The sequence below is a fragment of the Actinomadura sp. RB99 genome (assembly GCF_014706005.1).
Classification (GTDB): domain Bacteria; phylum Actinomycetota; class Actinomycetes; order Streptosporangiales; family Streptosporangiaceae; genus Spirillospora.
The window spans coordinates 1-56,488 of record NZ_JABMCA010000034.1 but is presented as its reverse complement, the minus strand read 5'-3'; the positions used below and the strand labels follow the sequence as shown (position 1 = coordinate 56,488).

General features: G+C 71.2%; 54 protein-coding genes and 2 pseudogenes (1 of these 56 cut by a window edge). 22 read left to right on the top strand and 34 right to left on the bottom strand.

Annotation, left to right across the window (positions count from 1 at the left end; all coding sequences use genetic code 11):
• Together amrb99_RS27400 and amrb99_RS53325 are read left to right on the top strand one after the other, a co-directional pair.
• On the top strand, positions 1–207 hold the 3' portion of the coding sequence (locus amrb99_RS27400) for a hypothetical protein (RefSeq protein WP_190861257.1). It extends 378 nt beyond the left edge of the window; 207 of the gene's 585 nt are visible here — the last part of the coding sequence; its start codon lies off the left edge, out of view; the stop codon is at positions 205–207.
• Positions 208–2,727 (top strand): tetratricopeptide repeat protein, encoded by a 2,520-nt coding sequence (locus amrb99_RS53325; protein ID WP_190861255.1) that lies wholly within the window; start codon positions 208–210, stop codon positions 2,725–2,727.
• On the opposite strand, the gene amrb99_RS27390 is transcribed toward amrb99_RS53325, so the two are convergent.
• Both amrb99_RS27390 and amrb99_RS27385 read right to left on the bottom strand, forming a co-directional pair.
• Positions 2,722–3,600, bottom strand: coding sequence for a GNAT family N-acetyltransferase (locus tag amrb99_RS27390; RefSeq protein WP_206700128.1), 879 nt, complete (start codon positions 3,598–3,600; stop codon positions 2,722–2,724). The genes amrb99_RS53325 and amrb99_RS27390 overlap by 6 nt on opposite strands.
• 251 nt (positions 3,601–3,851) lie before the next feature.
• The gene (locus amrb99_RS27385) at positions 3,852–4,442 is read right to left on the bottom strand and encodes a TetR family transcriptional regulator (protein WP_190861252.1); all 591 of its coding nucleotides are present in this window, start codon (positions 4,440–4,442) and stop codon (positions 3,852–3,854) included.
• Positions 4,443–4,724: 282 nt separating this feature from the next.
• On the opposite strand from amrb99_RS27385, the gene amrb99_RS27380 reads away from it, so the two are divergent.
• The 3 genes from amrb99_RS27380 (at position 4,725) to amrb99_RS27370 (ending at position 8,307) form a co-directional block, all read left to right on the top strand.
• A complete protein-coding gene (locus tag amrb99_RS27380; protein ID WP_190861250.1) occupies positions 4,725–5,663 on the top strand; it encodes an alpha/beta fold hydrolase in 939 nt (312 codons plus the stop codon).
• Between the two features lie 469 nt (positions 5,664–6,132).
• A complete protein-coding gene (locus tag amrb99_RS27375) occupies positions 6,133–6,465 on the top strand; it encodes a hypothetical protein (RefSeq protein ID WP_190861249.1) in 333 nt (110 codons plus the stop codon).
• 393 nt (positions 6,466–6,858) lie between these two features.
• Entirely contained in the window at positions 6,859–8,307 is a 1,449-nt protein-coding gene (locus tag amrb99_RS27370) for a sialidase family protein (RefSeq protein WP_190861247.1), read from the top strand.
• Between the two features lie 1,451 nt (positions 8,308–9,758).
• On the opposite strand, the gene amrb99_RS27365 is transcribed toward amrb99_RS27370, so the two are convergent.
• Positions 9,759–10,334, bottom strand: coding sequence for a GNAT family N-acetyltransferase (locus amrb99_RS27365; RefSeq protein WP_190861244.1), 576 nt, complete (start codon positions 10,332–10,334; stop codon positions 9,759–9,761).
• Between the two features lie 683 nt (positions 10,335–11,017).
• Between amrb99_RS27365 and amrb99_RS27360 the strand changes: the two genes are divergently transcribed.
• Positions 11,018–12,037, top strand: a complete 1,020-nt coding sequence (locus amrb99_RS27360; RefSeq protein WP_206700127.1) for a C45 family peptidase — start codon at positions 11,018–11,020, stop codon at positions 12,035–12,037.
• A gap of 459 nt (positions 12,038–12,496) precedes the next feature.
• On the opposite strand, the gene amrb99_RS27355 is transcribed toward amrb99_RS27360, so the two are convergent.
• Together amrb99_RS27355 and amrb99_RS27350 are read right to left on the bottom strand one after the other, a co-directional pair.
• Positions 12,497–13,246 (bottom strand): SDR family oxidoreductase, encoded by a 750-nt coding sequence (locus amrb99_RS27355; RefSeq protein ID WP_190861242.1) that lies wholly within the window; start codon positions 13,244–13,246, stop codon positions 12,497–12,499.
• A gap of 124 nt (positions 13,247–13,370) precedes the next feature.
• Positions 13,371–14,126 carry an SDR family oxidoreductase gene (locus amrb99_RS27350; RefSeq protein ID WP_190861240.1) on the bottom strand — a complete coding sequence of 252 codons (756 nt, stop codon included), beginning with the start codon at positions 14,124–14,126 and terminating at the stop codon, positions 13,371–13,373.
• 128 nt (positions 14,127–14,254) lie between these two features.
• Between amrb99_RS27350 and amrb99_RS27345 the strand changes: the two genes are divergently transcribed.
• Complete coding sequence (locus amrb99_RS27345) at positions 14,255–14,854, top strand: TetR/AcrR family transcriptional regulator (RefSeq protein WP_190861238.1); 600 nt, start codon at positions 14,255–14,257, stop codon at positions 14,852–14,854.
• 735 nt (positions 14,855–15,589) lie between these two features.
• On the opposite strand, the gene amrb99_RS27340 is transcribed toward amrb99_RS27345, so the two are convergent.
• The 3 genes and pseudogenes from amrb99_RS27340 to amrb99_RS27335 all read right to left on the bottom strand — a co-directional run bounded on the left by amrb99_RS27340 (position 15,590) and on the right by amrb99_RS27335 (position 18,425).
• The gene (locus tag amrb99_RS27340; protein ID WP_190861236.1) at positions 15,590–16,507 is read right to left on the bottom strand and encodes an NADP-dependent oxidoreductase; all 918 of its coding nucleotides are present in this window, start codon (positions 16,505–16,507) and stop codon (positions 15,590–15,592) included.
• Between the two features lie 418 nt (positions 16,508–16,925).
• Positions 16,926–17,072 (bottom strand): annotated as a pseudogene (locus tag amrb99_RS51475) (IS256 family transposase); the annotation flags it as partial.
• 141 nt (positions 17,073–17,213) lie between these two features.
• Positions 17,214–18,425 carry an N-acyl homoserine lactonase family protein gene (locus amrb99_RS27335; RefSeq protein ID WP_241755976.1) on the bottom strand — a complete coding sequence of 404 codons (1,212 nt, stop codon included), beginning with the start codon at positions 18,423–18,425 and terminating at the stop codon, positions 17,214–17,216.
• Here amrb99_RS27335 and amrb99_RS27330 point away from each other — a divergent pair.
• The gene (locus amrb99_RS27330) at positions 18,319–18,843 is read left to right on the top strand and encodes a TetR/AcrR family transcriptional regulator (RefSeq protein ID WP_347256883.1); all 525 of its coding nucleotides are present in this window, start codon (positions 18,319–18,321) and stop codon (positions 18,841–18,843) included. The two genes, amrb99_RS27335 and amrb99_RS27330, sit on opposite strands and share 107 nt — an antisense overlap.
• Before the next feature lie 231 nt (positions 18,844–19,074).
• Here amrb99_RS27330 and urtE read toward each other — a convergent pair whose 3' ends face one another.
• The 13 genes from urtE to amrb99_RS27265 all read right to left on the bottom strand — a co-directional run bounded on the left by urtE (position 19,075) and on the right by amrb99_RS27265 (position 30,954).
• Positions 19,075–19,782 (bottom strand): urea ABC transporter ATP-binding subunit UrtE, encoded by a 708-nt coding sequence (gene urtE, locus amrb99_RS27325; protein WP_241755974.1) that lies wholly within the window; start codon positions 19,780–19,782, stop codon positions 19,075–19,077.
• 73 nt (positions 19,783–19,855) lie between these two features.
• Positions 19,856–20,665, bottom strand: a complete 810-nt coding sequence (gene urtD, locus amrb99_RS27320) for an urea ABC transporter ATP-binding protein UrtD (protein ID WP_190861230.1) — start codon at positions 20,663–20,665, stop codon at positions 19,856–19,858.
• Entirely contained in the window at positions 20,662–21,762 is a 1,101-nt protein-coding gene (urtC, locus tag amrb99_RS27315; protein WP_347256882.1) for an urea ABC transporter permease subunit UrtC, read from the bottom strand. Before urtC ends, urtD begins: the two co-directional genes overlap by 4 nt.
• Before the next feature lie 8 nt (positions 21,763–21,770).
• Entirely contained in the window at positions 21,771–22,649 is an 879-nt protein-coding gene (gene urtB, locus amrb99_RS27310) for an urea ABC transporter permease subunit UrtB (RefSeq protein WP_190861226.1), read from the bottom strand.
• 90 nt (positions 22,650–22,739) lie between these two features.
• The gene (gene urtA / locus amrb99_RS27305; RefSeq protein WP_190861326.1) at positions 22,740–23,930 is read right to left on the bottom strand and encodes an urea ABC transporter substrate-binding protein; all 1,191 of its coding nucleotides are present in this window, start codon (positions 23,928–23,930) and stop codon (positions 22,740–22,742) included.
• Positions 23,931–24,127: 197 nt separating this feature from the next.
• Entirely contained in the window at positions 24,128–24,847 is a 720-nt protein-coding gene (locus tag amrb99_RS27300) for an urease accessory protein UreD (protein WP_190861224.1), read from the bottom strand.
• A complete protein-coding gene (ureG, locus tag amrb99_RS27295; protein ID WP_190861222.1) occupies positions 24,844–25,551 on the bottom strand; it encodes an urease accessory protein UreG in 708 nt (235 codons plus the stop codon). The genes amrb99_RS27300 and ureG overlap by 4 nt, the downstream gene beginning before the upstream one ends.
• A gap of 90 nt (positions 25,552–25,641) precedes the next feature.
• On the bottom strand, positions 25,642–26,382 hold the full coding sequence (locus tag amrb99_RS27290; protein WP_190861220.1) for an urease accessory UreF family protein: 741 nt from the start codon (positions 26,380–26,382) through the stop codon (positions 25,642–25,644).
• Positions 26,382–28,106, bottom strand: a complete 1,725-nt coding sequence (locus tag amrb99_RS27285) for an urease subunit alpha (protein WP_190861218.1) — start codon at positions 28,104–28,106, stop codon at positions 26,382–26,384. Before amrb99_RS27285 ends, amrb99_RS27290 begins: the two co-directional genes overlap by 1 nt.
• The gene (locus tag amrb99_RS27280; RefSeq protein ID WP_190861216.1) at positions 28,099–28,428 is read right to left on the bottom strand and encodes an urease subunit beta; all 330 of its coding nucleotides are present in this window, start codon (positions 28,426–28,428) and stop codon (positions 28,099–28,101) included. Before amrb99_RS27280 ends, amrb99_RS27285 begins: the two co-directional genes overlap by 8 nt.
• Positions 28,425–28,727: an urease subunit gamma gene (locus amrb99_RS27275; RefSeq protein WP_190861208.1), complete on the bottom strand. Its 303-nt coding sequence runs from the start codon at positions 28,725–28,727 to the stop codon at positions 28,425–28,427. Before amrb99_RS27275 ends, amrb99_RS27280 begins: the two co-directional genes overlap by 4 nt.
• A 173-nt stretch (positions 28,728–28,900) precedes the next feature.
• Positions 28,901–29,548: a nitroreductase family protein gene (locus amrb99_RS27270; protein WP_190861206.1), complete on the bottom strand. Its 648-nt coding sequence runs from the start codon at positions 29,546–29,548 to the stop codon at positions 28,901–28,903.
• An 11-nt stretch (positions 29,549–29,559) separates the two neighbouring features.
• Entirely contained in the window at positions 29,560–30,954 is a 1,395-nt protein-coding gene (locus tag amrb99_RS27265; RefSeq protein WP_190861204.1) for an MFS transporter, read from the bottom strand.
• Positions 30,955–31,088: 134 nt separating this feature from the next.
• On the opposite strand from amrb99_RS27265, the gene amrb99_RS27260 reads away from it, so the two are divergent.
• Entirely contained in the window at positions 31,089–31,538 is a 450-nt protein-coding gene (locus amrb99_RS27260) for a MarR family transcriptional regulator (RefSeq protein WP_190861202.1), read from the top strand.
• 129 nt (positions 31,539–31,667) lie between these two features.
• Here amrb99_RS27260 and amrb99_RS27255 read toward each other — a convergent pair whose 3' ends face one another.
• Positions 31,668–32,276, bottom strand: coding sequence for a TetR/AcrR family transcriptional regulator (locus amrb99_RS27255; RefSeq protein WP_190861200.1), 609 nt, complete (start codon positions 32,274–32,276; stop codon positions 31,668–31,670).
• Between the two features lie 225 nt (positions 32,277–32,501).
• On the opposite strand from amrb99_RS27255, the gene amrb99_RS27250 reads away from it, so the two are divergent.
• A complete protein-coding gene (locus amrb99_RS27250; protein ID WP_190861198.1) occupies positions 32,502–33,533 on the top strand; it encodes a hypothetical protein in 1,032 nt (343 codons plus the stop codon).
• Here amrb99_RS27250 and amrb99_RS27245 read toward each other — a convergent pair.
• Together amrb99_RS27245 and amrb99_RS27240 are read right to left on the bottom strand one after the other, a co-directional pair.
• Positions 33,461–33,955, bottom strand: a complete 495-nt coding sequence (locus amrb99_RS27245) for a hypothetical protein (RefSeq protein ID WP_190861196.1) — start codon at positions 33,953–33,955, stop codon at positions 33,461–33,463. The genes amrb99_RS27250 and amrb99_RS27245 overlap by 73 nt on opposite strands.
• A gap of 9 nt (positions 33,956–33,964) precedes the next feature.
• A complete protein-coding gene (locus tag amrb99_RS27240; RefSeq protein WP_190861194.1) occupies positions 33,965–35,605 on the bottom strand; it encodes a hypothetical protein in 1,641 nt (546 codons plus the stop codon).
• A 605-nt stretch (positions 35,606–36,210) separates the two neighbouring features.
• On the opposite strand from amrb99_RS27240, the gene amrb99_RS27235 reads away from it, so the two are divergent.
• Positions 36,211–36,588: a nuclear transport factor 2 family protein gene (locus tag amrb99_RS27235; RefSeq protein WP_190861324.1), complete on the top strand. Its 378-nt coding sequence runs from the start codon at positions 36,211–36,213 to the stop codon at positions 36,586–36,588.
• Positions 36,589–36,690: 102 nt separating this feature from the next.
• On the opposite strand, the gene amrb99_RS27230 is transcribed toward amrb99_RS27235, so the two are convergent.
• From amrb99_RS27230 to amrb99_RS27220, 3 genes and pseudogenes are all read right to left on the bottom strand, one after another.
• Positions 36,691–37,107 (bottom strand): hypothetical protein, encoded by a 417-nt coding sequence (locus tag amrb99_RS27230; protein WP_190861192.1) that lies wholly within the window; start codon positions 37,105–37,107, stop codon positions 36,691–36,693.
• A 335-nt stretch (positions 37,108–37,442) separates the two neighbouring features.
• On the bottom strand, positions 37,443–37,736 hold the full coding sequence (locus tag amrb99_RS27225) for a hypothetical protein (protein WP_190861190.1): 294 nt from the start codon (positions 37,734–37,736) through the stop codon (positions 37,443–37,445).
• Between the two features lie 62 nt (positions 37,737–37,798).
• Positions 37,799–37,945, bottom strand: a pseudogene (locus amrb99_RS27220) (LysR family transcriptional regulator); the annotation flags it as partial.
• 262 nt (positions 37,946–38,207) lie between these two features.
• Here amrb99_RS27220 and amrb99_RS27215 point away from each other — a divergent pair.
• The 4 genes from amrb99_RS27215 (at position 38,208) to amrb99_RS27200 (ending at position 41,319) form a co-directional block, all read left to right on the top strand.
• Entirely contained in the window at positions 38,208–39,074 is an 867-nt protein-coding gene (locus amrb99_RS27215; RefSeq protein WP_190861186.1) for a glycosyltransferase family 39 protein, read from the top strand.
• On the top strand, positions 39,023–39,589 hold the full coding sequence (locus amrb99_RS27210) for a hypothetical protein (protein WP_190861184.1): 567 nt from the start codon (positions 39,023–39,025) through the stop codon (positions 39,587–39,589). The genes amrb99_RS27215 and amrb99_RS27210 overlap by 52 nt, the downstream gene beginning before the upstream one ends.
• Before the next feature lie 129 nt (positions 39,590–39,718).
• On the top strand, positions 39,719–40,186 hold the full coding sequence (locus amrb99_RS27205) for a SigE family RNA polymerase sigma factor (protein WP_347256881.1): 468 nt from the start codon (positions 39,719–39,721) through the stop codon (positions 40,184–40,186).
• Positions 40,183–41,319, top strand: coding sequence for a hypothetical protein (locus amrb99_RS27200; RefSeq protein ID WP_190861179.1), 1,137 nt, complete (start codon positions 40,183–40,185; stop codon positions 41,317–41,319). Before amrb99_RS27205 ends, amrb99_RS27200 begins: the two co-directional genes overlap by 4 nt.
• Before the next feature lie 81 nt (positions 41,320–41,400).
• Here the strand turns inward: amrb99_RS27200 and amrb99_RS27195 are convergent, their stop codons facing one another.
• The 3 genes from amrb99_RS27195 to amrb99_RS27185 all read right to left on the bottom strand — a co-directional run bounded on the left by amrb99_RS27195 (position 41,401) and on the right by amrb99_RS27185 (position 44,102).
• Positions 41,401–42,399 (bottom strand): CU044_5270 family protein, encoded by a 999-nt coding sequence (locus amrb99_RS27195; RefSeq protein WP_190861177.1) that lies wholly within the window; start codon positions 42,397–42,399, stop codon positions 41,401–41,403.
• Positions 42,396–42,893, bottom strand: coding sequence for a SigE family RNA polymerase sigma factor (locus tag amrb99_RS27190; RefSeq protein ID WP_190861175.1), 498 nt, complete (start codon positions 42,891–42,893; stop codon positions 42,396–42,398). The genes amrb99_RS27195 and amrb99_RS27190 overlap by 4 nt, the downstream gene beginning before the upstream one ends.
• Positions 42,894–43,127: 234 nt before the next feature.
• The gene (locus amrb99_RS27185) at positions 43,128–44,102 is read right to left on the bottom strand and encodes a helix-turn-helix domain-containing protein (protein WP_190861172.1); all 975 of its coding nucleotides are present in this window, start codon (positions 44,100–44,102) and stop codon (positions 43,128–43,130) included.
• Positions 44,103–44,176: 74 nt separating this feature from the next.
• On the opposite strand from amrb99_RS27185, the gene amrb99_RS27180 reads away from it, so the two are divergent.
• The 3 genes from amrb99_RS27180 (at position 44,177) to amrb99_RS27170 (ending at position 47,024) form a co-directional block, all read left to right on the top strand.
• Entirely contained in the window at positions 44,177–45,553 is a 1,377-nt protein-coding gene (locus tag amrb99_RS27180; protein WP_190861170.1) for a prolyl oligopeptidase family serine peptidase, read from the top strand.
• Between the two features lie 557 nt (positions 45,554–46,110).
• Complete coding sequence (locus amrb99_RS27175; RefSeq protein WP_190861168.1) at positions 46,111–46,467, top strand: PAS domain-containing protein; 357 nt, start codon at positions 46,111–46,113, stop codon at positions 46,465–46,467.
• An 8-nt stretch (positions 46,468–46,475) separates the two neighbouring features.
• Positions 46,476–47,024 carry a HAMP domain-containing histidine kinase gene (locus tag amrb99_RS27170; protein ID WP_190861166.1) on the top strand — a complete coding sequence of 183 codons (549 nt, stop codon included), beginning with the start codon at positions 46,476–46,478 and terminating at the stop codon, positions 47,022–47,024.
• Positions 47,025–47,186: 162 nt separating this feature from the next.
• Here the strand turns inward: amrb99_RS27170 and amrb99_RS27165 are convergent, their stop codons facing one another.
• Positions 47,187–47,627 carry an SCP2 sterol-binding domain-containing protein gene (locus amrb99_RS27165; RefSeq protein ID WP_206700125.1) on the bottom strand — a complete coding sequence of 147 codons (441 nt, stop codon included), beginning with the start codon at positions 47,625–47,627 and terminating at the stop codon, positions 47,187–47,189.
• A 220-nt stretch (positions 47,628–47,847) separates the two neighbouring features.
• Between amrb99_RS27165 and amrb99_RS27160 the strand changes: the two genes are divergently transcribed.
• A complete protein-coding gene (locus tag amrb99_RS27160; protein ID WP_190861164.1) occupies positions 47,848–49,842 on the top strand; it encodes a serine/threonine-protein kinase in 1,995 nt (664 codons plus the stop codon).
• A 64-nt stretch (positions 49,843–49,906) separates the two neighbouring features.
• On the opposite strand, the gene amrb99_RS27155 is transcribed toward amrb99_RS27160, so the two are convergent.
• Positions 49,907–51,511, bottom strand: a complete 1,605-nt coding sequence (locus amrb99_RS27155) for a hypothetical protein (RefSeq protein WP_190861162.1) — start codon at positions 51,509–51,511, stop codon at positions 49,907–49,909.
• 31 nt (positions 51,512–51,542) lie between these two features.
• Here amrb99_RS27155 and amrb99_RS27150 point away from each other — a divergent pair, with 31 nt between their 5' ends.
• Positions 51,543–51,749 carry a hypothetical protein gene (locus tag amrb99_RS27150; protein WP_190861161.1) on the top strand — a complete coding sequence of 69 codons (207 nt, stop codon included), beginning with the start codon at positions 51,543–51,545 and terminating at the stop codon, positions 51,747–51,749.
• Positions 51,750–51,845: 96 nt separating this feature from the next.
• Here amrb99_RS27150 and amrb99_RS27145 read toward each other — a convergent pair whose 3' ends face one another.
• Positions 51,846–52,808 (bottom strand): hypothetical protein, encoded by a 963-nt coding sequence (locus amrb99_RS27145; protein ID WP_190861159.1) that lies wholly within the window; start codon positions 52,806–52,808, stop codon positions 51,846–51,848.
• A 180-nt stretch (positions 52,809–52,988) separates the two neighbouring features.
• Between amrb99_RS27145 and amrb99_RS27140 the strand changes: the two genes are divergently transcribed.
• Together amrb99_RS27140 and amrb99_RS27135 are read left to right on the top strand one after the other, a co-directional pair.
• Positions 52,989–53,696 (top strand): transcriptional regulator, encoded by a 708-nt coding sequence (locus amrb99_RS27140; protein WP_206700124.1) that lies wholly within the window; start codon positions 52,989–52,991, stop codon positions 53,694–53,696.
• The gene (locus amrb99_RS27135; RefSeq protein ID WP_206700123.1) at positions 53,693–55,024 is read left to right on the top strand and encodes an MFS transporter; all 1,332 of its coding nucleotides are present in this window, start codon (positions 53,693–53,695) and stop codon (positions 55,022–55,024) included. The genes amrb99_RS27140 and amrb99_RS27135 overlap by 4 nt, the downstream gene beginning before the upstream one ends.
• Before the next feature lie 606 nt (positions 55,025–55,630).
• Here the strand turns inward: amrb99_RS27135 and amrb99_RS27130 are convergent.
• The gene (locus amrb99_RS27130; protein WP_190861157.1) at positions 55,631–56,242 is read right to left on the bottom strand and encodes a hypothetical protein; all 612 of its coding nucleotides are present in this window, start codon (positions 56,240–56,242) and stop codon (positions 55,631–55,633) included.
• Positions 56,243–56,488 lie beyond the last annotated feature (246 nt).

Below are 56,488 nucleotides of genomic sequence, written 5' to 3'. Positions count from 1 at the left end.
GTGTCCAACACCTTCAGCGGCGGGATGAACTACGGTCCGCTGGTGATGGGCCGTGACATCAGCGGCGCCGTGACCTCTCACGGAACGCCTGCACCCGGCGCCGCGCAGCCCTCGCCTGCCTCTCCCCGGCCCGTTGAGGACCCCTCCGATGAGGCGGCCGGGCGCGCCTCACGGGATCGGCCCGACGATGCGTCGGCGGAGGCTTGAGTGCCGGTGCCGCAGACCCGGAACGAGATCTCGGGTGGGATCGTGGTCGGCCCGGCGATCCTGGGCCGCGACATCACGGTCATGCTGCCGCCGCAGGTGTCCTTGGCGACCTCGGGACTGCCCGCGGGCTCGCCCGCCTTCACCGGACGGCAACGCGACCTGGACCGGCTGCTGGACTCCCTGACGCCCACCGCTTCCGCCGACCAGGCCGGGACCGAGCGAGCGCAGGCGGTCGTGGTGACCGCGGTCGGCGGCCTGGCGGGAGTGGGCAAGACCGAACTGGCCGTCCAGGCCGCGCGGGCGGCGCTGCGGCGCGGCTGGTTTCCGGGCGGTGTGTTGTTCGCCGACCTGTTCGGCTACGACGACGACCGCCGCCGCGACCCCGGCCAGGTGCTGGAAGGCATGCTCGGCGCCCTCGGCGTCCCGGGCGAGCACATCCCGACCCACGCCCAGGACCGCTCGCGCGTCTTCCGGTCGATCCTGGCCGAGTTCGCCGCCCGCGGCCGCCGGGTCCTGGTGGTCGCCGACAACGTCAACACCCCCCACCAGGCCGAACTGCTGCTGCCCACCGACGGGAGGAACGCCGCGATCGTCACCTCCCGCCACACCCTGGCCATGCTCGACGCCCGCCTGCTCGACCTGAACGTCCTGGACGTCGACGACGCGGTGGCGATGCTGGACGAGACGCTGCGCATCGCCCACCCCCACGACACCCGCATCCCCGGCGACCCTGTCGGCGCCGCCGCCCTGGCCGAGGCGTGCGGGTATCTGCCCTTGGCGTTGCGGATCGCCGCAGCGCTGCTGGCCGAAGACCCCGGCCACACCCCCATCGCCCTCACCAGCGAACTCCACCAGGTCCAGCCCATCGAAGGACTGGCGTACGGACGCGACGGCGTGCGGCGCGCGTTCGAGCTGTCCTACCGCACCCTCACCCCCGACCAGCGGCACCTGTTCCGGCTGCTGACCGTCAACCCCGGCCCCGACACCTCCACCACCGCGGCCGCCGTCCTCACCGGCCAAGACGAACCAACCACCCGAAAGAGGTTGAAGGACCTGGCCCGTGCGCACCTGATCGAACGCGGCACCGCCCCCGACCGGTGGCGAATGCACGACCTCGTCCGCCAGTACGCCACCACCCTCGGCCTGCAACACGCCGACACCGACCAGCGCGACCAGGCCCTGCACCGCCTGCTGGACCACTACCTCGCCGCCACCAGAGCGGCCGACGCCCATCTGGACCCGACCGCCGCCGACCCGGCCGCCCGCGGGTTCGCCACCCGGGAGCAGGCGCTGGCGTGGCTGGACACCGAACTGCCCAACCTGACCGCGGCCGCACGCACCGCCGCCGACACCGGCCACCCCAAGACCACCGTCACCCTGGCCCTGGCCTTGGCCCGCTTCCTGGATTGGCGGCGGCTGTTCAACGACTGGATCACCCTGTCGACCCTCGCCCGCGACACCGCCGCACGGACCGGCGACCGGCACGGCGAAGGTGGAGCATTGAGCACCCTGGGGCTCGCACTGGTCGGGGTGCGGCGGTTCGAGGAGGCGGTCACGGCCCACCAGGACGCCGCCGCCATCTATCGCGAGCTCGGCGACCGGCGCAGTGAAGGCGGGGCGCTCAACAACCTGGGGAGCGCGCTGGCCCAGGTGCGGCGGTTCGACGAGGCGATCACCGCCCACCAGCAGAACCTGGCCATCTTCCGCGAGACCGGCGACCGGCATGGCGAAGGCGGGGGACTGAACAACCTGGGGAGCGCGCTGGTCGGAGTGGGGCGGTTCGAGGAGGCGATCATTGCCCATCAGGACGCTGCCGACATCTTCCGCGATCTCGGCGACCGGCGCAGTGAAGGCGGGGCGCTGGGCAACCTGGGGAGCGCGCTGGTCGAGGTGGGGCGCTTCGAGGAGGCGGTCGCGGCGCACCAGGACGCCGCCGGCATCCTCCGCGAGCTCGGCGACCGGCATGGCGAAGGCACGGCACTGAACAGCCTGGGGAGCGCGCTTGCCGGGGTGGGGCGGTTCGAGGAGGCGATCAGCGCCCACCAGGACGCCGCCGACATCTTCCGCGATCTCGGCGACCGGCACGGCGAAGGCGGGGCGCTGAACGACCTAGGCCTCGCGCTGGTCGAGGCGGGACGGTTCGACGAGGCGGTCACCGCCCACCAGCAGGCCGCCGCCTTCTACCACGAGACCGGCGACCGGCAAGCCGAAGGCACGGTGCTGGGCAACCTGGGGAGCGCGCTGGTCGAGATGGGGCGCTTCGACGAGGCGATCGCCGCCCACCAGCAGGACTTGGCCATCTGCCGCGAGCTCGGCGACCGGCACGGCGAAGGCACGGCCCTGACCAACCTGGGGAACGCACTGCGGCAGGCGCGGCGGTTCGAGGAAGCGATCGCGGTGGGGCTGGCGGCCGTGGAGAGCTTCGCCGAGGTGGGCGACGAGCCCGGCGAGACCATCGCCCGCCGGGCTTTGGAAGAGACCCGCCGAGCCGGCATCAGCCCGGACCCTGATCATTCATAGATGATGCCTGCTTGCGAGATAGGGCGCCGGTTCGGGAATCCCGCGCAGGGCGAGGTAGCCATCCCGGCCGAGGTCGAGGCGGGCGGCCAGGCCGATGTCGATGGCCCAGGGGTTCCCGGCCGTGATGTGGCTGATGACGGCCTTCTGCCGGGTGTGCGCGAGGGCCTCCCACAGGAGCCGCTCGGCGGTCTCGACCTGCGCGGCGGCCAGCAGGATCGGATTCCCCTCGTCCTTGTCGAGGTAGACGTAGCCGGGCCGCTCGCCGGGGGAGGACGAGACGATCAGCCGCCGCCGCTCCAGCATGTGCGGATGGTCGGCGCCGTGGGGGCCGCCGCGCAGGGTCACGTCGAGCACGTCCATCCATTCGAAGTCGTCCGGGCGTCCTTCGCGGAGGCCGTCGATCGCGGGCAGGACGCTGCGGTCGACGCGTCCGGTCATGCTCATCAGCGGGTGCAGTGCGAAACCCGCGAGGCGGTAGCGGCGGGTCGCGGCCGGGTGCGGCGACGAGGAGATCAGGCCGGGACGGTCGCCCGCGTGCGCCAGGGCGGCGTCGAAGAGCCTGCGGCCGACGCCTTTGCCCTGGAGGCCCGGCAGGACGCTGAAAACGGCCAGGTACCAGACGCCGCCCCGGTTCTGCGCGACCGCGAGGCCGACGATCTCGCCGCCGCCCGCCTCGGCGACCCAGCAGCCGCCGGGGTCGGTCGCGACGTGGTGGCCGATCCCCTCGATCCAGGCGCGGGCCGCGGCCTCGTCCAGCGGCTCGGGCTCCGGCTCGTCCCAGCGCCGGTGCATCCGGTCCGCCTCCAGAAAGGCGGCGTCGGAGGCGCGCTGGGCGGCGGGCAGGTCGTCCGGTGTCATGAGTCTGATCCGCACGGAGTCCATGGGACGCATGGTCCCGCAGGGATGAGACGGACGTCACGCGCATTTTCGACGGCATTCGAACATGTGTACGGGGTATCGCTCGAGCCGCGCCCGGAGTGGTTCGTCGTCCCTGCTGAAAAGCCTCATGGCCAACTCCCTGGCCGCCGACATGGAGCGACTGGCCGTCATGATCGCCATCGCCAGTTGATCCTGGTCCCGTACTTTGGGCGGGTGGTTGGTTCGGCTGATGGCGACCTGGGGCGCTAGTCGCGCGTGCGCAACGCCTGTGCGAGCGCGTCGACGGTTACGCCCACAATGGCCAGGAGTTGCGCCGGGCTCGCCCCGGCTCTGCTCATGACGGCGAGAGACTGGTTCACGGCGGCCACGTGTTCGGCGAAGGCCTCGGCGTCCTGGTCGGTCAATCGGCCGGCCTTCAGCGCGGTGCGCAGACGCAGGCGCTGGACGCCCAGCGCCTCCTTCGCGTGCGCCGCGATGCTCGGGCTCAGCACCGGGATCGCCATGGCCGATTGGGCGACCAGGCATCCATCCGGCAGTTCGGGATCGGCGATGCGCTCGAGGGTGACGTCGAAGAACGCGCGAACGGCTGTGAGGGGCTCCGAGGCCGCACACGACAGGGCGGCGTCGTACTTGTCGCCGTAGCGCGTGGCATAGCGCTCCAGGCAGCGCAGGAAGAGCGTGTCCTTGTCGCCGAGCGAGGAGTAGATGGAGCTGCGGTTCAGGCCGGTCGCCCGGGACAGATCGTCTAGCGAGGTGTCGGCGTAGCCGGCGCGCCAGAACTGGATCATCGCGGCGTCGAGCGCCGCGTCCATGTCGAACTGCTTCTTGCCTGCCACGTGGCACGTCCTTGCCGGTGTGTCGATGTCTCGGGCTGCGCTGCGCACCATCCTATCTTGAACTAAACAGTTCAAGATGTGTTAGCCTCCGGGCATGGTCATGGCAGGGCGTCCCTCGCACCTCGCGGCAGCGCGACAAGCTGGCCACGGAGTCCCGGCCGCCGTCGTCCTCATCTGCACCGTCCTCATGGCCGGCCGCTCTCGTCATCTGCACCGCATCCGCGGGCCTAACCCGCGGGCGAAGCACCGAACCAGCACACCTAACACCGATGGAGAATCCCCGTGACCGACCCCGCGACCAGCGCTTGGCGCGCCTGCGAAAGCAACCCTGTCCCCGACCTGCCCCTGCACGATCTGGCGGGATTCGATCACCGCTGGGTCGACGCGGACGGCGTCCGCCTTCATGCCGTCGAAGGCGGTCGGCCGACCGGCCCGACTGTCGTCCTGCTCGCGGGATTCCCGCAGACCTGGTGGGCTTGGCGAAAGGTGATGCCCAGCCTCGCCGGCCGGTTCCACGTCATCGCGATCGATTTGCCGGGTCAGGGCCACTCCGAGCGTCCGGAGTGCGGCTACGACACGCACACGGTCGCCGCGCACGTCCACGCGGCCGTGAAGGCTCTCGGGGTGTCGACCTATTGGCTGGCCGCCCACGACATCGGCGCCTGGGTTGCTTTCTCTCTCGCGCTCCAATTCGAGAGCCAACTGCGCGGGGTGGCTCTGCTCGACGCCGGCATTCCCGGCATCACCCTTCCGGAAGCGATTCCCACCGACCCGGAGAGGGCGTGGAAGACCTGGCATTTCGCGTTCCACCTTGTGCCCGACCTGCCCGAGACGCTGCTCGCCGGCCGCGAACGGGACTACGGCGGCTGGTTCCTGAAAACGAAGGTCCTCTCACCCGACACGTTCGACGACGCCGAGCTCGACCACTACGCAGCGGCCGTCGCCGTCGACGGTGGCCTCCGCGCTTCCCTCGCCTACTACCGGGACGCCGCCGAGTCGGCGCGCAAGAACCACCAGGTGCTCGAGCGGCAGCACCTCACCGTGCCCATCCTCGGAATCTCCAGCAGCCACGGCTCCATCCCGGACATGGCGGCCTCCGTCAGCCCATGGGCCGACGACGCGACCGGGGTCGTCGTGCCCGACGCCGGACACTTCATCCCCGACGAGCAGCCCGACGCCGTCGCCGCCGCGATAGCCGACTTCGTCCTCGACGGCGACTGACACCGGTCGATGTCACGAGCGCCGCCCGATCTCCCCGGTGCCGTTCACTTGAAGCCGCGTTTCAGCCCAGGAGGCCATTCAGGACACGGCCGATCGCGTCGTCGAATAGATCCGCACCGGCCGCATCCGGCGGTAGAGCGGCGCCGGGGGTACCGTGGCCGCCACGCGTGCGCAGTCAGGCAGTTAGGCGTGCCGCAGAGGAGGCGGTGGCGTGCTGCCGCGCCTTCTGATCCTGGCGGCCGGGACCCAGCCTCCGGAGTGGGATGCTGTCGTGCTCCGCCGGGATCAGCCCCAGCATGCGTCCCGACATCCGGCGCCCGAGCGTCCATCTGGTCGTCGGGCGCGGCTTGCTGCTCGTGTTCGCGGAGCATCCGTCGACCTGCACCGGCGTAGGTATCGCCGTGCTCATCGCTGGCGACCGCGCCCGCCGAGCCGCCGGGGCGCCCCGAAGGACCGTCTTCACCGGGCGGTGCGGACCTGGTTCAACACGGCCCCGACCGCGTACCTCGTCGAGGCGCGCGCCGAGGTGCGCACGCTGCTGGCGGAGTCGGGCGGCGGTTCCGACAGGCTCCGCGTCCGATCGGACGGGCGGATCGCCCCGCGAGCCACGCCGAGGCCCGCGCGTGGCTCGCCAGCCGGGCCCGAAGTCATCGTCCCGGGCTGCTCGCCGTCCGGGAGCGGACGTCGGACGACGGTGAGCCCCTGCCGGGGCGAGGCGCCGCGCTGGCTGCCCGGCATGCTCGCGACTCAGCAGATCGGCGGCGCCGTCGCGTCGCGTTGCCCGCTGGTCAGCGCGGACTAGGTTCTGGGAGCGGAGTCCCGCTGTCCTGGGGCAGCGCCACCCGTGCATGGGACTACCAGCAGGTGTTCACCAGTAGCACCAACCCGCCCGACGACGCACCGCACTCGGCGCGGTGTTCTTGACCGCCTGCCCTGGGTTCTGGCTGAGCATGACGAAGGTCGACACGACCCGCTCGTGACGCGGACCGCTCTTGGAGTCCTTCGCACCGGCCATCGCGCGCTCCCCGATCACACCTCCTACCGATGCCGTCGACTCCGCCGACCGCGGCACATTTTTGATCATGGAACTGTAGGGTCGGTCGTGCCGTTTGGCGCCGCTGGGAACGCGCCGGTGGCGGCTTCCGCACGTCCCGGCGCCTCTGCGGCGACACCCCCCGAAGTGAGGAAGACACCGTTGAAACGACGTCCCAGGTCGGTGGTGGCCGCTGCGGCCACCGTGCTCGCCTGCATCGCTGCGGCTCAGCCCGCCTTAGCCGATGGTTCCGACCCCGCCGGCGTGGTGCCCGTCTCGGGCACCAGCGCGCTGCCGGCGGGCTGTGGCCTGCCCGCGGGCGACGGCTACGTGCTCAACCCGAACACCGAGGTCCAGCCCATGGTGGCGCGGGACCCGAAGCGGCCGTGGCATCTCGTCACGGTGTACCAGCAGGACCGGTGGAATCGGTACGGCAGCAACGGGGCCGTCACCGCCGTCTCCGACGACTACGGTGCGACCTGGCATCCGTCGGCTAACCAGCCCGCCTTCTCCCGCTGCAACGGCGGAACCGCGGCCAACGGCGGAGACTACGACGTGACGACCGACCACTGGATCACGGTCACGCCGTCCGGTGCGGCGATCGCCGCGTCGTTCTCGCTGTCGCGCACCGGCGAGGTGACGGCCATCCTCGTGTCGCGGTCCGGTGACGGCGGCAAGCACTGGGACGCTCCCGCGACGCTGCAGCGGGACGACAACCCCGAGTTCTTCAACGACCGTCCGGCGATCACCGCCGACCCGTACCACCCGGGCGTGGTCTACGCGGTGTGGGACCGGGCCGACACCCAGTCGAACGGAGACTGGGTGCAGCCGGTCTACATGGCGAAGTCGACCGACGACGGGCACACCTGGACCACGAAGAAGGTGTACGACTTCCCCGCCAACAGCGGCGCCATCGGCACCGAGCTGGTCCCGATGGCCGACGGGACGCTGGTGATGGGCCTGCACCAGGAGACCAACACCACCGCCGCGACCCAGGTCATCCGCTCGACCGACGGCGGCAGCACCTGGTCGGCGCCGACGCTGAACGTGGCGGCCCCCTTCGCGGTGGGCACCAAGATCCCTGACCCGGACAACTCGGGTGACCCGGTGCGCAACGCGACGCTGCCGCTGCTGGCGGCCCAGCCGAACAGCAAGGTCGTGAACGCGGTCTGGCCGACCCAGGACGCCGACGGCACCTTCCACGTGGCGTACGCCCGGTCCACGGACGACGGCAAGACCTGGTCCAGCCCGGTCCGCGTGGACAAGACCCCCACCGGTTCGGCCGCGGTCCCGGCGATCGCCGTGTCTCCCGGCGGCGCCCTGGCGGTCACGTACTACGACTTCCGCAACAACACCTCGGCCGCCACGCTGCCCACCGACTTCTGGGCCGTGACCTGCGGGAGCGACTGCACGAAACCCGGGGCGTGGCGCGAGCGTCACATCGAGGGCCCGTTCGACGCGCGGGCGGTCCCGTCGACGAGTTCCGGCCGGATGCTCGGTGACTACACGGGCCTGCTCTCGACCGGCTCCGCGTTCGTGGCCGTCTACGGCGTGGCCACCGGCGACACCGCCAACCCGGTGGACATCCACAGCGCGACCTTCTACAACTGACCAGCCGGACGCGACCCGTCGGGGGCTCCCGGCCCCCGGCGGGTCGCACGCGGTCCGGCCGCGCTCGGCCGACCTCCGAACAGCGGGTTTCGTCCCGCTTCACTGTCGAGTGGCAGGGGTGAGCGGCGCGGACGCGGGATACGGAGCGCCCGCCACGGCGCGGATCAGCGGATTCGGCGAATGACCATCGACGACGTCGCATGATTCTGCAATCGCTGGTGTCGCTGAGCGCAGCCGCCACGGAGCGCGGTCGCCTCTACGGCAGTGCCCGTGCTCCGTCCCCCGTCCTTGGTCGGCGGCCCGGCGTGTCGGCCGAGCACCACCGATGCGGGGCGCCAATGCGAGCCGCCTCTGGTCAGGGATCACTCAAGTGCGGCGGTTCCCATGGCCCCACGGTGTTATTGCAGCCGAGGGGCGAAGACGTAGGCGGCTGATGGCTCCACCGGCTGGACTGTGCCACCGCGAACCTCAGTCATGATGCGTTGGATCGCTGGCGGTTCGCCGCTCCCGCGCGGGTGAGCGGGAGTGCATGCCGACGGCAGATCACGGGACGACCAGGGGATCGTCAATGCCCGGGCTGATGAACAGCGGCACCAGCTCCAGCGTGATGTGCGCGATGGGAGGTGCATCCGTCCCGCTGCTGGCGCGAGGAATGGCCCTCACCGCGAGCACGGTTCCCGGCGCTCCTTCTGCGACTGCACGAGCATGAGGTGGTGTGCTCATGGCCTATGACTCCGAGTACGCCCAGTCTTTCGGGCGAGGTCGGCGAGCGAACCGGCGTCGGCGGGTGCACAGCTGCGTCGCGGCACCCTGACGAATGATCTCGCGTACTCCGCCGGCAGCGGCCGCCTCGATCGTCTCGGCCGAGTCTGCGGCTCCACTGCTCCAAGCGGTGTTGCCAGTTCGGGGCAGGCGCGGGCGGCTTCAGCGGCGCTCGGACGTGGTACTCGGGGCATGGTCGCGGACGCGGCGCCGACGGCGCCCTCGACGTGCAGCACGCCGGTCACGGCGGTGACGCCAGGCAGCGCGGCGACCCGTCCGTCACCGCGGCCGCGGCTACGATCACGACACGTAGCGCGGGGTGGTGTGGGCACCCAACGCCAGGTCGTGGAACGGGCGGTCGCGCACGTGTACTGAGCCCTTTGTCAGCGGCGGTGCGGGGACTGCTGATCACGTGATGGTCGCGGTGGGTGTGGCTTGGTGGGACGTCGAGAAGCCCCTGGTGGGACGGTTGATCCCTCACAATCGCTCGTCTGCATCAGGGGCTTCGCATGCTTTTGTTTCGTGCTTCGCTGCCGCTGTCGCGCCAGACCCCGGCCTACGCCGCCAGCGTCGTCTGCCGGCACCGCAAGAAGAGCGGCAGCAAGAGCCGGGTACTGCCGCCCGGCCTGCAGTGCGTCAGTCGATGGGACTGTGTCAACGCTACTGAGATCGGGCAGCGGGGCGGTCCATCACTCGGACACGGGCCATTCCTCGGCCAGGAGCGCGTATGAGAGACCGTCGAGCCATCCCTTGGTGCGGTGGAGAGAGTCTTTCACCGTGTGCTGTTCGCGGCGCATCCCAACCCGCTCCATCAGCCGCCACGATGGTTCGTTGTCGTAGAAACACTCCGCGTGCAGGCGGCGCAGGCCAAGACTCCTGAAGGCGACGTCGATGAGGGCGCGTACCGCTTCGGTGGCGTAGCCCTTGCCGCCGTAGGAGGGATCCAACGTCCACCCGAGCTCTCCTTGGACGCTTTTCGCCTGGTCAGCGACCTCCTCCTGGGCCCAAGCGTCCTGAACCTGCAGCGTCAGATCGCCGATCACCCGGCCGTCCAGTTCGACGACGATCAGGTCTGCGAGTCGCTCCTCACGGAGAAAACGCTCACGGTAGTCGTCGTACGTCGCCGTGGCGGCCGTGACCCAATCGTGGACCTCCGGCAGTTGCCGGAAGACCCAGGTCGCGTCCAGGTCGTCGGGAGTGGCCCGTCGCAACAGCAGTCGGTCGGTGGAAATCGGCCAGTCCAGCGTGTCAAGAGGGTGGCGCATGGGCTTCATGCTGGCAGAGAGCCGTGGTGACACAAAACGGATTACTGCGGGCGACGTCCCACACCGACGCGGCGATCGCCCTACAGGAACTGACGGGACACCGAAGCGACCAGGGCTCTTGGCAACCAGCGTTCCGAGAATCAAGTGGAGTCGCCGCCGCATCGAAGTTCAGGTGATCACGTGATGGTCGCGGTCGGTGTGGTTGCTGCGGAACGTCGAGACCTTCGCCGAACTGGGCGCGGGCTTCGTCGTCTCCACCACCAACGCGTGGCGCTACGTCAACGAGGCCATCGACGCGCTGGTCACCCGGTCGCCCCAACTCGGTGCCGCCAGCGATCGACCGGGTCGCCGCCGACCAGCCGTACTGCCTGGGGAAGCAGCACCAGGTCACCGCCGCCCTGGACGGGTGCCCTGCTGTGGGTGCCAGGGCCGCTGCGGCTCGGTCCACGACCTGGGCGCGGCCCGCACCTAGGGCGTCATCCGGACGTTGGCGGCCGCCGGACTGCTCGTGCTGGCCGACAATGCCTACCAGGGCGCCAGCGCTCACGACCCTCATGTCCTACAAGGGACGTGACAAGCCCGAACCACAGAAGGACGCCGACCGTCGACACGCCGAGCTTCGCGCGCCCGCAGAACGTGTGAACGCCCAGCTCAAGTCATGGTGAATCCTGCGGACGCTGCGCTTGCTGGAGACGCCCGCACGGATTGAAAAAAGGGCCGAAAAAATAGTTGAGTTTGCTGGCATGAGTCAATACATCAAGACGTTTCATGCGATCGAGATCGGCGACGGCGGCGATGGGCGTTGGGCCGCGCACGTCCGGCCGACAATGATGGGCGCGGAGAGTCGGCTGACCGAGGAAGGCCGGACCCCGCAGGGCGCGGTGCGGGCGCGGAGGCTGTTCGAGGTCCACATGCCCGAACTGGTCCCAGCGCTTGACCGGCTCTCCGGCCAACTGGCCACTCCATGGGCGGGCACCCTTCTCACGCTGGCCGCGGTGCGGCCGTTCTTCTCCGGCTGCACCCAGATCGGCGGCAAAGGCGCGTTGCTCAGGAACTACGACTTCGCCCCCGACCACTGCGAAGCCACCATCGTCTCCTCCCATTTCCTCCGGCCCGTGATCGGCATGCAAGAAGCGGGATGGGGCCTGCTGGACGGTATGAACGACGCCGGTCTCGCGATCTCACTCACCTTCGGCGGACGGTTCGTCCACGGGCCGGGATTCGCCATCCCCCTTGTGCTGCGCTATCTGCTGGAAACCTGCCAGGCCGTTGATGAAGCGATCGGGAGACTGCGCACCATACCCGTCGCGATCCCGCAGAACGTCACCCTCGTCGACCCGAACCAGGCCGTAACGGTCTTTGTGGGGCCCGACATCCCGCTGATCGAAGCGGCCGACAGTTGCGCCACCAACCACCAGCACCTACCGGTTCCAGACGAGCAGGAGCGATCCACCGGGACCCGCAGGCGACTGGCCGCCGTGCAAGCGGCGGGAGTTGACGTGACGGCGATGCTGCGACCACCGCTCTACCAGTACGGCTACGACCAGTGGCTGGGCACGGTGTACACAGCGCGCTACCGCCCCACCAGGGGCCATGTGACGTACCACTGGCCCGGCGAGCACTGGGAGCAGTCCTTCACCCGCTTCTCTCCAGGAGCACGCACCGTCACCTTGGGGAAGCGGGATGGGAACGACACCCCTTGACGCACCGCGCACGCGGGGACGGTGGCGGGACGATCGGGCGCCGTCGCGCCGGGATCGATCCGGCGCCCGAATGCGTGCCACTACCCGTCCGACCGCCTCGTGGGTGACGCAGGCGGCCCGAAATCTGGCTATACGAGTCTCGGGCGCGGTGCCTGGTCCACGGCCGTCACGGCAGGTTCCGCATCAGAATTCAGGTGGTGCTGACGAGCGTCCCAATGCCGCCGGAGCGGCCCAGCGTATGGCGGCCGTCGAGTCTGCCGGACCTTCAGCCCGACGTTCGCTCCCGCCCCCAGCCGTCTGCCACGCTGCCTAACGTTCCGGCAGGTCAAGCCAGGAAGCACCCGTGGCGGTGTGGGATGACGCTCATGGTGAGCCGAGTGGGGGCGGGAGGCCGCCGCAGCGTCGACCGGTGCGCACAAGAGGGGCGACGCTGGCCTGGGTGAGTCGCGGTGTAGGAGATCAGTACGCGAGCTCCCCGATGCCGCCGTCAACGCGCAGCACGGTGCCGGCTGTGTAGGCCGACTCGTCCGAGGCCAGGTAGACGGCCGCCTTGGCCAACTCGGTGGCGGTGCCGAGGCGGTGGAGGGGCACGGTCCTCCGGATTTCGTCGTAGATGGCGGCCTGTCGCTCTGGGCCGAGCGGCTTGAAGGTGTCGGTGACGGTCGGCCCCGGGCTCAGGCCGTTGACACGGATACCCCGGTCCTTCAGCTCATAGGTCAGCCCGCGGGAAAGGGAGAGCAGGCCGGCCTTGGCGGCGCCATAGACCGCTGCGTTCTCGTGTCCGATGAACGCGGAGACCGAGCCGACGAGGATGACCGAGGCCTGCCGTGAGAAGAGCGGCAGCAGGTCCTTGATCAGGAAGAACGGTGCCTTGAGGTTGGTGGCGACGAGTTTGTCGAATGCCTCTTCGGTCCATGCTTCGATCGGGAGGTGGGTGACGTCGGCGGCGTTGCTCATCAGGATGTCGAGCTTCGGCCACTCCTCCTGCAGCCGTGCCGCGAGCGCCGCCTGGCCGGGCGTGTCGCCGGCGTCGCTGAGGATGGGCAGCAGCGGGCCGTCCAGCTGGCGGGCGGCCTCGTCCAGCCGTTCCTTCGAGCGTCCCGTGATCGCGACGGTCGCTCCCTCGGCGAGGAACTCCCGGGCGGTCGCGAGCCCGATGCCGCCCGTCCCGCCCGTGATCAGTGCGTGCTTTCCCTCAAGACGACCCATCGAACTCATTCCTCTCACTCGCCAAGATGCGTGGTTTGGTAGCCGGCAACGATGACGGGTCGTCCCCGCCATCTCGGAGAACGCCGTACCGCCCTTGCCGTGTCGGCGGCAGGCGTGACGCAGGTCAGATGGCGGTGCGGCCGCCGTCGGCGGCCACGATGGCACCGGTCATGTAGCTGGCCTGGTCGCCGGCGATGAAGGCGATCACCTGGGCGACCTCGGCCGGGTCGGCGGCGCGCTTCAGAGCGGTGGTCAGCCCCATGCCGCCGAGGTCGGGCCCCATGGCCGCCACCACCTTGGAGGTGGTCATCGGGCCGGGCGCCACGGCGTTGACGCGCACGTTCGACGTGGCGAACTCGGCCGCCCAGGTGCGGGTCAAGGACTCCAGCGCCGCCTTGGTGGCGCCGTAGACCGCCATCGGCGGCATGCCCAGCGCGGCCGCGGTGGAGCTGACGTTGACGATGCTGCCGCCCCCGCCGGCGGCCATCTTCGGCGCGAGCCGGGCGGTCAGGACGAACGGTGCGCGCACGTTGACCGCGAAGGCGGCGTCGTAGTCGGCGATGTCCTGGTCGGCGGTCGCGCTGAACGGGACGACGCCCGCGTTGTTGACGAGGATGTCCACCGCCCCGGCGTCGTCGGCCAGCCGCTGCACGGCCTGCGGGTCTGCCAGGTCGGCGGGAACGAAGCGCACGGTGCCGGCCGCTCCGGCGGAGGCGGCCGCGCTCCGCACGTCGTCCACGACCTGGGCGCCACGGTCCGGGTCGGTGCCAGTGGTGATCACGTTCGCTCCGCCTGCGGCGAGGATCCGCGCCGTCGCGTGCCCGAGCCCGCCGATGGCGCCCGATCCGGTGATCAGCGCCGTCTTCCCGGTGAAGTCCATGTCGTCCTGCCTCTCGTCGCCCGGCGCGCGCGGGCGCCGAGGGACTTATGTGTGGCTGTTCAAGAAGTCCTGCGGACGTCACCATACGAGCTTTTGTGCACGCGGTCAAAAAGTCGTAGCCTGGAGGCATGGCACGGACCGGACGCCCCCGCGCATTCGACAAGGAACAGGCGCTGGAGCGCGCGCTCCTGCTGTTCTGGTCCCGGGGCTACGGAGCCACCTCCGTACAGGACCTCGTCGACGCGCTGGCCCTGGAGCGGGGCAGCCTGTACGGCGCCTTCGGCGACAAGCGGCAGTTCTACCTGGCGGCGGTCCAGCTTTACTGGGATACCTACGAGCGCGAGCTGGTTGCGGCGCTGGAGGCCGGGCCGGTGCTGCCGGCGCTGCGCGAGGTGCTCGCCAACCCGGTCCGGGCGCAGGAGTTCGCCTCCGACGTCGGCGCTCCGCAAGGGTGCATGATCGGCAACACCACCGCCGAACTCGTCCCGCACGATGCCGAGGCCGGCGAGATCGTGGCCCGCTCGCACGCCCGCTTCACCCAGATCGTCGCCGACGCGCTGCGGCGCGCGCAGGCCGACGGCGAGGTCACCCGGGACGCCACCCCCGAGGCCCAGGCCCGGCTGCTGCTGTTCACCGTCCAGGGCCTTTCCCTGGTCTCCCGCACCGGACTCGACACGACCGCCGCGCTCGCCGCCGTCGATGCCCTGATCGACGCCCTCCGCGCCTGACTCGCCGGACCGACTTCGGCGGCGTAGGCCGGGCCTAGCTTCCGCATGTCGCGGGAGGCGGCCGATCGCGCTCGGGTTCGGGAGGGAGAGCGGCACTTGGTCGTCGAGCGCGAGGCCACCACCTACGGCGGGACGGGCTGGTCGTGCACCCGTCGGACAGGCTCATCGTGAAGGGCATCCGCTGGGCGCCGCTGACCTGGCGCAGTGAGCCGAACTGACCCGGCAGTTGCGGGGCGCCGTCGGTCGGCGCCAGGTCGAGAGGGCAGAGGCGGCTCTGCAGCACAACCTCGGCCTCGGATGCGCCGCCGTCGTTGCCGGCTTCAGCCCTGACGGTGCCGAGCCGCCGACCATGGGGGCCGGTGTCGAACCCGGCTGGGACGACCCGCACGCCGACCCCGAGAAGGCGGTGCCGCCTCGACAAATCGAGGTGACCGCCCGGTCGGTGTGGTGGGGGTCGGCGTCCCATGGAGGCATCGAACCGGTCGGTGCCATGGCGCCACGGGCCCCGCAGCAGTCACCGTCCTGCACACGTCGGGCGGGCCGACAGCCCGATGACAACGCGCTCCGCTGAGACGGTGCGTCAGCACCGCCGCAGCTTGCGAGCATCAGGGGCGGATCGTCTCCGGCGAGGTTCGTCGTCCCGCCAAGAGCTCGCTTTCCAGCAGGGCGGGCGACTGGCCCGTCCCACTGCCCGAGTTCGATGGTGTGGGCCTCGTTCCGCCCGTTCCAGGAAGCTCAGGGGCGCACGCGAATGACCGTCTTGCCCTTGCGCCGCTCGGTCGGGTTGAGCACCGGGACGGCGTCGTCGAGGGTCGCGACGGTTCCGATTTGCGTGCGAAGGCGTCCGTCCCGCACCCGGTCGACGATCTCCACCAGCTGACTCGGGACGGACTCGACGACGAAGTCGACCGCGAGACCGTCGACAGGACGAGTCTCAGCGGGCCCGACCACCGACACCAGCGTCCCGCCGGGCCGGATGATGCTCGCCGAGCGCCTCTGGACGTCACCACCGATGACATCGAAGACCAGGTCGACGCCTCCGACGTCTTCGAGATCCCCGTCGTCGAGGGCGAGGAACTCGTTCGCGCCGAAGTCGAGCGCCGCTTGGCGGTCCGCTGCCCGCCCGGTACCGATGACGTAGGCGCCGAACTCCCGCGCGAGCTGCGTCACCATGGATCCGACCGCGCCGGCGGCGCCGTGTGCCAGGACGCTCTGCCCCGCCTGAAGACGACCATGCTGGAACAGGCCCTGCCACGCGGTCAGGCCGGAGATCGGCAGGCTCGCACCCACCGTGAAGTCGACGTCCCCGGGCAGCGGCGCGAGGTTGCGCGCCTCCACGGCCGCGTACTCGGCCAGGGTTCCGTCGCGGTGCCAGTCCGTGATCCCGAACACTCGCTGGCCCGGCGAGAGTCCCGTCGTGCCGTAGCCGAGGGAGGTGACCACTCCGGCGAACTCGTGGCCGATGATCGCCTGGACCCGGTCGTGACCGGAGCGGTCGACCCACGTCGAGGGCCACTCCCACTCTGCCGGGACGAAGCCGGACGCATGGACCTCAACGACGACATCGTTGATCGCCGGCGTCGGCTCAGGCCGCTCCGCCAGCTTGATCCCGGCCGCTTCCGCAGACTGATCAGTCGCGACGATCGCCTTCATTCTAACCTCCGTCTACCTCGTGCTCACCCGCTCTATGCGCAGGTCCGTGACTGTGTGTTCCCCGCTCAGGCAGAACGCGACGCGTTTCAGTGGTTCGGTACGGGCGGCCGGAGCCAACCGCTCAACGCCCTGGGCCATCGAGGGGACAAAGCGTTACCGTCTCTTCATGGGCGAGAGGTTTGACCGGCTTGTCGAGCGCCTCCTGGACGCGGTAGAGCAGTGGTTGTACCGCAAGGAGATGCACCGGTCGCCCAGATCGCCGAGCGCGGGTTATTCGCGTTATCACGACTCGGCTTGTCTCCACGAACACGGCGTGAAGAAGCTCCGGGGGATGGATTCGGGAGTTCCGAACTGGATTTGTCGTGACTGTGGTCGCATTGTCGGACGCGGCGTGCATTGGCACCCGTGACCGGATCGGGCGCTGGTCGTTGACGCGCGGGGCCCTCATCTCGATCGCCCCCGCCGAAATGAGGACCTCGCGCGGCTGGTGCGGGCCGTTGCGCATGACCAGACGGCGCCGCTGCTCGTCGAGGAACCGGGCGACGTAGGCGGGCGCCTCGGCCTCTTCTCGGCCGATCCGCAGGTCTCAGGCGTGCGCCTGGACACCATTTACCCCCCCAGGTGCACACCCTCGCCGCGACAGTGGTGTCCAAGGCCGTCATGGTCCGGACGGTGTGACCGTTGACGGACGTCGGGGAGCGCTCGATCAGTTCGCCTGCCCGACGGGGCCGCCGTCCGCCGCCGGCACGAAACGGGGGAGCCGGGCCGGGTTGATGTTGGCGAGTTCGTCGAAGGCGGCCCGTTCGTAGGCCTTGGCCCAGGCGAGGTCCGCATCGGACAGCCGGCCGGTGGCCAGGCCGGCGATCAGCCGCTCGCCGTAGTCGGTGTGGTCGTGCGAGGTCAGGACGAGCAGTTCCGGGAGTTCCCGGCGCAGCCACTGAATGCGGCGGATCGAGTCGACGTAGCGGGTCTCGCCGCCGGTCTGGATGGCGCGCACCTGGTCGACCGCAAGATGCCGGATGGTGTACATCGCGTCCCCGGTCAGGAGGAACCGGTGATCGACCAGCACGCTGGTGCTGCCGGGGCTGTGCCCTGGGGTGGGCAGGGCGATGACGCTGCCATCACCGAACACGTCCGCCGAGCCGGTGAAGCCGCCGAGGGCCGGGCCGGTGAACTCGAGCGGGCGCCAATCGGTGATCGCCGCGATCGACGGCGGATAGGCCAACGGCACGAGGCCCAACACCTTGTCCTCGCGCGCCGCGTATTCGGCCGCGCCCAGGTACACCGGGGCGTGTGCGAACAGGTTGAGCGCGCCGACGTGGTCCTCATGGAAATGCGTGATGAATACTGCGCGGATGTCCTCCGGGCGGTAGCCGAGCCGCGCGACTTGGGCCGGCATGGTCTCCTCGTCCGGCAGGTCGTACTCGTCGGCGTCCATCACGTGCTCCATGATCGAGCCGCGGTAGTAGTCGGTGTGCGCGGCCTGCTCCGGGCTGATCCCGGTGTCCACCAGGATCGGGCCGGCGGTCGGGTGCTCGAGCAGGTAGGCGTGGATCGGCACCCAGATGAAGTGGTCCTTGTCCGCGGCGAACTCGCTGATGGAGAACCCTTCCAGGCCACCGTAGAACTGGCCGAACGGGACCTTGGTGCGGCCGATGCGCAGCGGGTGGATGTTCATGACCGACTCCCCCTCCCTCACGTTGGAACGCAACCGTTCCGTCCTGTTGTAGGCTGCGGGCATGCCACGCAAGCGCGAGCCGGCCGGCGCCGCGGTACTCCAGGAGTCCGTCACCACCGCGATCGCCGCCGCGATGTTCGACGAGTTGGCCGAGACCGGATATGCCCGCATGTCCGTCGACGCGGTGGCCCGGCGGGCCGGTGTCGGCAAGGCCGCCGTGTACCGCCGCTGGCCGTCCAAGCAGGCCATGCTGCTCGACCTGCTCGCGGCGGCGGTGCGCCGGAGCGTGCCGGAGGTGCCGGATTCCGGGTCTCTGACCGGCGATGTGCGCGGCTTCCTGGATGTGATCATCGCGCAGGTCGCCGATCCGCGGATCAAACGGATCGCGCTGGACATGATGGCCGAGGCCACGCGCAGTCCCGAACTCGGCGCCGCGCTCCGCGAGGCGGTGGCCGGACCGCGCCGCGCCGCTGCCGACGCCGTGCTGCGCCGGGGGATCGAGCGCGGCGAACTGCCCGCCGACATCGACCGCGAACTGGGTCTCGACCTGCTGATCTCGCCGTTGCTGGGCCGCCTGCTGCTGACCGGGAGCCCCGTCGACGACGCCTACCTGACTCGGCTGACCACGGTCATCGCGGCCGGCCTCAACTCAGCGTGATGGCTGCACCGTGAACGCCTGAGCCGGCGTCCGGCCCATGAACTGCGCCGTGGCGGAGCGGAAGACGAGCCCGGCCCAGGTGTCGTTCTCCCCGTGCCAGGCCAACGGCATGATCTTTGGGGAAGACGGCGTGCCTGACCGCCGCGACGACGCCGTCCGGCAGCGCGGCGATGTTGCGGACGAACTCGTCGAGCTCGCGCGCGGCGGGCGCGGCCGGCGTCCCGTGTCGGTTCAGACGGCGAGAAGGTCCTTCACCTCGTCGGTGTGCAGGTCGGCGGCCGTGCCGGAGTGCCGGACCGTGCCGCCGTCGAGGATCACGAAGGCGTCGGCCAGGCGGAGGGCCAGGTCGAAGTACTGCTCGACGAGCAGGACCGCGAGGTCGCGGTCCCGGTGGAGTCCCTCGATGGCCTCCTCGATCTCGCGGATGATCGACGGCTGGACGCCCTCGGTCGGCTCGTCGAGGATGAGGAGGCGCGGGCGGGGCACCAGGGCGCGGGCGATCGCGAGTTGCTGCTGCTGCCCGCCCGACAGGAATCCGGCCCGGCGTTTCAGCAGCCCGGTCAGCCGTGGGAAGACCTCCAGGGCGTCGTCGATGGCGGTCCGGTCGGTCCGCCCTGTGGCCTCCAGGGTCACCTGGAGGTTCTCCCAGACGGTGAGCTGCGGGAACGTCTCGTGCCCTTGCGGCACGTAGCCCATGCCCGAGCGGACGCGCTGGAAGGTGCGCATCCGTGTCACGTCGGTGCCGTCGAAGGTGACCGTTCCGGCGGTCGGGGGGAGGAGGCCCATGATCGAGTTGAGCAGGGTGGTCTTCCCGACCCCGTTGCGGCCCATGACGGTGACGAGTTCGCCCGGGCGTACCGTCAGGTCCACTCCGAACAGCACCTGCGACCGCCCGTACGCGGCCTGCAATCCACTGACCTGGAGCATCATCTCGGCCATGCCGTCTCCCCGCTCGTGCTGAGGCCGCCGCCCGTTCCCTGGAGCGGCGCCCGCTGCTTCCGGCTCACGTCGCTCATGGCGTCTTCTCGTCCCTCGACCGGCCGAGGTAGACCTCCTGGACGCGGGGATCGGCCTGGACCGCGGCGACGTCCCCTTCCATGAGCACGCTGCCCTCATGCAGGACGGTCACCTGGGACGCGTACCGCCGGAGGAACTCCATGTCGTGCTCGACGACGATGACCGTGTGGTCCTTCGCGATCTCGACGAGCAGCTCGCCCGTCCGCTCGCGTTCGGTGCGGCTCATGCCCGCCACGGGTTCGTCGAGCAGCAGCAACCGGGGCCGCTGCGCGATCAGCATGCCGATCTCCAGCCACTGCCGCTGGCCGTGCGACAGCACCCCGGCGGGCCGGTCCGCCATGTCGGCCAGCCCGGTCCGCTCCAGCGCGGTCGCGACGGCCTCGGACGTGCCGCGCCGCTGCCGGAGCAGCGTGGCCAGCGGGCGGCGGAAGCAGGCGGCCAGGTCGATGTTCTCGGCCACCGTGAGTTCCTCGAAGACCACGGAGGTCTGGAACGTCCGCCCGATCCCGAGCCGCACGATGCGGTGCTCCCGCCGTCCCAGCAGGGAGGTGCCGGCGAAGCCCACCGATCCGCTCGCCGGCCGGGTCAGGCCCGTGATCACGTCGATCAGCGTGGTCTTCCCGGCTCCGTTGGGCCCGATCAGGAAGCGGAGTTCGCCCTGCCGCACGGTGAGATCGACGCCGTTGAGGGCGCGGAACCCGCCGAAGACGACCTCCAGCCCGCGGATCTCCAGAAGAGCGGGGGCCGCGGGGTCCGTGTGGGCGTCCGACGCGGGTGCTTCGGCGGGAGGGAAGGGAGACGTCATGGAGCGGCAACCTCCTTCTGTCCGTGCGCGGTGGACCCCGCCGGTTCCGGGACGGAGGACGGACCGGGATCCTTCCGGCGCCGTGCGATCGCCTCGCCGGCCCATCGGGCGGCACCGGCGACGCCGCCGGGCGCCACCATGATGACGAGGATGAACATCAGGCCCTGCAGGTAGACCCAGCCGCTCGGGTACTGCTCGCTGAACGTGGTGTGCGCCCAGTTGAGCAGGACTCCGCCGAGGGCCGCCCCGGCCAGCGAGAACCGTCCGCCGATGGCGACCGCGACCACGAGCTCGATGGACGGGACGACGCCGAGCAGCGAGGGCGAGATGATGCCGACGACCGGTACGTACAGGGCGCCGGCGATGCCCGCCATGGCGGCGGAGACGGCGAAGGCCACGGTCTTGACGGTGGCGGGGTTGTAGCCGAGGAACCGGACCCGGTCCTCGCCGTCGCGCACCGCGACCAGCAGCCGGCCGAAGCGGCTCTTCACCAGCTGGCGGGCGAGGAGGTACAGGGCGCCCAGCACGAGGGCCACCACGAAGTAGAAGACGCGCTTGGCGCCGTCGGTCTCCGGGTCCCGGCCGAAGACGTCGTAGAAGTGGGTGAGCCCGTTGGTGCCGCCGGTGAGACCCTGCTGGCCGACCAGCCAGATCGTGAAGGCGGCCGCCAGCGCCTGACTGAGGATGGCGAAGTAGGCGCCGCGCACGCGCTGGCGGAACACCAGGAGTCCCAGGAGCGCGGCCGCGGCGGCGGGCACGACCACCGCGGCCGCGATGGCGAACACGGGACTGGAGAAGGGCTTCCACAGCAGCGGCAACCGCTCCACGCCGCTCCAGACCATGAAGTCGGGGAGGTTGCCGGGCCCGGCGTCGTGGAGCTTGAGGTACATCGCCATCGAGTAGCCGCCGAGCCCGAAGAACACGCCCTGCCCGAGGGTGAGCATGCCGCCCTGGCCCCAGGCGAGCCCGATGCCGAGCGCGGCGATCGCGAAGCACAGGTACTTGGCGAGCAGGCCCAGCCGGAACGGGTCCAGGACGGCCGGCGCGACCACGAGGACCAGCAGCGCGACGGCCGTGAAGAGCGCGGGTCCGCGCATCCGCGCGGTCATGTCAGCGCCCGGCTGCGCAGGACGAACAGCCCCTGCGGGCGTGCCTGCAGGAACACCACGATCGCCACGAAGCCGATCACCTTGGCCAGGCTGGCGTCGGTCCAGAACTCGGCGTAGGAGTCCAGCAGCCCGAGGGCCAGCGCGGCGATGACCGCGCCGCGGAGCCGGCCGAGGCCGCCGGCGACCACGACCAGGAAGGCGTCGACGATGTAGTAGGTGCCGAGGTTGGGGCCGATCGGGCCGATCAGCGTCAGCGCGACGCCCGCGATCCCGGCGAGGCCGGACCCGATGAAGAAGGTGAGCTGGTCGACCCGTCCGGTGTTGACGCCGCTGCACGCGGCGAGCTGGCGGTTCTGCATCACCGAGCGCATCCGCCGGCCCTGCCGCGTCCGGTTCTGGTAGCCCCAGATCGCGAGCGCCGAGACCGCGGCGAGGACGATGATGAACAGCCGGGTGTAGGGCAGCTGCGACCCGAACATCCGGACGCCGCCGTCCAGCCAGCCGGGGGCGCGCACCTGGACGTTCGGCGCGCCGAAGATGTCGCGCGCGAGCTGCTGGAGGACGAGGCTGACCCCCCAGGTGAGCAGCAGCGTGTCGAGCGGCCGGCCGTAGAAGCGGCGGACGGCCGCCCGCTCCAGGACCAGGCCCATCGCGCCGGCGACGGCGAACGCGACCGGGAGCGCCGCCAGGACCGCCTCTCGTCCGGTCCAGTCCTGCAGGACGTACGCCGTGTAGGCGCCCGCCATCATGAACTCGCCGTGGGCCATGTTGATCACGCCCATCTGGCCGAAGGTGAAGGTCAGGCCGAGGGCCACCAGCATCAGGACGGCTGCGATGCTGAGGCCGATCGGCAACTGGCTGAGCAGGGCTTCCATGCGACTCCTCGGTGCCCTTGGTCGGCGGGTCCGTCGGGCCGCGCCGTCATCGGGCCGGCCGGGGCCGCCCGATGACGGCGGCGGGACGGGTCAGGACAGGCCGGCGGCCCACGGGTAGCTCTTGAGGTAGGGGTCCGGTGCGATCGGCTTGCCGGAGTCCCACACCTCCTTGATCGTGCCGTCGGGCTGGATCACGCCGATGCGGGCGGTCTTGTACATGTGGTGGTTGGCGCCGTCGATCGTCACCTTGCCTTCCGGCAGGTCGAGGGAGATGCCGCCCGCGGCCTTCTTCACCGCCTCGACCTCGGTCGTCCCGGCCTTCTGGACGGCCGCCGCCCACAGCTTGACGGCGTTGTAGCCCGCCTCCATCGGGTCGGAGGTCACCTTGTCCGCGCCGTACTTGGCCCTGAACGCCTTCACGAACGCCTCGTTGGTCTTGCCCGGGGTCGTCATGTAGTAGTTCCAGGCGACGAGCTGGCCTGCGACGTTGTCCACCCCGATGCCCTTGACCTCCTCTTCGGCGATGCTCACCGACATCACCGGCAGCGAGGACGCCGTCGCGCCGGCGCTCTTGAGCTGCTTGAAGAACGCGACGTTGCTGTCACCGTTGAGGGTGTTGAACACCGCGTCCGGCTTCGCCTGCATGACCTTGTTGACGAGCGTGCTGTACTCCGTCGCCCCCAACGGGGTGTACTCCTCGCCGAGAATGGTCATGCCATTGGCCTTGGCGTAGGCTTTGATCTCCTTGTTCGCGGTGCGCGGGAAGACGTAGTCGCTGCCGACGAGGAATATCTTCTTCTTGCCCTTCTCCTTGAGGTAGTCCAGGGCGGGCACGATCTGCTGGTTCGTGGTCGCGCCGGTGTAATAGATGTACGGCGAGCTTTCCAGGCCCTCGTATTGCACCGGATACCACAGCAGTGCCTTGTTGCGCTCGAAGACGGGCAGCATCGCCTTGCGGCTGGCCGACGTCCAGCCGCCGAAGACGGTCGCGACCTTGTCCTTGCGGATGAGCTTCTGCGCCTTCTCGGCGAAGGTGGGCCAGTCGGAGGCGCCGTCCTCGACGACCGGCTGGAGCTTCTTGCCGAGGACTCCGCCGGCGGCGTTGATCTCGTCGATCGCCATCAGCTCGGAATTCTTGACGGTGACCTCGCTGATGGCCATGGTCCCGCTCAGCGAGTGCAGGACACCGACCTTGATGGTGTTCCCGCTCGCCGCCGCCGTTCCGCCCGAGGATTCCGAGTCGCCGCAGGCGGCCAGGGACAGCAGCGTCGCGGCGGCCATGGCGGCCAATACCGGCAGAGATTTCCTGAGCACGTACCACTCCTTGCGGACAGGCCCCGAAACCGGTGGGCGGATCGCTCACCGTGTGAGTCGGGTTAATGCAAGCCGCGAGCTGTGTCCTCGGTAATTCTGCTTTGTATCCGGTGCGTCAACTGAACCTCACCGGCGGGGCATGCCCGGTGCCGGCCCCGGTTTACTCAGCCGGTCGCGAGGCTCTCGCCGTGGACGAGCCGGCGGCGGAGCGCCGCGGAGTCGGCCGCGAGCGCGGCGACCAGGACCCCCGGTCCCGCGAGCGGCATGACCGCGAGCCCTTCGGCGGCATGCGGCTCCTTCGCCAGCCCGGGACCGACGAGCAGCACGCTTCCGGTGCAGGTCGCGCCGCCCAGCACGGCGCCGCTGGTGTGCAGGGTGCGGTCGGGCAGCCGCAGCTCATGCCGCAGGACCGGGTCGCCGCCGCTGGTGACGTCGACGCGGGCGGTGTAGCGGCCCGGCGGTTCGCCGTGCCGGCCCAGGACGAGTTCCTCGCGCCACCGCAGGGTGGCGCCGTCCGCGAGCGCGATCTCGGTGACCGAACGGTGGTGGCAGCCCGCCGTCGCGACCGCCGGCTCCAAGGCGAGGTCAAGGTGGCCGCCCGGTCCGACCGCGGCCCGCACGTACGCTCGGGACTCGCCGGCGCCGGGGAGCAGCAGCGCGCTCGCGACGGACCGGACGGCGAGGGCGGCGCCCGCCGCGACGTCCAGTTCGAGGTGCAGCTCGTCCCCTCCGAGGGGTCCCGCGGCGGCCCCGACCAGGTAGACGGCGTCCGGGGCGGCGCGCAGCGCGTACGGCCCGTCGGAGCGCAGCGTCGCCAGCCGGGTCCGCCCGTCGGCGCCGAGCTCGACGTGGACTGCGGCGCGCGCCGTGTAGTGCCGGGTCACGGAGCCCCGGGAGCGACCGCCGGCCGCGCGGTGCCCGCCTCGGACCGGGCCGCGTGCGTCTCCTCGAGGACGGACCGGACCCAGCCGGCCACCTCCGGAGCACCGGGACGCTCCCGCAGCGAACTGAAGATCACCGGCTTTCCGCGGCGCACCTGCGCCGCGTCGCGGTCCATCACGCCCAGGTCGGCGCCGACGAGCGGGGCCAAGTCGGTCTTGTTGACGACCAGCAGGTCCGCGCCGCTCACTCCGGGCCCCCCTTTGCGGGGGACCTTGTCGCCGCCGGAGACGTCGAGGACGAAGATCTGCCGGTCGACGAGCCCCCGGCTGAACGTCGCGGTGAGGTTGTCGCCGCCGCTCTCCACGATGACGAGGTGGAGCGGCGCGTGCCGCCGTTCCAGCGACTCGACGGCGTCGAGGTTGGCGGAGATGTCGTCGCGGATGGCCGTGTGCGGGCAGCATCCGGTCCGGACGGCGGCGATCCGGTCGTCCGACAGGACCGCGTTGCGCCGCAGGAAGTCGGCGTCCTCGGTCGTGTAGATGTCGTTGGTCACCACGGCGAGGTGGAGTTCGTCGCGGAGCGTCCGGCACAGCGCCGCCACCAGCGCGGTCTTGCCACTGCCGACCGGACCGCCGACGCCCAGCCGCAGGGCCCGCCCGTGGGCCGACGGTGCCGGGTGGGGATCGTGATCGTGGTTCGCGCCCATTCGGGACGTCCTCTCCGGCGGCGTGTCCCGGTCGGGACGATCGCCGCCCTGCTCGTGTGGTGGCCGTGGGTGGTGGTCTCTGCCGCGGGATCAGGATTCGAACAGGCGCAGGTCCGCCTGGAGGTGCAGTTCGGCGAAGATGTCGAGGGCGGGTGCCGAAGCGGCCGGAAGCTCTCGGGGATCACCGCGCGCGTGTCCGGCGGCCTCGGCGGCGACCGCGTCCACCTGCGGAGCCAGGTCCGCGAGCGCGCGGTGCACGGCCAGCGGGTCGAGCCCGAGCAGGCGCACGGCCGCGGACGCGGGGCCGGCGACCGCCCCGTACGCGCCGATCGAGGCGGCGTCCGCGGGGGAGCCTCCGGTGACGGCGACGGCGGCGCCGAGGACGAGCGGGTGGTGCGGAGCGGAGAAGGCCGCGAGGGCGTCCAGTACCGGGTGCGGCGACATGGCGCGGACGGCGCGCAGCAGCGACCGGCCCTGGGCCCGTGAGGCCCGGCGGCCGGCGGGGGAGGGCATCCTGGCGTCGGCTTCGGCGTCGAGCACCGACCATGCCTCGTGCCCGCCAAGGCCGCCGTCCCCGTCGTCCCCGCCGGCTTCGCCGCGCGTACGCGCCGTCCCGTCCACGGTGCGGGCCGCGTGGGCGCAGGCGGCGGCCGAGAGCGCGGCGGCGACCAGTCCGGTGGTGGCGAGGCGCCCGCGCAGGAAGGCCGTGAGCGTCGGGAGGTCGGTGACCGCGCCCGCCTCCGCCGCCGGTTCCAGCCCGCCGGAGTGGGCGTGGCCGCCCGCCGGGAGCCGGGAGTCGGCGAGAAGCAGCAGCGGTGCCGGCAGCGCCATCAGAACAGGAAGTAGCGCTGCGCCATCGGCAGCTCGGTCGCGGGGGAGGGCTCCACGTCGTCGCCGTCGATCGACACCGTGAAGGTGTCCGGGTCGACGTCGATCCGGGGGAGCGCGTCGTTGAGCACCATGTCCGCCTTGCCCACCAGGCGCGTGTCCTTGACCGGCACCAGAGCGCGGTCCACCGCGAGCCGGTCGGCCAGCCCCGCGTCGATCGCGGCGGGGGCCACGAAGTGCACCGAGGTGGCGGCGGCGGTGCGCGGCGCGGCACCGAACATCGGCCGGGGCAGCACCGGCTGCGGCGTGGGGATCGAGGCGTTGGCGTCGCCCATCGCCGCCCAGGCGATGACCCCGCCCTTGACGACCACCTGCGGGCGGACGCCGAAGAAGGCGGGATGCCACAGCACCAGGTCGGCGAGCTTGCCCGGCTCCACCGAGCCGATCTCGCCGTCGAGGCCGTGCGCGATGGCCGGGTTGATCGTGTACTTGGCGACGTAGCGGCGGGCCCGCAGGTTGTCGGCCGGCTCCGCGGCGCCGCCCTCGCCCGGGGAGCCGCGGCGGAGCTTCATGACGTGCGCGGTCTGCCAGGTGCGGATCACCGTCTCGCCGATCCGTCCCATGGCCTGCGAGTCCGACCCGATCATCGCGATCGCGCCGAGGTCGTGCAGGACGTCCTCGGCGGCCATGGTCGTCGGCCGGATGCGCGACTCGGCGAAGGCCAGGTCCTCGGGCACCGACGGGTTCAGGTGGTGGCACACCATGAGCATGTCGAGGTGCTCGTCGAGGGTGTTGACGGTGTGCGGCCGGGTCGGATTGGTGGAGGAGGGCAGCACGTTGGGGTACGCGGCGATGGTGATGATGTCGGGCGCGTGCCCGCCGCCCGCGCCCTCGGTGTGGTACGCGTGGATCGACCGGCCGGCGATGGCGCCGAGCGTCGACTCGACGTACCCCGCCTCGTTCAGGGTGTCGGAGTGCAGGGCGACCTGCACCCCGGACGCGTCGGCGACCCGCAGGCAGGCGTCGATGGCCGCCGGGGTCGAACCCCAGTCCTCGTGCAGCTTGAAGCCGGACGCCCCGGCGCGCAGCTGCTCCCACAGCGCCTCCTCGCCGACCGTGTTGCCCTTGCCGAGGAGCGCGACGTTCACCGGCCACGAGTCGAGCGACTCCAGCATCCGGGCCAGGTACCAGGCTCCGGTCACGGTCGTGGCCTTCGTCCCCTCGGCCGGGCCGGTCCCGCCTCCGATCACGGTGGTGACCCCGGCGCCGAGCGCCTCCTCCAGCAGCTGCGGGCAGATGAGGTGGACGTGGGAGTCCACCGCCCCGGCGGTCAGGATGCGGCCGTTGCCCGCCAGCACCTCGGTGGACGGCCCGATCACCAGGTCCGGGTGGACGCCGTCCATCGTGTCGGGGTTACCGGCCTTGCCGAGCGCGACGATCCTGCCGTCGCGGACCCCGACGTCGGCCTTGACGACGCCCCAGTGGTCCAGCACCACGGCCCCGGTGACGACCAGGTCGAGGGCGCCGTCCGCGCGCGTGGTGCGCGCCTGCCCCATCGACTCGCGGATCACCTTGCCGCCCCCGAAGACCGCCTCGTCGCCCGCTCCCGCGCCGCGGCTCCGGTCCTCGGTCACCTCGATGAACAGGTCGGTGTCGGCCAGCCGTATCCGGTCTCCGGCGGTGGGGCCGTACAGCTGCGCGTACCGGGCCCGTGAGAGGTCAGCCATCCAGCGCTCCGGCCTGCTCGGGCCGCAGACCCGGCACCACCCGGTTCCCGGCCAGCGGCACCAGCGCGACCTCCCGGGTCAGGCCCGGCTCGAACCGCACCGACGTGCCCGCCGGGACGTCGAGCCGGTGTCCCCAGGCCGCGGACCGGTCGAACTCCAGCGCCGGGTTCGCCACCGCGAAGTGGTAGTGCGACCCGACCTGGACGGGCCGGTCGCCGGTGTTGACGACGGTGACGGCCGTGCGCGGGCGTCCGGGGTTGAGGGCGACCGGCGGCCCGTCTCCGGGGACGACCTCGCCCGGAACGAGAGGGCGCCCGCTCACGGGATCGGCCGGTGGACGGTGACGAGCTTGGTGCCGTCGGGGAAGGTCGCCTCGACCTGCACCGAGTCGAGCATCTCCGGAATGCCTTCCATGACGTCCTCCCGTGTCAGCACCGTCCGGCCGGACTCCATCAACTCGGCGACCGACCGCCCGTCCCTCGCGCCCTCCAGCACGTGGACCGCGATGACCGCGGTCGCCTCCGGATGGTTGAGCCGCAGACCGCGAGCGCGGCGCGCCTGCGCGACCGACGCGGCGACGTGCAGCAGCAGGCGCTCCTGTTCATGTGGGCTGATCAGCACGCTCCGGACCCTACTGGCCGGAAGGGAACACGACGCCGGGCGTATTGCGGATTTAACAGCGAATTAACGTGTTCGGCACAGGAGGGCCCGAGCCCTGCTTCAAAAAGGCAGAACAGAGCCATTCTGAGCTTCTGCGCGGAAAGTATCTCGGCGAAATCGAAACGGTCCGGTGTTCACCAACGTTCCCAGTGCAGGACCTGGTCGCGTGGAATGCGGGGTGCGGGTTTGAAGTCGGTGCCGATCGCGTAGGCGAGCGGGATGAACGCGGCGAGCATGACCTCGTTGTAGGGGACGCCCAGTGCCGCGGCGAGTTCGTGTTCGAGGGGGCCTTGGGCGGTGGTCCAGGTGGTGCCGAGGCCGCGGGCGCGGGCGGCGAGCATGAAGCTCCAGGTCGCGGGCAGGATGGAGCCCCATGTGCCGGATTGGACGGCCGCCGAGGCGTGATCGGTGCGTCCTTCGATGGCGGGGATGACGAACGCCGGGACGCGGTGGATGTTGTCGGTCAGGTGCCGCAGCCCGTCGAACACGCCCTGGGTGGAGCGCGGAGCGTGGTTCATGCGGCGGATGTCGTGTTCGTTGAGTGGCTGCCCCTCCGCGGCGGCGAGCGCGCGGCGGAAGATGTCGCCCACCTTGCGGCGCAGGCGCGGCTCGGTGACCACGATGAAGTGCCAGCGCTGCCGGTTGCGTCCGGTGGGGGCCTGGGTGGCCAGGTCGACGCACTCCTCGATGAGGCGGCGCGGGACGGGCCTGTCGAAGTCGAGCCGCTTGCGGACGGCTCGGGTGGTGGACAGCAGTTCGTCGGGGGTCAGGTCGAGGGTCATCGCGGTGCTCCTCAGGCGCTTGTGGAGGTCGGTGCGGAGGTCGTCGGTTCGTCGGCCGCTGGTTCGCCGGCCGCGGGTTCGGCTCGGGTTCCCAGGCCGAGGCAGGCGATGAGCGCGCCGAGCAGCGAGAAGGATCCGGCGGTCAGGAACGCCGCGCGGTAACCGTCCAGTGCGGAGGCCGGGATCGCCATCACGGCCGCGAGCACCGCCACGCCGATGCCGGCCCCGATCTGGACGGCGGAGGTGACCAGGCCGGAGGCCAGGCCCTGGCGGTCGTCCGGCAGGGCCCCGACCGCGGCGATGTTGAGGCTGGGGAACGACAGGCCGTTGCCCACGCCGTGCACGATGAGCGCGGGCAGCAGCACGGTCGCGTAGCCGCTGGACGCTCCCGTGCGCAGGAACAGCAGGATCCCGGCGCCCTGGACGAGCAGCCCGAGCGCGGCGGTGCGGCGCAGGCCCCAGCGTCCGATCAGTCGTCCGGCGAGGTTGGCGGTGACGACGATGGCCAGCCCCATCGGGACGATCCCCAGCCCGGTGTCCAGCGCCGAGTACCCCAGCACGCCCTGCAGGTAGAGGACGGCGGCGAACTGCCAGCCGATCGTCGCGCACGCCCAGGCCAGCGCCGCCAGGTTGGCCGAGGTGAGCCGCCGCGAGCGGAACACGCCCAGCGGCACGAGCGGGTCGCGCCGGCGCCGCTCGATCACCACGAACGCTCCCAGCAGCACCAGCGCCGCCGCACCGGCGGGCCAGTCGGTCTCGGTGAGGGCGTAGACCAGCAGCAGGACGCCGCCGGTGACGGCTCCGGCGCCCGCCGTGTCGAATCCCGTGCGCGGGCCGGTGGTGCGTCCGGCCGGGATCACCCTGGGGGCGACGGCGAGCACGAGCAGTGCGATAGGCACCGGCAGGAAGAACACCAGCCGCCAGCTCACCTCGGTGAGCAGCCCGGAGGCGATCAGTCCGGCGCTGTAGCCGGTCGCTCCGGCCAGCGCGTACACACCGAGCGCCCGGTTGCGGCGCGGTCCCTCGGCGAACGTGGTCGTGATCAGCGACAGCGCCGCCGGGGCGGTCAGCGCGGCCGCGACGCCCTTCACCACGCGGGTGGCGACCAGGGGCCAGCCGTCGGAGAGCAGGCCGCCCGCCAGGCTCGCCGCCGCGAACACCGCCAGCGATGCCAGGAACATCCGGCGCCGTCCGAGCAGGTCGGCCAGCCTCCCGCCGAGGAGCAGGAACCCGCCGTAGGCCACCGCGTAGCCGGACATCAGCCATTGCAGCGTGCTGTCGGGCAGCGCGAGGTCGGCGCCGATGGCGGGCAGTGCCACGCCCATCAGCGACAGGTCCATCGAGTCCAGGAACACCGCCGCGCACAGCAGGACCAGGGCCGCCGTCGCCCGGCGGTCGGAACGCATCACCAGATCACTCCATCTTTGAGCAGACGATCTGCAACGAGACGGAACCGTATGCTCGCAAACGATCTGCTGTCAAACAATTGTGGGTCAGATGGTTCTGGTAACCTCGGGCGGGTCGACAGTGCAGGAGACCCATGCCTTCCAAGCCCGCCAGGCCCGCGTACTTCCCGACGCTCGCGGCCGAACGCCCGGACATCGCGATGTGCCGTGCCTCGGCGTACCTGGCCCGCGCCGCCGACGCCCATGCCGCCCGGCACGGCCTCGGCGTCGGCCAGCACCTGGTGCTGAAGATGCTCGACGCCGTCGGCCCCTGCTCCCAGCAGGTGCTCAGCGAGGAACTGCGGATCGACCGCAGCGTCATGGTGAACGTGTGCGACGACCTGGAGCGGTCCGGCTTCGTGCGCCGCGAGCGCAACCCCGACGACCGCCGCTCCTACGCCGTCACCATCACCGACGAGGGCCGCGAACGCCTCGCCGGCGCCGAGAGCACCGTCTCCTCCTACCTGGAGGAGACGTTCGCCCCCCTCACCGCCGGCGAACGCGCCCAGCTCACCGCCCTGGTCGGCAAGCTCATGCGGCTCTGATCCCGAAGCAGGCATGGACCGCCGCCCTGCGACCGGAGCTGCAGGTGTGAGTCCGCGATCGAGGCGCCCTCATGACCGAACGCCACCTTGAGGGGCCTGCGGCTGAGCGGCAAGCGGACTTTGCTCAGGTCACGGGGCGAGTGCGTCCTCCAAGGCCGCCCGTGCGCCGCGCAGGGCGAGGCGGAGCTGGTCCGGTGCACGGCGGACCTGGGCCAGCAGGAGGCCGCCCTGGATCGCGGCCATGGTGAGGTCGGCCAGCTCGGTGACGTCCACGTCCGGGCGTAGCTCGCCCGACTCCTGCATCCGGCGCAGGCCCGCGATGAGGGGGGCCTCCCAGCGCGCGAAGGCGTCCACGAACGCCTGCCGGGTGAGGTCGTCGCTGCCGCTGAGCTGGCTGGCCAAGGAGCCGATCGCGCAGCCGCCGACCGCGTCCTGCCGGGTCCCGTTGGCCACGATCCCGTCGAACCAGCGGTCGATGCCGGCCAGCGAGTCGACCTGCACCAGCAGCGGCTCCTGCGCGGCCAGCACCTTGTCCACGGTGCGGTGGACCACGGAGCGGACGAGGTCGTCGCGGTCGTCGAAGTAGTGGTAGAGCTGGCTGCGGCCGACCCCCGCGGCGCGTTCGACGTCCTCCAGCGTCACCGCTGCGACGCCGCGCCGCTCGATGAGGTCCGCCGCCGAATCGAGGATGCGCTTGCGGGTCGCGCGACCCCGTGTGGTGGTCGGCGTGCGTCCCATGGGCCTCTCCCGTGTTCTGTACTCCGCAGTACAGCCCCGTTGTATTGACTGATACAGTCTGCCGCAGAACTTCTGTACTGGACGATACAGTCTGGTGAGGAGGCGGCAGAAGGACCGTGGTCGTCATCCCGCACCGTGGCCGCCCGACGTCGCCGGGTCCGCGCCCGCGATCCCGGCCGGCGCCATCGCCGCCCCTCTCCGTCCCGCACGACGGAAAGGAAAGCCATGTCCCTCGATCGCCCCGCCGGGGTGCGGCGGCGCGCCGCCACGCTCGGTCTCGTCGGCCTGCTCGCCGCGCTCGCCACGGCCCCGGCGGCCCTCGCCGCCCCGGACGCGACCGCGGCCTCGGCCGCCGTCCCGGCAGACCTTGATCACGCGGCCGGCGCCCGCCTGGGCGACGTGCGCGTCCTCGCCCACTTCGACCGGGCCGCGGGCCAGGTCGCCGAGAGCATCGCGCCGGAGCCCGGCGGCAGCGTGGTCATCGGCATGATCTCCGCCCGCCAGGTGGTGCGGGTCGGGCGGGACGGGGCCGTCCAGGTACTCGCCACCATGCCGCTGCCTCCCGGCGGCGGCGCCACCACCCCGGTCGTCGGGGCCCCCGACGTCACCGGGGTCGCCCGGTCGGACGGCGGCGCCGTCTACTTCCTCTACTCCTCCGGGCAGGGCGGGCTGACCGGGATCTGGCGGCTCGATCGCTCCGGTGAGCCACGGCTCGTCGTGCCGCTCCCCGCCGACACCTTTCCGAACGCACTGGTCATCGACCGGAGACGGCACCGCTTCCTGATCACCGACTCCGCCGGCGGGCGCATCTGGCAGGCCCCGCTGAGCGGCGGCGAGGCCTCGGTGTGGTCGGCGGACCCGGCCCTGGCGCCCGCCGGCTTCTTCGGCGCCAACGGCATGAAGATCCACGACGGCGCCGTATGGGCGACCAACTCCGACCGCGGCGGCATCGTCCGCATCCCGGTGACCAAGGACGGCGGCTCCGGCCGGGCCGAGGTCCGGGCCACCGGCCTGGAGGGCATCGACGACTTCGACTTCACCGGCCGGGGCACCGAGATCCTCGCCGCGATCAACCAGAGCAGCAAGCTCGTGCGCGTCGGCGCGGACGGCGCACACGAGACCCTCCTGGACGCCGACGACGGCATGCAGGGGACCACGGCCGTCATCGTTCGAGGAAACCGGGTCTATGTGACCAACGGCGCGAACCTCGCCGGAAACGACCCGACCCTGATGCTCGCAAAGCTCCAGCGCCGCTGAGACACCCGCGCGGGATGGGTCGACCGGACCGCGGCCCATCCCGCGACGCCGCATACGCTCCATGCAGCGCGCCGAGTGTTTTCTGGAGTGGGTTGCTCGACACCTCTATTTGTGCACGCACTTTCTGCGAGTGCCTCGAGCCATTGCACCAACTGGGCGTTGAAGGCGGGATCAACGAGTTCGTTCAGCACCGCGGTGATGTTGCGCAGGCAATCCTCGACACCGGCCGGGTTTTCGGTGACCTCGTCCTCCGCCAGATCCCGCCACCGCTGTACGGCCCGGTGTCGGTCGCCGCAGTACAACGTCCACACCGCGACCTCGAACCGGGCGTTCCGGTGCGTCCAGTGGTCGGTGCCGTGGACGCGGGCGGCGATATCGGCGATTTCGCGCGCCATGGCAAGGGCCTCTTCGGGGCTGCGCACGTCGCCCAACTATCGGATCAGCGTGATGTGGCTCTTCAACGTCAGCGGGTGATCGGCGCCGAGGATCCTTGTGCTGTCGGCGACCACGGTCTCGGCGAGGTCGTACGCGGTGTGGACGTCACCGGAGCCCTCAAACCGTCCGCCTATCCACCAGGCGATCTGGTCGCGCAGCAGAATGATCTCCTCGGGCGGTGCCCCGGCCTGTGTCGCCGCCCGCACCGCTCCCTCCAGCCAAGTGAGCACGTCCTCGTCACGGCCGGTCTCGCGCATCATGAAGGCGAAGTCGTGCGCGGCTTCCTGACGGCCGCCGGCGAGCGCTCTGGTCAACGCCCGCTCGGCGACGTCCAGGCGGTGGCGCAGGAAGGCCGCCCAAGCCACATCGATCGCGTCGGCGGGCGGCACGAAGGCGGTCACGGCCTCCCAGGCGTGCGACGGGACGCCCGGGACGGAGGAGGCGTCATCGGCCGCGTCCGCCAGATAGTCGAAGGCGACGTAGTGGCCGTCCGCGGCGGGCATGAGCAGGCTGCTGGTCGCGTGCAGCGGCTCCGTCGCCCACTCCAATGCCTCTTCCCAGGTCTCCAGCCGCAGGTGGGAACGAGTCGGCATGTCCAGGTACGACTGATGCAGCGCCTGTAGGAACGCGACGGGCAGCGGCAGGTGGTATCCGGCGCGGCGGACGTCGACCGCCGCGGTGACCAGGGCGGCCGCGCGCGGTCTGCCCTCCGGCCACGACCCCCAGGCGTCCTGCCATTCCTTGAACAACTCCGGACCGGCCGCCAGGTACTGCGCCACCCCGAAGTGATCGGCCTGTTCCAGGGCCCTCGCGATCCGGCGATCGTCGGCTCTGTCCGCCGCGCCCTGCCGCTCCTTGGACGACCACAGACGGTCGATTCGTACCTCTCGGGCCAGGTTCAGCGCTTCGCCGGCCCGCCTGAGCGAATGCCGCTGGTCGTCTCCCACGCGACGCGCGAATCGTGGGCTGTAACGGGCCCGTTCATGCGAGCGCATCGTCGCCAGCACGACCCGGTGACCCTTCGGCGCGGCCAGCAGCGAGCTGACCATCTCGGCCGTCAACCCGTTCGCGCCCAGGTACAGCTCCAGGTCGTCCAGCCACAGCACGCTCTTGTCATGCCGCGCCGCCGCGTCCAGCGCGCCCGCCAGCTCGTCCCGCGACAGGGGACGGACGAAGACGTGATCGGGCAGGCACACGCGCATCGCTTCGAAGGCCGCTCTCGTCTTGCCGGCAGTCGACTCACCGACCACCAACACGAACCCGCCGGACCGCAGCGCGTCCTCCAGGTCATCACTGCGGTCCCGCCGGACGAACGGCGGGCAGTCGTCGACCTCTCCGCTCTCCGTCACGAGGGCGAATGCGGGATGGACGCCCACGGCCAGCGGATCGTCCAGTTCCCGGACGCGCCGCACTGCGCCGCGGCGCACGCGCGGCGGCTCGAGCGACGACCGGCGGTCGATCGAGCGCTCCGCGCGAACGGTCAGCATCCCCGCCAGCCCGCTGGCCACGGCCACCATCGCCGACCCGGCCAGCGCGGGCAAGGACGAGGCCAGCAGCGACCCGAAGGCCCCGACCGCCGCCGCGACCATCAGCAGCCACCAGCCGTGCATGCGCCGCCACGCGTTCCACAGCCGCATCGAGCCGCCACCCTTCACAGAGCCCGGTCCCGGTCACCGCGACCGTAAGGGATACCGCCCCAATGTAACCGTGAGAAGGGGCACGCACCTTCTCCATGAATTCGGCTCTTCGTGGCCGCCCTCGGACGTGATCTCGCTTCAACTGATCATTTCCGTGAACCGCGCTAACTCCAGCCCAATCAGTGGTCTCTGCCGAATCGAGTTGGGGCTCGGGCTTCGGTCGGATTCAAGGATGGCTGATTTATCGTTGTGGCCGACGCGCTCCTGGACGACCAGGAAACCTCGCTCACGCGCAGCGAAGTCCGGCTGGAGAACCAGGGCCTCGATGATCGGTGCCGCCGGACCGCCAGCGGCGCTGTAGGCGACTGACATGCGGCGTCCCGCTCGACTCGTCGGCCAGTTGGTGTACGCGCACGGCGACGGCGTCGCGGATCGCGGTGCGGGCCGGAACTGCCCATCGCCGCTCCTGGGACGCCGACCTGACCGGCGTTCTGTTGCAGGTCTACCGCCACATCGTCGGCTCGCGCTGTGACCGGGATGGTCCGCAGTGATCGGCAGGCGGCTCGCAGGACGAGCGCATGCGCGACGGCTGGTATTACTGGGGCATGCAGGAAGAGACGGCACGCTCCGCGATCGACACGTTCATCGCCGCGTTCAACGCCTCGGCCGACAGCTATGTGACCGACCTGCTCTCCCAGGCCCTGACCTCAGACGTGGTCTTCTGGGGGCCTTTGGGGCGTAGCGAAGGAATCGCGGCGGTCGAGCGGTTCGTGCTGGACATCCGGCGCCACCCGGCGGGGCCCGGCACGATGGCGCGCTGCTCAGCGGTGGACATGCCTGACGAGTGGGCCCGGTACCAGTGGGTCTTCACCACGCCGGATGGAGGCCCCCGCCTGACGGGAACGGATGTCGTCCATCTGCGGCGGAGCCTCATCGACCAGGTCATCGTCTTTGCGGGGGAGATCGAGCCGTCCGCCTCCTGAGCCGTCCTTCTGCCGCTGTCCTTCTCGTGAAGTCGCCACCGGCCGCTTGATCAAGACGGACTCCTCTTTCGGTTCGCGTACTGGGAGCGGCTGCGGGCGTGCTCAGTAGGTGATGTAGATGTGGGAGACCCGCAGCGCGTTCCAGGCGCGGAACAGCGGGGTGAAGGCGTTGTTGCCGATGGGTACCTGGCAGTGCCCTCCTCCCGAGCCGCACTTGACCCAGTAGGCCTGGCCTCGGGTGTTGTAGGTCCTGACCTGGAGAGCTGCGTAGGAGTCGGTCGCGGTCCAGCGGAAGCTGTGCCACGCGCCTGGTCTGCCGAGAAGTGCGCACGTGCCCCGCGCGTAGGTCCATCGCGCCGGGGTGGCGGGGAGGTTGGCTCCGCAGCCTTTTAGCGCGGCCGGCGCTTCGGCCTTGGTCCTGGTGGTGGCCGAGGCGGCGTTGCTGGGAGCGAGCGCTCCGGTGGCCGTCAGAGCCAGAGCGGACGCCAAGGCGGTGGCCTTCTGCGTGGTCGATGACATCTCATTCCTCCCGAACGGATTCCGACACGAGCCGAAGCCATCGAAAGCGTACGGTGAACGAGTCGTCACATTAAGGAGTCGTCTGACGGCTCTGGCCCGCGGGTCACAGCTATCAGGCCGCAGGAGTCACAGCGGCAAGCGCATGACCTCGCCGATCGTCCTTGTCAGCGTCGACTCGGATCAGGAGGCCGCCGACCTGCGGTCGTTTACCCTGGCGATGGCCACGGTGGATGCCGCCGCGCGGCTATTCGGGCTGTGGCTGGGCTGGCAGCAGCGCGCGCGGGCGAGGTGGCGACGCGGGTGGCGGTCCGGGGGCACGATGAGGTGTAGGACGATCAGATTCGTGCGGCCACGAGCGCGTTCGCTCCTCTGATGGCGAGTGCCACGGTGCGCAGGGTCTCCGCCGCGTGGTCGACCACGTGCGGGCCGGTCTGCTGCATCCGCAGCCGCACTCCCGGCGCCCGCCCGGCCACCAGCCGCGCGACGATCGGGCCGAGCACCGCCACCGCGTAGTCGGACGTGATGATCGTGAACTCCCGCTCGACCCTCGCCGGGTCGAACTCGGCCCGGACGTCGAAGACACGGCGTATGCCGTTCCCGGTCGGCGGTGTCCGCGCCGCCACCTGCACGGTCAGCGGCGTCAGCTCGTAGCGGCCGCCCGTCCGATGCAGCAGCTCGTCGCCGAGTGCCGGCGCAGCCGCGCCAGCGCGGCACTGACCGTCGGCTGGCTGCGGCCGAGCTGCTCCGCGGCCCGCGTGACGTTGCGCTCGCGCAGCAGCACGTCCAGCGTGACCAGCAGATTCAGGTCGAGATTGACCAGCAGGCGATCGACGGACATGCGCCAACTCAGGCATCCGTAATGGAAGCCAAGGAGAGATCGTCCAAGCCGATGACTCCAGGCTTCGAGGTCGCATCCGGGGATCTCGCCGGAAGGATGCAACAGCGGGAGGCTTTCCGCGTCTCTTGGCGTGAACTCAAAACCGGATCTTCTGCCCGATGCACGCCCGGCCACGGCCGCGCGCCCCGGCCCGCCCACCGAAGACGCAGGTCGGCGCGGGGAGGCGAGGCGAGAGCGGGGGAGTGCCTGGCTCCTTCCCTCGGTGCCGGCTCTGCTGGCGCTGGCGATGGGCGTCTGGGGAGCCGGACGGCTGCCGTTGTGGCGTGACGAGGCGATCACGTCCGAGATCGCCCGCCGCTCGGTCCCCGACATCCTGTGGTGCGCCCGGCACATCGACGCCGTCCACGCCGGCTACTACCTGCTCATGCACTGCGTCGTGCAGGTCTTCGGGGCCGGCGAGTTCGCGCTGCGGCTCCCGTCGATCGCGGCGTTCGCGGCCACGGCGGCGGGCATCACCGTCCTCGGCCGCAGGATCATGTCCGGGCCCGCCGGGCTGGTCGCCGGCCTGCTCTACACCGCGGCTCCGTTCGCCAGCCGCTACGCGCACGAGGCCCGGTCCTACTCCCTGGTCGCGGCGCTCACCGTGTGGCTGACCGTGCTGTTCGTGGACTTGGCGGAACGGGGCTCGCGGCGCCGGTACGCCGCCTACGGCGCGGGCGTCGCCCTGCTGGGACTGGTCCATCTGTTCGCACTGCTCATCCTTCCCGCCCACCTGGCGACCCTGCTGCAGGCGCACCGCACCAGGACGATGCTGCGCCGGTGGTCCGCCGCCGCGGCGGCAGCGGTCGTCGCGGTGAGCCCGCTGATCGCGCTGGCCGTGACCCAGCGCAACGCACTGGACTGGCTGACGCGCCCGGGATGGCGCGACGCGCTCTTCCTGGCCGAGGCGTTCACCGGCCCCCCGAAGGCGGCGTACCTGCTCGGCGCGGCGATGGCGGTGGGCCTGATCAGGCCCGGCGCCGCGGCCCGATCGCCCCGCAGGCCCTGGCCCTGCCGTGGCTGCTGCTGCCCGCGACGGTGCTGCTCCTGGTCTCCCAGTTCCATCCCTTCTACACGGGCCGCTACGTGATCGGCAGCCTGCCCGCCATGACGCTGCTGGCCGCCGCCGGACTCGCCCGCCTGCCCTACCGGACGTGGATCGCGCCGCTCGTCGCGATGGCCGTCATAGTGGAACCGCTGCACGTCGCGCAGCGCCGTCCGGAGAACTGGTGGGACGACCTCCGCGGGGCCGCGGCGATCGTCAAGCGGGAGGCCCGGCCGGGTGACGCGATCCTCTTCCTCACGGCGGACCGGCGTTCGATCGCCGAGGCGTATCCGGAGGCGTTCCGCGGGCTGCGCGACATCGCGCTGCGGCGGACGCCCGCCGAGGCGGGCAACTTCGGCGGCGCCGAGTTCGACCCGGCCGAGATCGGCCGCCGGGTGGCCCGTGCCTCGACGACCCGGGTCTGGCTTTTGGAGGGACCCTGGCGCACGCCGTCCCTGGTCCCGCAAGACCGAGCGAAGGTCGACGCCTTGCAGCGGGGCTTCCGGCAGGCCGGTGTCTGGCGCGTCCGCGGCGTCACGCTGTCGCTGTTCCAGCGGTAGACGGCCCGCCGAGAAAGATCGGCCGCCCGTGCAACATCGGCGGCCCGGAGGCGTCTCTTCCCCGTGAGCCTCCTCAACTTCCGTCAGGAAGGCCCCCCGGATCTGGTGGAGCACTCTCCCGAGAGAGCGGTGACGCAGTTGTACGAAGCGCACGCCCTGGGCCTCGTCAGGCTGGCCCTGGTGATGGTCGGCGACCGGGCGACGGCCGAGGACGTCGTCCAGGACTCCTTCCTCGGCCTGTACCGGCGGTGGGGCCGGCTGAAGGACCCCGGCAAGGCCCTGACCTACCTGAGGTCGTCGGTTCTCAACAACTGCCGGTCCGTGCTGCGCCGCCGGGGCCGCCGCCTTCCCGGCGCCCAGGACCCGCCCGCCGCGTCGGCGGAGAGCCGGGTCCTGGACATGGAGCAGGGCAAGGAGATCCTCGACGCGCTGCGCCGCCTGCCGCACCGGCAGCGGGAGACGCTGGTGCTCCGGTTCGTCCTCGACCTGTCCGAGGAGGAGACCGCGCGGATCATGCGGGTGAGCCAGGGCACCGTCCGGTCCAACACGTCCCGCGGGCGCACCGCCCTTGAGCGCATGCTGGGAGAGACACCGTGAACATCGAACGGCTGCTGAAGGACGCGGCCGCCGCCGAGACGCGCGAGGTGACGCGCGAGTCGCTGCCGCCGTTGACCCTGCCCGCCGCCCGCAGCCGCCGGCCGGCGGGACGGTGGACCGTGCCCGTCGCCGCCGTCCTCACCGTGATCGCGGTCGTGGCCGTGACCGTCGCCCTGCGCGGGGCCCTGCGCGGCCCGGACGCGCTCGGCGCCCACGAAGGCCCCCCGTTCTTCCTGGCGACCCACCGCAAGGGCGGCGCCGGGGTCTTCGACTCCTGGACCGGACGCATGATCGCCGACATCGAGCCGCGCGCCGGGCACTACGCCGCGCTCGCCGTCTCGGCCGACCGGCGCACCGCCTTCCTCGCCGACGAGACCGGCCCCTGCCGCACCCGCATCGACAAGGTGACCCTGCGTGGCGACGGCACCGTGGCGAGCAGGACGACCCTGCCCGGCGGGTTCGCCACCCAGGTGGACGAGATGGCCGCCACCGGGGACGGCGCCCGCGTCGCGCTCACCTTCAACAACGTCCCCGGGTGCGGCGGCGACGACCTGGCGGTCGTCGAGTCCCCGTCCGGTGCCGTCCGAGGATGGCGTCTGCCGCCGCCGAGCGCCGACGCGCCGGGGTACGTGCTGGCCCCGGTATGGGCGGCGGACGGCCGCACCCTCTTCTTCGCCGCCGACGATCCGGAGAGCACCGGGAGAGGGGAGGCCGGGATCGTTCTTCGCGAGTTCGACACCCGCGCGACCGGCACCAGCCTCGTCCACGCCCCCGCCGCCCTGAGGAGCACCGTCGACCTGTCCTCCTTCAGGCCCTCCCCGGACGGCCGTACCGTCACGGCCATCGAGGAGGACACCGGCGACGACGGGACGTTCAAGTCCTTGGCGATCGTGGAGTTGACCGTGCCCGGCAGGGGTGGGGCCCGCAAGGCGCCCGCCCGCGAACTCGCCCGCATGACGGCCCGGCAGATCGCGCCCGCGGCACCGGTGGATTTCCGGACCGCGCTCGACGCGACCGGCAGGCACCTTCTCGTCAGCTCGCGCCACGACCGGGCCGTCTTTCGCATGGATGACGGCGGCTTCCGCCGCCTCCCCGACATGCACCGCACCGATCTGGGGCTGATCGCCTGGTGAGTCCCGCGTGCAGACACCCGCACCGGGCCGCGACCGCCGAAGGGGCCGCCTCGCCGGACCGGGCGAGGCGGCCCCTTCGTCCTACCGCTGCCCGGCCCGGTCGACGAGCTTGGTGACCACGCGGGTGAGGGAGTACATGACGGTCCCCACCGGGACGTTGTAGCGGGGGTCCTTGCCCTTCGTCGCGGAGATCGGGGCGTTGCGGCCGGTGTTGACCGTCCGCTGCGCCACCATCTGGTAGGTCGCCGGGTCCAGCAGGAACTGCTCGCCGGACCCGTGGGACAGCGCGATGGCGGACCGTCCGGCGCCGTCCTTGACGTTCCGGTCGACCTGGACGCCGGGGATCGCGGCCAGCACCCGGTAGAGCGCGGCCTGCGTCGCGGGCGGCATGGTGACCGGCGCGTCCCACAGCATCTGGGCGGCGACGCGGAAGGCCTGCCCGTCCCGGTCCTTGATCATCCGCTCCCGGGCGGGCGTGGCGTCCACCTCCTTGTAGACCAGGGCGCGCAGCTTCCGGGGGTCCCCGGGCAGCGACATCAGACGGTCGGTCTCCGCCTTGGAGCTCTTGGCCCCCGCGCCCGTGTGGCGGTAGATCACCAGCTTGCCGTTCAGCAGGCTCGCGTCCTGCGAGCCGTCGAGCTTGATCCAGTCCTCCGAGTAGTGCGGCTTGGAGCCGTGCTCGGCGGTGGGCCCCATCTCGACCGCCCTGGTGTACCACCACTGGCCGGGGCGCGGCCTGACGGGCGGGCGCGCCTCGGCCGTCTGCGCGGCCTTGCCCAGCACCTGCGTCGCGCTCACCAGCTGGACGGCGGGCGGCCGCGGCGGGGCCGTCCCGTCACCACCACCGCCGACCACGGCCACCGCGCCCGCGGTGACGGCCGCGACCGTCACCGCCGAGGCGGCGATGCCCGCACGGTTGCGGAACCGTCGCCGCCGCCCCCTCGCGATGCCCCCGGTGATGAGGCCGTCCAGCGGCGGCTCCAGTCCTTCGGCGGTGCGGCGCATCGCCTCGGCCAGCCGGTCCTCCACCGCGTTCATTCCCGCTTCCCCCTGCATCTCGGCGTCCCCTTCCCGCGTCATCGGATGAGCTCCTCGAACTCCTCGCCCAGCGCCTCGCGGAGCCTGCCCAGCGCCCGCATGCTCCGGTTGCGCACCGCCCCGCCGCTCAGCCGCAGCGCGGACGCCACGTCCTCCACGCTCATGTCCTCCCAGTAGCGCAGGACCAGCACGGCGCGGTCCTGCGGAGGAAGCTGCGCGAGGCCGTTCAGCAGCGTCACGCGGAGCGCCTGGTCGGCGTCGGCGGAGGCCGTCTCGGGCAGTCGCCGCGACGGCGTCTCCTGGTTGCTGTGCTTGCGCACGTGCGACATGTAGGTGCGCATGAGCACCGTCCGCGCGTAGGCGGCCGGGTTGTCGGCGCGCTGCACGCGCCGCCACGACGCGTAGAGCTTCCCCAGCGTCGTCTGCACCAGGTCCTCGGCGAGGTGCCGGTCCCCGCACATCAGGCAGGCGGTGCGGAACAACGAGGCGCCGCGCGCGGCGGCGAATTCATGAAATCCATGCGGATCTTCGGCCATCGGGCCTTCCCAGCGTCGTCCATCGGTTCCGTCCCTACAGACGCCGCGAGCCGATCGCCTTGTCACAAACGAGATGGGAGGGATTCGCCGCCGGCGGGCCCGCCCCCTTCGTTTCGCGAGCTCAACCGGCGAATTCGATCCGGGCCTGTGGGGCGCGGTCGTCGAGGAGAGGGCGCCTCTTTGATCAAGACCGGCATCGTCCGCCGTCCCCATGCCAGGGGCGGCGTTCCGCCGTCATCCCTGGCTTTCCCCCGGGTCCGAACCGCGCAGGAAGCGCTCGCCGAGCGGCGTCAGTGCATGGTGCACCGTCTTGCCCCGGCGCTCGCTGGTGATGAGACCGGCGCCGCGAAGGGCGGTGGCATGCTGGGACGCGGACGCCGCGCTGATCCGAAGCCGGGCCGCCAGCGCCCCCGTCGTGAGCTCCCGCTGCGCGCCGACCACCTGGATCACGGCCGCCCGCGTCCGGCCGAACACCTGCGGCAGGGCGTCGCGCCCGCCCGCCGCGCCGAACGGCCGCGACGCGGGCACCACCACGGCCGCCGGATCGTCGCCGGCGATCAGGACGCGCGGCTCGGTGACGAACGGCGAGAGGACGAACTGAACGCCCCGCCCCTGCAGGCGCACGTCGCCGTCGCGCAGCGTGTCGATCTCCAGAACCGGCGGCGCCCAGCGGATGCCGGCGTGCAGGCTCCCCAGCAGGCCGCCGATGCCACGTTCGGCCATCGTCCGGGCATGACCACCGGCCTCGGCGGACAGGTGGGCGCCCATACCGGACCACAGGTCGGCCAGCGCGACCCGGTGGAAGTCACGGAGCCCGCAGATGAGCGCCCGCATCGCCTCCGGGTCTCCGGCTGCCAGGCGGGACAGCCACGAAACCGGCGGCCGCGGACCGTACGTCCGCTCCAATTCCGCGCGGATGCGCCGCACGGGCGTGGACGCGACGGCGTCGAGCTCCGATTCGAACCCCGGCACATGCGTGTACGGGGTCAGGAAATCGGGGAGCAGGCGTCCGGGCGGGACCAGGTCGAGCAGCAGACGCGACGGGCCGGTGAGCCTCGTGCGCGTCCGCGCCCGCCACGGCCCGGGAACCGGTTCCGGCCCGGCGCCGCGCAGGGCCTGGGCGCCGAGAACGGTCTGGGCGATCGGCGAGAGGCCCGGGGTGATGCGGATCCGGGTGAGGTCCTCGTAGTCGAGCCAGAGCCGCAGCATGGCCGGAATTTACATCATTTAAGCTATTTCCAAAATCATTGCACCCGGGCCGGAGCCTCCTGGAAGGTGCGGGCATGAACCGCCTCCGCCTGTTGTGCCGCACCGTTCCGCTGATGGTGTTCGCCGCCCTTACCGCGATCGCGCTGCCCGCCCGCGCCGATGTCCGTGAGGGCGAGATCGACGGAGTTCCCTACCGCGTCGAGATCCCCGCCCACTGGAACGGGACGCTTCTCCTGTGGAGCCACGGCGCTTACAGCCTGGAGTCCCCCGCGCCGTCGGACATCGCACTGACCAACCACCCGGCCACAAAGCAGTGGCTGCTCGACCACGGATACGCGCTCGCGGGCTCGCAGTTCCGCGTTCCGCGCGGCTGGGGCGTGGTCGAGTCGGGCCTGAAGGACCAGATGGACCTGCTCGACTGGTTCACCGCGAACATCGGCGAGCCCCGGCGCACCATCTCGGCGGGCGCGTCCGCCGGCGGCCTCACCGCCGTCCTGCTGGCGGAACGCAACCCACGCCGCTTCGCCGGCGTCGCCTCCGTCTGCGGAGTCCTCGGCGGCACGACCGGCCACTTCAACAGCGCCCTCGACGCGAACTTCGCGGTCAGGACACTGCTCGCGCCCGCGCTCGACCTGGTCCGTATCAAGGACCCGCAGACGAACACGACCAACGCCCGCCGCGCACTGGGAGCCGCCCTCGACGACCCTCACGGGCGCGCTCGCCTCGCCCTCGCCGCCGCGCTCGCCGACATCCCCGGTCGCTACGCCTCGCGCGCACCGGCACCCGACACGGTCGCCGGCCAGGTGGAACAGCAGACCTACTACGCCGCCTACGACCGAGGCGCCTTCTGGGGCCTCAACCGCACCGACATCGAGCAGCGCGCCGGCGGCAACCCGTCCTGGAACACGGGTGTGGACTACCGGACGCTCCTGGCCCGCTCCACCCAGAAGCAGCTGGTGAAACGCGCCTACCGCGAAGCCGGCCTGAGCCTCCGCCAGGACCTCGCCCGCCTCAACGCAGCCCCCCGGGTCGAGGCCGACCCCACGGCCGTCCGCTATCTCGACCGCTACGGCACCCCCACCGGCCGCACCCCCTGGCCAGTGGTGACCCTGCACACGACCGGCGACGGCAACGTCCCGCCGGAGAACCAGAGCTGGTACGCCGCCCAGGTCCGCCGGGCGGGCAACCCGGCCGACCTGAAGCAGCTGTACGTCGACCGCGGCTACCACTGCGCCTTCACCGCCTCCGAAGAGATCACGACCCTCCGGACCCTCCTGACCCGAATGAACACCCGCCACTGGCCGACCACCCGGCCGGCCGCGCTGAACAGCGCCGCGACCGAGCTCGGCGCCGACTACCAGACCGTCTTCGACACAGACCCCGAACCGGGTCTGCACTCGACGAGCCCGTCCTTCACCCGCCACCACCCAGGCCCGTACCTACGCCCATAGCCACAAGTCAGAGGCCATGATCCGCGGGGGCGAGCCATGGCCTCTGACCTGCTCCCGGCCGCGGACCCGCACATGCAGGTCCTGGTCCCGGGAGGCATCGGCGGCGTGGCGAGCGGTCTTCCACCGGTCGCGTGCCTGTCGGCGCTCGCCCAGCGTCGACCAGGTCATCGCCATGAGCTCGGCGAGCGTGCCCGCCGGGGGCGCTCACATCAGGAAGAGGTGGCTCGGTCTGTCGGCGCGGCGTTCTCCAGGGTGCGGCCATAGGATGGCGCGCCGTGGACCTGACAGCCGAACACCGTGATTCGCCCATCACCGAGGCGGGGCACTCGCCCGTTCCCGCCGTCTCCGGACTTGCCGGTCGGCCCTGCCCGCTGTGCGGCGAACGCGTCAGCCAGGCGACGCAGGCGGCCGACGACCTTCAGGTGCTTCGGCCCTGCGGGTGCGTGGTCTAGCGGCCCCGGGCGGCCACCGGGGGGCCGGATGAAGGCCGGGTTTTCTTTGGCGCGGGCGGGGCGCCGCGTGGAGCCGCTTTTGCGTGCTCGGGGTAGACGGTCCATGTGACCGGGCTTGACTATTCGGCCGCGTTCGATGCGTTGCCCGTTGCGTGCGCGGTGCTGTCGCCGAAACTGGTGTACGTCTCGGTGAACCGGGCTTATGAGCGCGTTGTGGAGCGCGAGCGGGGGCAGCTATTGGGCCGTCGGATCTACGAGGTGTTCCCCGGCGGGCCGTCTGGAAGCGGCGTCCAGGAACTGCTCGCCTCGCTGGAGCGCGCGCTGGCCGAAGGCGACGTCGACGTGATGCCCTTGGTCCGCTACGACCTCGAAGTGCCCGACCGGCCGGGGACGTTCGAGGAGCGGTACTGGACCGCGGTGAACGCGCCGCTGCTCGGCCCGGACGGCCGGCCGATCACGTGATCAACCGGGTGGAGGAGGTCACCTCCTGCATTCAGCAGCTGCGGTCGGCGGGCGCGGGCGGCGGCCGGTCCGCGGCCGATCAGGTCGAGGCCGCCGAGGCCCAGTTGTTCCTGCGCGCGCAGGAACTACAGGAGATCAACGGGCGGCTGCGCCGGGCGCGGGTCCGCGAGCGGCAGGCCACCGACGCCGCCCGTGCGGCGCTGAGCCATCAGCGGCAGGCGGTGGCCGATACCTCCCATGACCTGCGGCGCCCGCTGACGGGCCTGCAGACCAGGCTGCAGGAAGCGCTGACCGACCCGCAGGCCGACTCGCGCAAGGTCCTGCACGCGGCCTTGCACGACGCCGAACGCCTCGGCGACATCGTCGGCGACCTGCTGGAACTGGCGCGTCTGGAGGGCGGCGCGCCCTTTGTGACCGAACCGGTCGACCTGTCGGCACTGGTGGCCGCCGAGGTCGAACGCGCCGACCCGGCCTGCCGCATCGTCGTCGACATCGCCCCTGCACATCACCGTGATCACTTGGCGACCCGTCTTCTTCCGTTGCGCGTCGGTGCATAGAGATTCCGTTGGTCAGGCTTGGCGCACTGCTGTTTCATCCCGGTGTCCTGCGTCCTTTGACGGCCTCTCATCCGAAGCGCGACCCACTACTGGCCGAACACCGGCCAGGTCGGTGCCCCTGCCGGACCTGCTCGTCGTCATGGCAGTGGTCGTGGGTGCCGGTCAGTTGCTGGCGTGGGCGGTGTTGTCGAGCCAGTGCTGGGCGAGGTCGGCGTCGCCGTCAACGCTGATCTTGTCGGCTGGGCCGTCGGCGAGGGGGAGTCGCCGGGGCAAGGTCAGCAGCAGCGCTTGCGCCGGGCCGCTCACCGTCACATCGGCCTGCCCGGTTCCGGGCCGCCACCCGGCTCCGTCGGGGCGCCTTTCGACGAACCAGGCGTCCGCGCCATCGGTGGCGTCGGTGGCCAGCCACTGCAGGGTCTGCCCGGTGCCGCGGAGGGCGTGGGCCGACTTCGGCCGCTGCATCGCCCACGTGGGCGAGGTGAGCATCGTGAGGTGGTTGCCGATGAGCGCGGCTGCGATGTCGGGGTCGACCTGGGTCGCCCGGTCCGCCGCGGTGGCCGCGTCGAAGCCGTGGACGACCGCCTCGTTGAGCATGCTGGACATCCAGAACCGTCCGCCGGACCGCTGGTCCCCGGAGGCGTTGAACACCGGCGCCGCCAGCGCCTCGTCGGAGCAAGCGTCCGCGACCCGCTGCGGACCGCCACGGGGAGCCGGCTCGGGTTCCGATCTGGACGCGGCGCGGACGAGACCGGCACGCCCGGGCTGTTTCCTGGAATGATCACGGGTGACAGACACGCTTGTTCTTCTGATCAGAGGTGTGCCGATGGATCCGCTGCAGCCGGGTGATCCGCGCCAGGTCGGGCCGTACCGGCTGACCGGCCGGCTGGGTGCGGGTGGGATGGGGCAGGTCTACCTGGGGGTTTCCCCCGGCGGCCGGAAGGTCGCGGTGAAGGTGATCCGGACCGAGCACGTTTCCAATCCGCGGTTCCGGGCGCGGTTCGCACGGGAGGTGCAGGCCGCGCAGCGGGTAGGCGGATTCCATACCGCGCCGGTGGTCGATGCCGACCCCGATGCCGAGTCGCCGTGGCTGGTGACCGCGTTCATCCCCGGTCCGTCCCTGCACCAGGTCGTCGGCCGCCAGGGCCCGCTGGAGGCGGGGGCGGTGCGCGAGCTGGGAGCCGGGCTGGCCGAGGGGCTGGCCGCGATCCACGCCTGCGGGGTGGTGCACCGGGACCTGAAGCCGGGCAATGTGATCATGGCTGAGGACGGGCCGCGGATCATCGACTTCGGCATCGCCCGCCCGGCCGACGCCGGCTCCCTGACGTCGGCCGGCGTCGTCATCGGCACGTTCGCCTACATGTCGCCCGAACAGGTGCGCGGAGAGCGGGCCGGGCCGGCCGGCGACGTGTTCTCACTGGGGTGCGTGCTGATCTACGCCGCCACCGGGCGGGGGCCGTTCGACGCCCCGACCATTCCCGCGATCGTGTACCGCATCATCAACGAGGAACCCGGCCTGGACGGAGTCCCCGGCGACCTGCGCGAGCTGATCGGCGCGTGCCTGGCCAAATCGCCGGCCGACCGTCCCGGAGCCAAAGAGATCCTCGACCGGCTCGGCACTCACGCGACCGACCCGACAGCTGCCGTTGCGGCTGCCGACGCACGGACGGTGACGGCACCGGCCGACCGGCCGGTCACCGCGGAAAGGCCGGCCTCGTCCCGACCGGCGCTTCGTCACCCGCCGACGGTTCCGACGGCCACCGCCACCCGCACGGAGACCGAGGACGGCGGTGCCGGGCCGGTCGCCCCTGCACGGACACCCGCGCCCGCACGCAGCACCCTTCCGCGACGCGTCTTGATTCTCGGCGCGCTCGGCACGGCCGGCCTCGCCGCCGTGTCCTATCCGGTGATCCGCCGGCTCGAAGCCGATCACCCCATCGCCACCATCGACAGCGACAGCTTCCCGGTGGTGTTCAGTCCCGACGGCCGCACCCTGGCCACCGGCAGCACCGATGGTCCCCTGCGGCTGTGGAATGTGGCGACCCGACACAACACCGCGACCCTCACCGGCCATACCGACATCGTCGGCGCGCTGGCGTTCAGCCCCGACGGCAGGACCCTGGCCAGCGGCAGCGCCGACCGCACCGTGCGACTGTGGGACGTGGCGGCCAGGCGCAACACCGCCACCCTCGGCGACAAAAGCGACGCGAGCTCGGTGGCGTTCAGTCCTGACGGCAAGCTCCTGGCCACCGGCGGCACCGAGGAGACCGTGCGGCTGTGGGATGTGGCGACCGGAAGAACCACCGCCACCCTCACCAGCGACCCCGGCAGCGTCGACTACGTCCAGTCGGTGGCGTTCAGCCCCGAGGGCCGGACCCTGGCCAGCGGCAGCTCCAAGGGGACCGTGCAGCTGTGGGACATGGTGACCCGGCGCAGCATCGCCGCACTCGAGCACGGAAGCGGCGTCAGCTCGGTGGCGTTCAGTCCGGACGGCCGCACCCTGGCCACCGGTGACGACAAGGGCATCGTGCGGCTGTGGGACGCGGCGACTCGACACAACACCGCCACACTCACCAGCCATCACAGAAAGCCCGAGAACATCGACTCGGTGGCGTTCAGCCCCGACGGCCGTACTTTGGCCACCGGTGTCGGCGGCAACCAAAGAACCGTGCGGCTATGGGACATGGCGACCCGACACAATACCGCCACGCTCGGTCACGAAGATGGCGACGTCGTCTCGGTGGCGTTCAGCCCCGACGGCAAGACCCTGGCCAGCAGCTGTCCCGCCGACAAGAAAGTGCGGCTCTGGAAGGTCGGGTGATTCTCATCGCGCGAACCTGTGCCGCCCTTCCGCCAACCTCATAGCCCGAGTCACGGGCCGTCGCTCAGCGCACGTCCACGTAGTCGGTGGGCTTGTTGGAGGCGAGGTAGGCGGAGCTGCCCTTGTAGGCGGCCATCCAGGTGCCGTCCTTGGACGCCTTGAACGTCCTGCTGAACCATCCGCTGCTCGCGGTCTTCACCACGGCCACCTGCGTCCAGGTGCCGGAGCCCTTGGATTGGAAGTACAGGTAAACGGACGCACCCGGCCCCGGCAGCTTCTTGTCCAAGTACCGGAACAACTGCCCCTTGACCGTGATGGTCTTCCCCTTCATCGCTGGCTCCGGAGAAGCGTTGAAGCCGGCGATGGACGTCCCGTACCGCACGTCGACATAGACCGGGTTGCTGGTGAGCGCCATGTAGGCAGAGCTGCCCGCGTACCGGACCCGCCAGTACGCGTCTTGCTTGGCCGCTCCAGTGGTCAGGCGGAACAATCCGTTGGACGTCGTCTTGCCGCTTCCAGCCGCAGCCCACCCCGTCTTTCCGTTCGCGGAGAACTCCGCGACGAGCGGTGCGCCCGCGATCGCCAGCGCGTCCGGAAGGGAGCCCAGCCTCCCGCTGATGGAGAGCGCCTGACCGTAACGCCCCGGGTTCGGCGTCAGCTTCAGGTCGTTGATGAAGCTGGCGCGCCGGACGTCCAGCGTGCCCGCCGCGGCCCGGGCGTCCTCAAGGAAGGGATCGCCGCTCGCGACGACCGTGAGCGGCCCCGTCCTGTCGGCCGCGAAGCGTGAGGTGAACGTGCCGTCCGCCGCCGTCGGCCCCAGAGGGACGTTCTCCACGGTGGTGCCCGAACCGACGACCGCCGTGAGCTGCACACCCGGCGCGGGCACCAGGCCCGCCGCGCCGTGCCTCAGCAGCGTCCCCTGGACCGTCACATCGGTGCCGGTCGCCACGGGTTGCGGCGTCGTCAGTCGCGCGGACAGCTCCGTCGCCTGCTTCGCGACGGTGACGCCGGTCACCTGGCCGGTCGCGCAGTTTTGCCCGTCCGCCACGTAAGAAGCGGTCACCGGGAATCGGCCTTGCGACGTGAACGTGAAGGACCCGTCCGGGCCCGCCTGCGTGGTGAAAGCACCGCCGTCGCCGTTGATATGGGCGTCGGGCACCGGTTCGGGAGTGGCCTCACGCGACTTCTGCACCATGAGGCGACCGTGGACGGTCACGTCCGAGTGGTCCGCGTCGATGACCGACGGTTCGGTGACGAGGTCGGTGATGCTCGTCTCGTAGCAGTCGTTGAAATTGGCCCACGTGCTCGCGGTCGCCCCGTCCGCCGTCTTGACCTGCGCGTTTACGTAGTTGGCGCGCGGATGCCGCACGATGTCGGTGTGGTACTCGGCCTGCCACGTGCCGTCATGGTCGGTCCCGGCGACCCGCGTGAACCGGACGGTGTCGTACGCCGCGCCCGCGGTGGTCAGGTAGTGCAGGCTCGCCGTGACGTCGGTGACGCCGCTGGCGGACTTCGCCGTGAGGGTGAGCACGACCACCCGGTCAGGGGCGAGGCGATCGAGGGTCGCGGTCAGCTTGATGTCCGTCGCGTCCGCGCGGGCGGCGGCCGGGACGAACGCGGTCGATGTCACCAGCACGGCGGCGACCAGGAAGGACGACTTACGGTGCACGGAAGGTACCTCTCCCCGAAGCGATCAAGAAATGACCGGCGAGGAGGGGACGCCCAAGATCCTCGACCGGTTGCCCGGTGGAGGAGTCCCACTGATCACATTTCGATCACCGGCTCTTGATCGGAAGCCGTCCGCTGCCATGCGTGGCCGAACGGATGCGGCCGCCCTCGGCGACGTCCTGAAGACCGAGGCGGTCAACACCGGCGAGCCCGCCAAGGGGCGCCCCCCGGCCGAATGACGGCGGGGCGCATCGCGTTTCCACAGGTGGCATTCAAGTGATCTGCGGAAAGGCGACACGTTTTGTGGTGCGCGGAGCGGCCGGACGTGCCGCCGATCAGCTACCTGTCGCCGATATCGAATGGGTGGCGCTGGCGAGGACGGCTGCCGGGCCGGTGGGCGGGACGTGGGTGGCGAACTCCCAGAGGCGGTCACCTGAGAAACGCGTGTAATAGCGCTTGGGGCCCAGTCCGAAGAAGACCTGGTCGGGCCGGAACCAGACATCGGGGCGTATCGCCGTGTAGGTCTCCGACTGGATGGAGACGCTGACGACCAGAGCTCCACCGTCAGCCGTTTTGAGCGCGTAGACCGGTTGGGGCCGGGCCTTCCAGCTCGTGCCGCCCGACCACCGGTTTCCGCCGTTGGTCCTGTTCACCGACTTGGCCCAGCTCTTGCCGAGCTGGGAGGTGAGCGGTCCCGGGGCGAACCCGGGGGCGGGACGCTTGCCGAGCGCCGCCGCGCTCAGGTAGTCGGAGATCTTGGTCCCGACACCGAGGGCGGCTCCCGTCGTGACGGCCGTCGCCGAGCCGTCGGCGTTGCGGGCGATCGCCGGGAACTTCTGGCCCTTCGCCAGCCACGGGCCGGCGGTCGCCTTGTACGAGCCGCCTCCGGTGTCGAGGAACACGAGCATCTCGGTCTCCCCGCCATCGGTCGACTTCGCCGTCACGGCGAACCATGCGGGGCCCGTGGTGTGCGGAATGAAGAACTGGGCGTCCCGGTAGAAGAAGGCGGGAATCTTCTTTTCCTGCTTGGCCCGGATGCGCTTGTTGCCCGCCAGATCGACTTCGAGCATGGGGCCGGTCTCGTTGGAGCGCAGCAGCGCGTCGGAGACCCGCGCGTTCGCCTGGTTGTTGACCTTCTGGTAGTTGGCGAAAATGGCCTTGGCCTGAGCTTCGGTAACCGGCGTGACCGCGGGCGGCCGGCTCGGCGAGGTCGGGGAACCGGTCGCGTGCTTGTGCCCGTCGGCGGCACTGGTGCCGCACCCGGCGGCGAGCGTTCCGAGGACGGCGGCCCCCAGCACGACATGAAGTCGAACTCTCGGCGGCTGCTTCGCGTCTGGCACCTCGTGCTCCCGTCTTGCCGGGCCGCACGTGGTCGCCGGCCTCCAGGGATGACAGTGCGCGTGTTGGAGCAGGTCGCAACCGGTGAGGCGTCGTGGCCTCCCTCACGAACCGGCCCCTCGTCGTCCGCCAAGCCATGAATGGCGCTGGCCGACTGCCCGTCCCCACCGCTCGATTGCTCGCAAGCGTCGATGGGGGAGGCGATCGGCGCGATCGTGAGGGGCCGCCGGCGTCTCGACGCGCAACTGGTGAGGTTCGTTGGACGAATCCACTTGCGCAATGGTCAAGAGTCGTTGACCATTGGGGGCGTGTCCACCGATGATCTTCCTGAGACGTTCCACGTCACCACTGAGGAGCAGCTGCGCGCCGTCTCCAACCTCACGCGTCACCGGATCATGGCCGTGCTCCGCTTCGAGCCGGCGACGATCACTCAGATCGCCCAGCGAGTGGGCCTGGCGAAGGGGAGTTCCAGCTATCACGTGCGGCTGCTGGAGCGGGCCGGCCTGGTGAAGGTGGTGCGGACGCGGAAGGTGAGAGGGGTCACCGAGCGGTACTACGCGATGGCCGCGCGGTCGATCGAGCTGCCCGACCCCGGGCCGGGGCAGCCGGATGTGCTGCTGCGCAATGCGGTGGCGGACCTGGAGGCGTCGCCGGCCGATGGCGAGCGGCACGTGCGGATGGCGCATCTGCGGCTCACCGATGAGCAGCTCACCGAGCTCGGGGCGCGGCTGCAGGCCCTGGCGGACGAGTACCGGGCGCTGTCGGATCCATCGCTCCCCGACGCGTCGCTGGTGTTCGCACTGTTCAGGCCGGCTCAGCGCCGGCAGGTCGAGGGGGACGCCCAGTGACACCGGACCCGACCGATGACGTGACCAAGCCGCCGACCGGGTTCGGACGGCTCTGGACCGCGCAAACGGTGTCCTCGCTCGGTGACGGGGTGACGCACGCCGCGCTGCCGCTGATCGCGTTGACCACGACGCGTGACCCGATGGCTCTGGCCGTTGTCACGGCCGCCGGGACGCTCCCGTGGCTGCTGTTCGGAGTGCTCGGCGGTGCGCTGGTGGACCGCTGGGACCGCCGCCGGACGATGTGGGTCACCGACACGGCGCGCGCGGTGCTGCTCGCGGTCTTGGCGGCCGCGGCGGCGCTCGACATGCTGAGCGTCCCGCTGCTGTCGGCCGCCGCCTTCCTGCTCGCCCTCGGCGGGCTCTTCTTCGACACCGCCGCCACGGCCTATCTGCCGGACCTCCTCGGCCGCGATCCCGCACTCCTCGAACGTGCCAATTCCCGCCTGCGCGGCGCCCAGACCGCCGCGTCAGGCCTCGCGGGACCACCTGCGGGCAGTGCGCTGCTCGCGCTCGGGCGGGCGGTTCCCCTGCTTGCCGACGCGGTGTCATTCGCGTTCTCCGCACTCCTGGTGCGGTCGCTGCCCGTCGTGCCGCGGCCTACCGCAGGTGCTCGCGAGTCACTGCTCCGCCAAGCGCGGGCCGGGGCCGCCCATGTCTTCCATGATCGGCTGCTGCTCGGCCTCGCGCTGCGTCCGGCGGTCGGGAACGTCGCCTTCCTCGCCGTGGAGACCGTCCTGGCTCTGTTCGCCCACGAGCGCCTCGGCATCGAGACCTCCGGTTTCGGTCTGCTCCTCGCGGCGGAGGCCGCCGGTGGCCTGCTCGGCGCCGGCATCGCCTCCCGCCTCGGCCGGCTGCTCGGCACCGGTACCGCGCTGACCTGCACGGCCACGGTCGAGGGCCTGGCCATCCTGGGACTCGCCGCCGCCCCGAACCCGTACGCGGCCGGGCTCGCGCTCGCCGTCTGCGGGTCGGGAATGGGCGCCACGATGGTGCTCGGCCCGTCGCTCAGGCAGGTGATCGTCCCGGCCCACCTGATCGGCCGGGTCGCCTCCACCTCCCGCATGCTCGCCATGTGCGCGGCCCCGTTCGGCGCCTTCCTCGGCGGCTGGCTGGCCACCACCTACGACCTGCGCACCCCGCTCTACGCCGCCGCCGGCCTCCTGCTGGCCATGACCGCCGTCACGGCCACCATGACCAGCAACCGCCGAGTCGAGACGGCACTTCGCAACGCCGCCTCGAACAGCGGACCGGGCCACCCGGAACCCGAGGACCCCCTTCGGGAAAGCGCACCCGAACCGCAGCACCCCACGGAGGCGACGGCGCACTGAAGCTCGCGAGCACGAAGCGACGGTGCCGACCGTCGTCGGTGCCGTGGGGCAGGCCCCAGCGGCCCTCTCCCAGACCCGCACGACGTCGAGCTACCGCCTCCGCGAAGCCGGACACCCGATCAGCGCCGCAACGAGGCTGTATGGGTCGCGTATCCCGTCAGCACCCTGCCGGACTTGGACCGAGTGGGCCATCCCCCCGGGCCACCGGCGCCGCCGCGCATGCCATGCTCAACGACCCGCTCGCCCCCGCTCTGCTAGTCGTGTTGCGAGCGGTCGGAGAGCAGCAGGTCACCGCGCTGGCGGAACGGCTGCCGGGCCGCGGACATGTCCAGCCAACTCCCAGAGAGTGGCCACGGCTGATCGCAGAGCGCGGTATCCGTTCGGACGGGACTCGATGGAGTTCCGCTGATCGTTGGCGCCCGAGTCTGTTACCTCCCCGGAGCCGGGCCGCTGTCAACCAGAGCGTTGCGTGGCCGCCTGCGTTCCCGTCCCTTGACGCGACGAACCCCGCTCTCGTCGGGGGACGGGGGCGGGGTTCGCGAGTTGGGGGGATGTCGGGGGGAGCCGGGGGGGCGTCTGGTTAGGGATCGCCCTGGCGGGGTCGGGTCATCCGAGGGGCTTGGGGGCGCCCTTGGTGCCGGCGCCGTGGCCCCAGGACAGGACCTGGTACTTGACGCCCTTGAGGTGGCCGGCGGAGGTGCCGGTGTCGTACTTGCTGGCGGGCTTCTTGCCGTCGACCAGGTGGCGGAAGGTGTAGGTGTCCAGGTCGAGCATGACGCCGCGGTGGGAGGGCTCGCCGGGTCCGCGGTCGCCGACGAAGCCGGTGACGCTGCGGCCCTGGTAGGTGACCTTCACCTTGGTGTTCATCGGCCAGCTGGGGCTGGCGAACATGCCCTTTTGCATGGGCTTGCCGCTGGCGGGGGCGCCGGTGTCGCCGTTGACGCCCGACCCGTCGTCCCAGAAGTAGGACGCGGTGGTGCTGCCCGACAGCACGGCGCGGGTCTTCGGCGCGGCCTTGCCGATGGTCTTGTGGCCGGTGTTCTTGCCGGTGGTGGTGCTGTGGTGCCCGGTCACCTGCTGGGAGGTGGCCTTGTGCGCCATCGGCTTGTCGGCCGGGGCGCCGTGGGCGCTCTCGACCGCCACGCCCGCGACCAGGACACCCGCGAGGGCGGTACCGGTCAGGGCGGTCAGGGCGGTGTCGATGGCTCGCTGCTGCATGTTCATCCTTCGCTCGGTGGTGCTGGCGCCGGCCTCAGGCCCGTTGGGGCATGCGAGGTGCGGCGCACGGCACGCGGACGTGATCGCGCGGGGGATGGAAAGAGGAAGGGGGGAGCACCGCTAGGCGGGTGCGGAAAAGCGGGGGGAGGGTGGGGGCCTGGTGTGGCCCCCGGTGGGTCACCGGTATTCGGGGTAGCCGTAGCCGGCGACGGTGGAGGTGTCGCGGACCTTCTGCTTGACGGCGTT

Coding starts and splice junctions, on each gene's coding strand:
- amrb99_RS27365 (WP_190861244.1), bottom strand. CDS start 10,334: ATGCGCCACCCTCTTGACACGCTGGACTGGCCGATTTCCACCGACCGA.
- urtD (WP_190861230.1), bottom strand. CDS start 20,665: ATGACGTCTCCCTTCCCTCCCGCCGAAGCACCCGCGTCGGACGCCCAC.
- amrb99_RS27285 (WP_190861218.1), bottom strand. CDS start 28,106: ATGGCTGACCTCTCACGGGCCCGGTACGCGCAGCTGTACGGCCCCACC.
- amrb99_RS27350 (WP_190861240.1), bottom strand. CDS start 14,126: ATGGACTTCACCGGGAAGACGGCGCTGATCACCGGATCGGGCGCCATC.
- urtA (WP_190861326.1), bottom strand. CDS start 23,930: ATGGCCGCCGCGACGCTGCTGTCCCTGGCCGCCTGCGGCGACTCGGAA.
- amrb99_RS27240 (WP_190861194.1), bottom strand. CDS start 35,605: ATGCGGCTGTGGAACGCGTGGCGGCGCATGCACGGCTGGTGGCTGCTG.
- amrb99_RS27130 (WP_190861157.1), bottom strand. CDS start 56,242: ATGCAGCAGCGAGCCATCGACACCGCCCTGACCGCCCTGACCGGTACC.
- amrb99_RS27355 (WP_190861242.1), bottom strand. CDS start 13,246: ATGGGTCGTCTTGAGGGAAAGCACGCACTGATCACGGGCGGGACGGGC.
- amrb99_RS27340 (WP_190861236.1), bottom strand. CDS start 16,507: ATGAAGGCGATCGTCGCGACTGATCAGTCTGCGGAAGCGGCCGGGATC.
- amrb99_RS27265 (WP_190861204.1), bottom strand. CDS start 30,954: ATGCGTTCCGACCGCCGGGCGACGGCGGCCCTGGTCCTGCTGTGCGCG.
- ureG (WP_190861222.1), bottom strand. CDS start 25,551: ATGGGCGCGAACCACGATCACGATCCCCACCCGGCACCGTCGGCCCAC.
- amrb99_RS27230 (WP_190861192.1), bottom strand. CDS start 37,107: ATGTCATCGACCACGCAGAAGGCCACCGCCTTGGCGTCCGCTCTGGCT.
- urtC (WP_347256882.1), bottom strand. CDS start 21,762: ATGCGCGGACCCGCGCTCTTCACGGCCGTCGCGCTGCTGGTCCTCGTG.
- amrb99_RS27150 (WP_190861161.1), top strand. CDS start 51,543: ATGACCGGCGAGGAGGGGACGCCCAAGATCCTCGACCGGTTGCCCGGT.
- amrb99_RS27180 (WP_190861170.1), top strand. CDS start 44,177: ATGAACCGCCTCCGCCTGTTGTGCCGCACCGTTCCGCTGATGGTGTTC.
- urtE (WP_241755974.1), bottom strand. CDS start 19,782: ATGGCCGAGATGATGCTCCAGGTCAGTGGATTGCAGGCCGCGTACGGG.
- amrb99_RS27250 (WP_190861198.1), top strand. CDS start 32,502: ATGTCCCTCGATCGCCCCGCCGGGGTGCGGCGGCGCGCCGCCACGCTC.
- amrb99_RS27165 (WP_206700125.1), bottom strand. CDS start 47,627: ATGTCCAGCATGCTCAACGAGGCGGTCGTCCACGGCTTCGACGCGGCC.
- amrb99_RS27345 (WP_190861238.1), top strand. CDS start 14,255: ATGGCACGGACCGGACGCCCCCGCGCATTCGACAAGGAACAGGCGCTG.
- amrb99_RS27185 (WP_190861172.1), bottom strand. CDS start 44,102: ATGCTGCGGCTCTGGCTCGACTACGAGGACCTCACCCGGATCCGCATC.
- urtB (WP_190861226.1), bottom strand. CDS start 22,649: ATGGAAGCCCTGCTCAGCCAGTTGCCGATCGGCCTCAGCATCGCAGCC.
- amrb99_RS27270 (WP_190861206.1), bottom strand. CDS start 29,548: ATGACCCTCGACCTGACCCCCGACGAACTGCTGTCCACCACCCGAGCC.
- amrb99_RS27330 (WP_347256883.1), top strand. CDS start 18,319: ATGTTCGACGAGTTGGCCGAGACCGGATATGCCCGCATGTCCGTCGAC.
- amrb99_RS27255 (WP_190861200.1), bottom strand. CDS start 32,276: ATGGGACGCACGCCGACCACCACACGGGGTCGCGCGACCCGCAAGCGC.
- amrb99_RS27140 (WP_206700124.1), top strand. CDS start 52,989: ATGGCGCTGGCCGACTGCCCGTCCCCACCGCTCGATTGCTCGCAAGCG.
- amrb99_RS27160 (WP_190861164.1), top strand. CDS start 47,848: ATGGATCCGCTGCAGCCGGGTGATCCGCGCCAGGTCGGGCCGTACCGG.
- amrb99_RS27290 (WP_190861220.1), bottom strand. CDS start 26,382: ATGGCGCTGCCGGCACCGCTGCTGCTTCTCGCCGACTCCCGGCTCCCG.
- amrb99_RS27260 (WP_190861202.1), top strand. CDS start 31,089: ATGCCTTCCAAGCCCGCCAGGCCCGCGTACTTCCCGACGCTCGCGGCC.
- amrb99_RS27190 (WP_190861175.1), bottom strand. CDS start 42,893: ATGGCCGAAGATCCGCATGGATTTCATGAATTCGCCGCCGCGCGCGGC.
- amrb99_RS27235 (WP_190861324.1), top strand. CDS start 36,211: ATGCAGGAAGAGACGGCACGCTCCGCGATCGACACGTTCATCGCCGCG.
- amrb99_RS27195 (WP_190861177.1), bottom strand. CDS start 42,399: ATGACGCGGGAAGGGGACGCCGAGATGCAGGGGGAAGCGGGAATGAAC.